At 65.9% G+C, this 57,377-nt stretch carries 50 protein-coding genes and 3 tRNA genes (2 of these 53 cut by a window edge); 25 read left to right on the top strand and 28 right to left on the bottom strand.

The window, feature by feature from the left end:
• The 9 genes from QME71_06020 to QME71_05980 form a co-directional block, all read right to left on the bottom strand.
• A protein-coding gene (locus QME71_06020) for a DegT/DnrJ/EryC1/StrS aminotransferase family protein (GenBank protein MDI6857852.1) crosses the window boundary here: on the bottom strand, window positions 1-620 show its 5' portion. It extends 574 nt beyond the left edge of the window; 620 of the gene's 1,194 nt are visible here — the first part of the coding sequence; it begins with the start codon at window positions 618-620; its stop codon lies beyond the left edge, outside the window.
• On the bottom strand, window positions 617-1,657 hold the full coding sequence (locus QME71_06015; protein MDI6857851.1) for a glycosyltransferase family 2 protein: 1,041 nt from the start codon (window positions 1,655-1,657) through the stop codon (window positions 617-619). Before QME71_06015 ends, QME71_06020 begins: the two co-directional genes overlap by 4 nt.
• Before the next feature lie 195 nt (window positions 1,658-1,852).
• On the bottom strand, window positions 1,853-2,902 hold the full coding sequence (locus QME71_06010; protein MDI6857850.1) for a glycosyltransferase: 1,050 nt from the start codon (window positions 2,900-2,902) through the stop codon (window positions 1,853-1,855).
• Window positions 2,880-4,352, bottom strand: coding sequence for an O-antigen ligase family protein (locus QME71_06005; protein ID MDI6857849.1), 1,473 nt, complete (start codon window positions 4,350-4,352; stop codon window positions 2,880-2,882). The genes QME71_06010 and QME71_06005 overlap by 23 nt, the downstream gene beginning before the upstream one ends.
• 159 nt (window positions 4,353-4,511) lie before the next feature.
• Window positions 4,512-6,029 (bottom strand): hypothetical protein, encoded by a 1,518-nt coding sequence (locus QME71_06000; GenBank protein ID MDI6857848.1) that lies wholly within the window; start codon window positions 6,027-6,029, stop codon window positions 4,512-4,514.
• A 225-nt stretch (window positions 6,030-6,254) separates the two neighbouring features.
• Window positions 6,255-7,427, bottom strand: a complete 1,173-nt coding sequence (locus tag QME71_05995; GenBank protein ID MDI6857847.1) for a glycosyltransferase — start codon at window positions 7,425-7,427, stop codon at window positions 6,255-6,257.
• Window positions 7,424-8,770 carry a polysaccharide biosynthesis C-terminal domain-containing protein gene (locus QME71_05990; GenBank protein ID MDI6857846.1) on the bottom strand — a complete coding sequence of 449 codons (1,347 nt, stop codon included), beginning with the start codon at window positions 8,768-8,770 and terminating at the stop codon, window positions 7,424-7,426. The genes QME71_05995 and QME71_05990 overlap by 4 nt, the downstream gene beginning before the upstream one ends.
• A 9-nt stretch (window positions 8,771-8,779) precedes the next feature.
• A complete protein-coding gene (locus QME71_05985; protein ID MDI6857845.1) occupies window positions 8,780-10,030 on the bottom strand; it encodes a glycosyltransferase family 4 protein in 1,251 nt (416 codons plus the stop codon).
• 57 nt (window positions 10,031-10,087) lie between these two features.
• Complete coding sequence (locus QME71_05980) at window positions 10,088-11,437, bottom strand: hypothetical protein (GenBank protein ID MDI6857844.1); 1,350 nt, start codon at window positions 11,435-11,437, stop codon at window positions 10,088-10,090.
• A 183-nt stretch (window positions 11,438-11,620) separates the two neighbouring features.
• Between QME71_05980 and QME71_05975 the strand changes: the two genes are divergently transcribed.
• The 5 genes from QME71_05975 to lon all read left to right on the top strand — a co-directional run bounded on the left by QME71_05975 (window position 11,621) and on the right by lon (window position 18,705).
• Window positions 11,621-11,698, top strand: a tRNA-Pro gene (locus QME71_05975).
• A 214-nt stretch (window positions 11,699-11,912) separates the two neighbouring features.
• Entirely contained in the window at window positions 11,913-12,719 is an 807-nt protein-coding gene (locus QME71_05970) for a tetratricopeptide repeat protein (protein MDI6857843.1), read from the top strand.
• Between the two features lie 336 nt (window positions 12,720-13,055).
• Window positions 13,056-15,695, top strand: a complete 2,640-nt coding sequence (gene gyrA, locus QME71_05965; protein MDI6857842.1) for a DNA gyrase subunit A — start codon at window positions 13,056-13,058, stop codon at window positions 15,693-15,695.
• 127 nt (window positions 15,696-15,822) lie between these two features.
• A complete protein-coding gene (locus tag QME71_05960) occupies window positions 15,823-16,269 on the top strand; it encodes an Hsp20/alpha crystallin family protein (GenBank protein ID MDI6857841.1) in 447 nt (148 codons plus the stop codon).
• A gap of 27 nt (window positions 16,270-16,296) precedes the next feature.
• Window positions 16,297-18,705 carry an endopeptidase La gene (gene lon, locus QME71_05955; protein ID MDI6857840.1) on the top strand — a complete coding sequence of 803 codons (2,409 nt, stop codon included), beginning with the start codon at window positions 16,297-16,299 and terminating at the stop codon, window positions 18,703-18,705.
• Between the two features lie 9 nt (window positions 18,706-18,714).
• Here lon and QME71_05950 read toward each other — a convergent pair whose 3' ends face one another.
• Entirely contained in the window at window positions 18,715-19,449 is a 735-nt protein-coding gene (locus QME71_05950; GenBank protein ID MDI6857839.1) for a metallophosphoesterase family protein, read from the bottom strand.
• A 101-nt stretch (window positions 19,450-19,550) separates the two neighbouring features.
• On the opposite strand from QME71_05950, the gene thiL reads away from it, so the two are divergent.
• The 4 genes from thiL to ndk are packed head-to-tail and all read left to right on the top strand — an operon-like array spanning window position 19,551 to window position 22,235.
• Window positions 19,551-20,588, top strand: coding sequence for a thiamine-phosphate kinase (gene thiL, locus QME71_05945; protein ID MDI6857838.1), 1,038 nt, complete (start codon window positions 19,551-19,553; stop codon window positions 20,586-20,588).
• The gene (tsaE, locus tag QME71_05940; protein ID MDI6857837.1) at window positions 20,588-21,064 is read left to right on the top strand and encodes a tRNA (adenosine(37)-N6)-threonylcarbamoyltransferase complex ATPase subunit type 1 TsaE; all 477 of its coding nucleotides are present in this window, start codon (window positions 20,588-20,590) and stop codon (window positions 21,062-21,064) included. The genes thiL and tsaE overlap by 1 nt, the downstream gene beginning before the upstream one ends.
• On the top strand, window positions 21,061-21,741 hold the full coding sequence (tsaB, locus tag QME71_05935; protein ID MDI6857836.1) for a tRNA (adenosine(37)-N6)-threonylcarbamoyltransferase complex dimerization subunit type 1 TsaB: 681 nt from the start codon (window positions 21,061-21,063) through the stop codon (window positions 21,739-21,741). The genes tsaE and tsaB overlap by 4 nt, the downstream gene beginning before the upstream one ends.
• A gap of 41 nt (window positions 21,742-21,782) precedes the next feature.
• Window positions 21,783-22,235 carry a nucleoside-diphosphate kinase gene (gene ndk / locus QME71_05930; GenBank protein ID MDI6857835.1) on the top strand — a complete coding sequence of 151 codons (453 nt, stop codon included), beginning with the start codon at window positions 21,783-21,785 and terminating at the stop codon, window positions 22,233-22,235.
• A gap of 3 nt (window positions 22,236-22,238) precedes the next feature.
• Here ndk and rsfS read toward each other — a convergent pair whose 3' ends face one another.
• On the bottom strand, window positions 22,239-22,553 hold the full coding sequence (gene rsfS, locus QME71_05925) for a ribosome silencing factor (protein ID MDI6857834.1): 315 nt from the start codon (window positions 22,551-22,553) through the stop codon (window positions 22,239-22,241).
• Between the two features lie 99 nt (window positions 22,554-22,652).
• Between rsfS and mnmA the strand changes: the two genes are divergently transcribed.
• Genes mnmA through QME71_05910 form a run of 3 tightly spaced genes read left to right on the top strand, consistent with a single transcriptional unit; the run spans window position 22,653 to window position 24,539 of the window.
• On the top strand, window positions 22,653-23,765 hold the full coding sequence (gene mnmA, locus QME71_05920) for a tRNA 2-thiouridine(34) synthase MnmA (protein MDI6857833.1): 1,113 nt from the start codon (window positions 22,653-22,655) through the stop codon (window positions 23,763-23,765).
• A 4-nt stretch (window positions 23,766-23,769) separates the two neighbouring features.
• Window positions 23,770-24,090 (top strand): hypothetical protein, encoded by a 321-nt coding sequence (locus tag QME71_05915; GenBank protein MDI6857832.1) that lies wholly within the window; start codon window positions 23,770-23,772, stop codon window positions 24,088-24,090.
• Between the two features lie 32 nt (window positions 24,091-24,122).
• Window positions 24,123-24,539, top strand: a complete 417-nt coding sequence (locus QME71_05910) for a YtxH domain-containing protein (GenBank protein ID MDI6857831.1) — start codon at window positions 24,123-24,125, stop codon at window positions 24,537-24,539.
• Window positions 24,540-24,731: 192 nt separating this feature from the next.
• On the opposite strand, the gene QME71_05905 is transcribed toward QME71_05910, so the two are convergent.
• The 9 genes from QME71_05905 to QME71_05865 form a co-directional block, all read right to left on the bottom strand.
• Window positions 24,732-24,820 (bottom strand) — tRNA-Ser (locus QME71_05905).
• A 25-nt stretch (window positions 24,821-24,845) separates the two neighbouring features.
• Window positions 24,846-24,935: transfer RNA gene (locus QME71_05900), tRNA-Ser, on the bottom strand.
• 72 nt (window positions 24,936-25,007) lie between these two features.
• Window positions 25,008-25,640, bottom strand: coding sequence for a class F sortase (locus QME71_05895; protein MDI6857830.1), 633 nt, complete (start codon window positions 25,638-25,640; stop codon window positions 25,008-25,010).
• 159 nt (window positions 25,641-25,799) lie between these two features.
• Window positions 25,800-26,627, bottom strand: a complete 828-nt coding sequence (locus QME71_05890) for a class F sortase (GenBank protein ID MDI6857829.1) — start codon at window positions 26,625-26,627, stop codon at window positions 25,800-25,802.
• Window positions 26,587-27,411: a class F sortase gene (locus QME71_05885; GenBank protein ID MDI6857828.1), complete on the bottom strand. Its 825-nt coding sequence runs from the start codon at window positions 27,409-27,411 to the stop codon at window positions 26,587-26,589. The genes QME71_05890 and QME71_05885 overlap by 41 nt, the downstream gene beginning before the upstream one ends.
• A 233-nt stretch (window positions 27,412-27,644) precedes the next feature.
• Complete coding sequence (locus QME71_05880) at window positions 27,645-28,979, bottom strand: invasin domain 3-containing protein (protein MDI6857827.1); 1,335 nt, start codon at window positions 28,977-28,979, stop codon at window positions 27,645-27,647.
• A gap of 416 nt (window positions 28,980-29,395) precedes the next feature.
• Window positions 29,396-30,856 carry an Ig-like domain-containing protein gene (locus QME71_05875; protein ID MDI6857826.1) on the bottom strand — a complete coding sequence of 487 codons (1,461 nt, stop codon included), beginning with the start codon at window positions 30,854-30,856 and terminating at the stop codon, window positions 29,396-29,398.
• 168 nt (window positions 30,857-31,024) lie between these two features.
• Complete coding sequence (locus QME71_05870; GenBank protein ID MDI6857825.1) at window positions 31,025-32,095, bottom strand: hypothetical protein; 1,071 nt, start codon at window positions 32,093-32,095, stop codon at window positions 31,025-31,027.
• Between the two features lie 298 nt (window positions 32,096-32,393).
• The gene (locus tag QME71_05865; protein MDI6857824.1) at window positions 32,394-34,268 is read right to left on the bottom strand and encodes a hypothetical protein; all 1,875 of its coding nucleotides are present in this window, start codon (window positions 34,266-34,268) and stop codon (window positions 32,394-32,396) included.
• Between the two features lie 446 nt (window positions 34,269-34,714).
• Between QME71_05865 and aroH the strand changes: the two genes are divergently transcribed.
• The 3 genes from aroH to QME71_05850 all read left to right on the top strand — a co-directional run bounded on the left by aroH (window position 34,715) and on the right by QME71_05850 (window position 37,069).
• A complete protein-coding gene (gene aroH, locus QME71_05860; GenBank protein ID MDI6857823.1) occupies window positions 34,715-35,086 on the top strand; it encodes a chorismate mutase in 372 nt (123 codons plus the stop codon).
• A 23-nt stretch (window positions 35,087-35,109) separates the two neighbouring features.
• A complete protein-coding gene (aroF, locus tag QME71_05855) occupies window positions 35,110-36,159 on the top strand; it encodes a 3-deoxy-7-phosphoheptulonate synthase (GenBank protein ID MDI6857822.1) in 1,050 nt (349 codons plus the stop codon).
• Between the two features lie 184 nt (window positions 36,160-36,343).
• Entirely contained in the window at window positions 36,344-37,069 is a 726-nt protein-coding gene (locus QME71_05850) for a segregation/condensation protein A (GenBank protein ID MDI6857821.1), read from the top strand.
• Here QME71_05850 and QME71_05845 read toward each other — a convergent pair.
• Window positions 36,978-37,436, bottom strand: coding sequence for a VanZ family protein (locus QME71_05845; protein MDI6857820.1), 459 nt, complete (start codon window positions 37,434-37,436; stop codon window positions 36,978-36,980). The two genes, QME71_05850 and QME71_05845, sit on opposite strands and share 92 nt — an antisense overlap.
• 270 nt (window positions 37,437-37,706) lie before the next feature.
• Between QME71_05845 and QME71_05840 the strand changes: the two genes are divergently transcribed.
• The 4 genes from QME71_05840 to QME71_05825 all read left to right on the top strand — a co-directional run bounded on the left by QME71_05840 (window position 37,707) and on the right by QME71_05825 (window position 41,738).
• Complete coding sequence (locus QME71_05840) at window positions 37,707-38,714, top strand: uroporphyrinogen decarboxylase family protein (protein ID MDI6857819.1); 1,008 nt, start codon at window positions 37,707-37,709, stop codon at window positions 38,712-38,714.
• Window positions 38,711-39,649, top strand: coding sequence for a bifunctional riboflavin kinase/FAD synthetase (locus QME71_05835; GenBank protein MDI6857818.1), 939 nt, complete (start codon window positions 38,711-38,713; stop codon window positions 39,647-39,649). Before QME71_05840 ends, QME71_05835 begins: the two co-directional genes overlap by 4 nt.
• 7 nt (window positions 39,650-39,656) lie before the next feature.
• Window positions 39,657-41,051: a tyrosine--tRNA ligase gene (gene tyrS, locus QME71_05830; GenBank protein MDI6857817.1), complete on the top strand. Its 1,395-nt coding sequence runs from the start codon at window positions 39,657-39,659 to the stop codon at window positions 41,049-41,051.
• Window positions 41,052-41,252: 201 nt separating this feature from the next.
• Entirely contained in the window at window positions 41,253-41,738 is a 486-nt protein-coding gene (locus QME71_05825) for a hypothetical protein (protein MDI6857816.1), read from the top strand.
• Between the two features lie 58 nt (window positions 41,739-41,796).
• On the opposite strand, the gene fusA is transcribed toward QME71_05825, so the two are convergent.
• Entirely contained in the window at window positions 41,797-43,869 is a 2,073-nt protein-coding gene (fusA, locus tag QME71_05820) for an elongation factor G (GenBank protein ID MDI6857815.1), read from the bottom strand.
• Window positions 43,870-43,998: 129 nt separating this feature from the next.
• Window positions 43,999-45,642: a murein biosynthesis integral membrane protein MurJ gene (gene murJ / locus QME71_05815; protein MDI6857814.1), complete on the bottom strand. Its 1,644-nt coding sequence runs from the start codon at window positions 45,640-45,642 to the stop codon at window positions 43,999-44,001.
• Between the two features lie 101 nt (window positions 45,643-45,743).
• On the opposite strand from murJ, the gene rpsT reads away from it, so the two are divergent.
• Complete coding sequence (rpsT, locus tag QME71_05810) at window positions 45,744-46,091, top strand: 30S ribosomal protein S20 (protein ID MDI6857813.1); 348 nt, start codon at window positions 45,744-45,746, stop codon at window positions 46,089-46,091.
• An 85-nt stretch (window positions 46,092-46,176) separates the two neighbouring features.
• Here rpsT and QME71_05805 read toward each other — a convergent pair whose 3' ends face one another.
• From QME71_05805 to QME71_05795, 3 genes are all read right to left on the bottom strand, one after another.
• Complete coding sequence (locus QME71_05805; protein ID MDI6857812.1) at window positions 46,177-47,484, bottom strand: LCP family protein; 1,308 nt, start codon at window positions 47,482-47,484, stop codon at window positions 46,177-46,179.
• A gap of 175 nt (window positions 47,485-47,659) precedes the next feature.
• On the bottom strand, window positions 47,660-48,787 hold the full coding sequence (locus QME71_05800; protein MDI6857811.1) for a hypothetical protein: 1,128 nt from the start codon (window positions 48,785-48,787) through the stop codon (window positions 47,660-47,662).
• 42 nt (window positions 48,788-48,829) lie between these two features.
• Window positions 48,830-49,534 carry a ComF family protein gene (locus QME71_05795; GenBank protein ID MDI6857810.1) on the bottom strand — a complete coding sequence of 235 codons (705 nt, stop codon included), beginning with the start codon at window positions 49,532-49,534 and terminating at the stop codon, window positions 48,830-48,832.
• 162 nt (window positions 49,535-49,696) lie between these two features.
• On the opposite strand from QME71_05795, the gene QME71_05790 reads away from it, so the two are divergent.
• Entirely contained in the window at window positions 49,697-50,377 is a 681-nt protein-coding gene (locus QME71_05790; protein ID MDI6857809.1) for a molybdenum cofactor biosynthesis protein MoaE, read from the top strand.
• Between the two features lie 57 nt (window positions 50,378-50,434).
• On the opposite strand, the gene QME71_05785 is transcribed toward QME71_05790, so the two are convergent.
• Entirely contained in the window at window positions 50,435-50,725 is a 291-nt protein-coding gene (locus QME71_05785) for a zinc-ribbon domain containing protein (GenBank protein ID MDI6857808.1), read from the bottom strand.
• 411 nt (window positions 50,726-51,136) lie between these two features.
• Here QME71_05785 and groES point away from each other — a divergent pair, with 411 nt between their 5' ends.
• Both groES and groL read left to right on the top strand, forming a co-directional pair.
• Window positions 51,137-51,436, top strand: a complete 300-nt coding sequence (gene groES, locus QME71_05780) for a co-chaperone GroES (GenBank protein ID MDI6857807.1) — start codon at window positions 51,137-51,139, stop codon at window positions 51,434-51,436.
• Between the two features lie 65 nt (window positions 51,437-51,501).
• The gene (gene groL / locus QME71_05775; protein ID MDI6857806.1) at window positions 51,502-53,121 is read left to right on the top strand and encodes a chaperonin GroEL; all 1,620 of its coding nucleotides are present in this window, start codon (window positions 51,502-51,504) and stop codon (window positions 53,119-53,121) included.
• An 88-nt stretch (window positions 53,122-53,209) separates the two neighbouring features.
• Here the strand turns inward: groL and QME71_05770 are convergent, their stop codons facing one another.
• Complete coding sequence (locus tag QME71_05770) at window positions 53,210-54,484, bottom strand: pitrilysin family protein (GenBank protein MDI6857805.1); 1,275 nt, start codon at window positions 54,482-54,484, stop codon at window positions 53,210-53,212.
• 160 nt (window positions 54,485-54,644) lie between these two features.
• Between QME71_05770 and QME71_05765 the strand changes: the two genes are divergently transcribed.
• Both QME71_05765 and QME71_05760 read left to right on the top strand, forming a co-directional pair.
• Window positions 54,645-56,249 carry a sensor domain-containing diguanylate cyclase gene (locus QME71_05765; protein ID MDI6857804.1) on the top strand — a complete coding sequence of 535 codons (1,605 nt, stop codon included), beginning with the start codon at window positions 54,645-54,647 and terminating at the stop codon, window positions 56,247-56,249.
• Between the two features lie 119 nt (window positions 56,250-56,368).
• Window positions 56,369-57,377 carry the 5' portion of a sensor domain-containing diguanylate cyclase gene (locus QME71_05760; protein MDI6857803.1) on the top strand. 587 nt of this gene lie beyond the right edge of the window, so 1,009 of the gene's 1,596 nt are visible here — the first part of the coding sequence; its start codon is at window positions 56,369-56,371; its stop codon lies beyond the right edge, outside the window.

The following is a 57,377-nucleotide window of genomic DNA, read 5'->3' as shown; positions in this document are numbered from 1 at the left end:
GTGGTGATCATCCCGCCTTCGCCTGTCGTCAGGTTTTTGATGACGTAGAAGCTGAACGACGTCGTGTCGCCGATGGTGCCGATGGGGCGCCCGCGGTAGTTGGCGCCGACGGCGTGGGCGGCGTCCTCGATGAGCAGCAGCTTATGGCGCCGCGCGATGTCGAGCAGGGCATCCATCTTGCAGGGCTGGCCGCCGTAGTGAACAGGCATGATCGCCTTTGTGCGCGGGGTGATGCGCCGCTCGACCTGCTCGGGGTCGATGTCGTAGTCGTCGAGGGAGATGTCGGCGAGGACGGGAGTGGCGCGTTGATGGATGATGACGTTGACGGTGGCGCAGAACGTGAGGGGAGTCGTGATCACCTCATCGCCCTCGCCGATGCCGGCCGCTGCCAGCGAGAGGTGCATGGCGGCCGTGCAGGAGCTGACTGCGATGGCGTGCTTGCTGCCGACGTAGCGTTTGAACTGCTCCTCGAACTGCTGCGTCTTCGGGCCGGTGGTCAGCCAGCCGGAGCGTATGGTGTCGACGACCTCATTGATCTCGGCGTCGGTGATATCGGGCCGGCAGAAGGGCAAGGGTGCGGCCTGTTCGGTCGTCGCGCCCGTGTTTTCAGATTGTGTCATCCCACTTCCTCCCCAAAGTCTGGTCGCGTGCTGGTCTTATTCGAGGCCGTGCGCGCAAGGCTCCACAGAAAGCCGATGCCGTAGGCGACGTGCAAACAGGCGAACGCCGCCGGCAGTAGCGGCAGGTAGCGCCACCCGCGGCGGGAGGCGATCCGCACGGAGAACGCGAGCGAGGCGGCGAGATACGACAGGGCCACGACGGCCAGCGCTCTCCTCGACGCCCCGCACACGAGTGAGAGGGCGCTGAGCGCGGCGAGCGTGCCGACGAAGATGGCAGGCACAAACTGCCGCAGCCGCGCGCGACGGGGGTGCCGCCGCAGCACCTCCACCTTCGCCCTGCCGTAGCCCAGGTACTGACGGAAGAGGGCGGCGAATGACGAGCGTGTGAAGTAAGTCGACCTTATGCGCGGGGTCAGCAGCAGTTTCTTGCCGGCGTCGCCGAGGCGGTAGTTGAACTCGTCGTCCTCGCCGTACTCGATGTCCTCCGCGAAGGGGCCCACTTCATCGAACAGCTTTCGATGGTAGGCGGGGAAAGCGACGGTATCGGTGTAGAGGGTCTCCCGGCTATAGCGGAAGTGGGCGTTGCCGACGCCAAAGGGCGACGACATGGCGAGCGCTATCGCCTCGCCGACAAGCCCCTCGCCCACGCTCTCGATGGGGCCGCCCACGCCGTCGGCGTCCGTCTCACGCAGGGCGGCGACGCTCTCCGTCAGGAAGTCGGGCGCCACGGCCGTATGGGCGTCGACGCGGACGATGACGTCGCCGCGGGCCTCGCGCAGCCCGAGATTGAGGCCGCGGGCGGTCGAGCGACCGGGGTTATCGATGAGGCGGAGCGGCAGGCTCTCGCTCTGCGCCACGTTCTGCGCGAGTTCGCGCGAGCGGTCGGTGGAGGCGCCGTCCATCACCAGCACCTCGAAGCGGTCGCGGGGATAGTCCTGGCGCGCGAGGCTGCGCAGGCACGGTCCGATGTAGCGCTCCTCGTTGCGCATCGGAATGAGAACGGATACGAAGGGCAGGCCATCCGTGGCTTTGGCCATTTCTGTCGCGATCTTGTGACGATTGTGAAACAGCGGGTGAATGAGCCGGCTTGTTTGGCGAATGCCTTAAGAAAATAGCACGGCTTGGCGAGCGCCGCAACCTATGGCGGTGTGCTTGCGGACGCAGGAGTAGCGGTCGAGCATCTGCGCTGCGCGTCAAGGCCCCCGAAGCGTCCGTCGAATCAAGAGACGTGACTATTGCAGCAGCTCGCGGTAGAGCGCCTCCATCTGAGCGGCGTTCTCCCGCCACGAGTAGCGGTGTGCGACGAACCGCCTCCCCGCGCTCCCCATCGCGCGCCGCTTCTCCGCGTCGTCGAGGAGCGACAGCAGGGCGTCGGCCAGCGCCCGAACGTCCCTGGGGGGCACGAGGATGCCCGTCACGCCGTCTTCCACCACGTCGGGGATGCCGTACACGTTCGAGGCCACTACCGGCACCTCCATCGCCTGCGCCTCCAGGGCGGCGACGCCGAACCCCTCGTAGGTGGAGGGCATGACGAAGACGTTGAGGCGGGCGAGGATGTCGGGGACGCGCTCGTGCGGCGCTTCGCCCGCGAACTCGACGTCCAGCCGCAGCCGCGCCGCCAGCCGCTGGAGACGCCGCCGCTCCGGGCCGTCGCCGGCGAGCAGCACCCGCACATCGGGGCGCACGCGCGCGACCTCCGCCGCTGCCCGCAGGAGGTAGGGCAGCCCCTTCTCGGGCGAGAGGCGTCCCACGCTGCCGATGGTGAGGGCGGCGCCGTCCGGCTTCGGCTGCGGGCGGAACGCATCGAGGTCGACCCCGTACGGCACGACGGTGACCGGCTTGCCTTCGGGAACGTAGCGCACGGTGGCCTCGGCGAGGCGGACGCCGGTCGCGGTGATGCGGTCGGCGTGCCGGAGGGCGTAGCGCGTGATAAACCCGTGAAACGGGCTCAGACGCGGCGCCTGGAGGATGTCGGTGCCCCAGACGGAGGCGATGAACGGGTGGACGCCGGCGTACGCGCCCAGGAAACCGTAGCTCGTCAGGTGAAGGGCGTGCAGCAGGTCGGGCTCGATGCTGCGGACGAGGCGCCGGACCCGCCGCGCGTGGATGAGATAGCGCAGCTTGCGCGCGCGCTCCCAGCCGTCGACGTAGTGGACGCGGCTGCCCTCGATCTCGGCCGGGCGGAAGGAGACGACGTGCGCCTCCCAGCCGAGGGCGGCGAAGTGGCGCACCCAGCGCACGGTATGGACGTAGGGGGCGTCAGCGAGATAGCAGACCCGCACGCGAGGTCGACTCCTCCTCTCTGGCGATCCGTTGCAGCGCCACGCCGAGTCCGAACGCGAGCCAGAGGTAGGGGTCGTCGAAGAGGCGTCCCTCCGTCTGGCTGGACAACAGTATTACGAGCGACATCCCCCACAGGCCGAGCACGAGCGCTTTCGTCTCGCTGGCGCCGTTCGCCCAGAGACGACCTCCTATCCGCGCCCAGCGGAAGAGGAGAAACAGCGCGGCGACGGCGCCCAGGACGCCGAGCTCAGAGATGACGGTCACGGCGGAGGTGTGGGAAAGGGTCACGTTCGCCTTTATCTTCGGGTCTTTGTAGTAGTAGTAGTCGTTCACGAACGAGTCCTGGTAGCCGCCTGCGCCGACGCCCCAGACGGGGTGATCGCGGAACATGTGCAGCCCCGCTTCGATGAGGTACGGGCGCGCCCCCGACGCCTCGGCGCCGAAGCGGAAGGTCTCGATGCGGTCGCGGAAGTAGGGGCTGACGGCAAGCCCGAGGGCGACGGCGGCGACAAGCGCCAGGCCGCCCGCCGCCAGCAGGCGGAGTCGCAGCCGGCCGGAGAGCGGCAGTAAGAGAACGAGCAGAGGCAGCAGCGGCGCGGCGATGAGCCAGGCGCTGCGCGAGCCGGTGAACACGAGGGTGAGGGCGCAGAACGCGAGGGCGGCGGCCAGCAGCGGACGCCACCAGCGCTCGACGAAGAAGAACAGGGCGATGCCCAGCACGAGAGCAAGGAGCAGGAGGCGCGCAAAGTGGTTGGGGTCGGCGAAGGTGGCGTTGATCCGGCGCTCGCCGTAGAGGCCGAGCCCCTCGTTCCAGAAGAAGACGCCCGTCGCCTGCTGGTAGACGCCGGCGACGGCGAGCAGGGCCGCTGATGCGATGAGCGCGAAGAGGCACCAGCGCAGCGTCTGCCGGTCGCGGACGAAGACGGGGATGAGGGCAGCGAAGGCGATGAGGAAGGCGAGGCGCAGCGTCTCGGAACGGGCGGCCTCGACGTCGCGCGCCCAGAGGACGGAGAGCGCATAGAGAGCCAGAAGCGTGAGGGAGGGCAACGTCAGGGCGGAGCCGGCGAAAGCGAGAGAGCGCGGCAGGCGCGGGTTGAGGGCCCAGACAGCGCCCGCGGTGACAATGGCGAGACGACCGACGTCGACGATGGACGTAGGGGGAAGGCCGCCGCCGAGCTCCTGTCGCGTCGACAGGAAGGGGAAGAAAAGCTTCGATATCTCGAGCGGCAGTAGGAGGACGATGACAGGGACGGCGAGCTGCGGCCGTCGGAATACGGCGGCGGCAAGGACGAGCCATCCCGCGGAAAGGGCAAGCAGGGCAGGGTAGCGAGCGCCGACGACGACGGCGGCGGCAACGCCGCCCACAAGCACCACGATGGCGAGAGCGGGCGTCGCGGCGTGCCGGGGCCGCGCGCGGGCTGCGGGCTGTCGGGCTTCGGCTACTGCCATCGATACGTTCCTTCGCTCGTGCTATCGAGGGCGGGCGTCGCTAGACGAGAGCGCTCTTAGTCTACTTATCGAGCCAATGCGGCGCTAGAGGGCGTCGCATCAGGCGGACGAAGCGGATGGCGTGGGCTTGGGTCCGGTCGGCGTCGTTGGGCGAGCAGATCAGGATGCGGGGACGGCGTTGTACATGATGTCGGGGTCGCCCGGGAAGCTTCCGGCAACGACATCGACGATGACGACTATGGGTCTGTCCGACTCGATTACCGCCGAGCCGATGAAGCTCGCCGGCAGGGCGTTGTCCCAGGGCTGGATGATGGTCGCGCTGCGGTGCATGGGCAGGCCGTAGGATGTCTGGCCGTTGGGCAGGCCGCCGCCGAAGTAACGAACCGTTATGTTGGCCGCGCCCCCATCGGCGGTGATTATCCGAACCCATGAGTGCCAGCCGGTGCGGTTAAAGACGCCGAGCGCGTTCTTGTCGACGAGGGGCAGGTAGTACTTCCGGACCGCCTGGTCGGTGCGGATCGCGCGGAAGTTGACGTAGGACTCGCTGCGGTTGGAGCTGCGCGAGATGATTACGCCGATGGGCTTGTTGGACTTGATGCGGCCGGTGCCATCGTAGAAGTTGCGGGGCAGGGTGTCGCCGGGCATGAGGCAGTTGAACCAGTCGCTGTTCTGGAAGCACATGCGCGATGCCCGCACCGTGAACGTGCTGTGCTTGGTGATGAACTGGGGCGGGTTCTGGCTGCCGTCCCAGCCGGAGATATCGAGGGTTATCGTCGCCGGCTGCGAGGGGTCGCTGTTCATGATCTCGAAGTCTGTGCTCCACTCGCCGTTTGCCTCCCGTTCGAGCAGGGGGAGCACGAGGTCGGTGCCCATCTCGTCAAAGGTGAGGCCGCGGTAGGACGCGAAGTGCCGCGTGTTCGTGTTCCAGATGTCGGCGGTGGCGGCGACGAGCTGTCGCGCAGGGGCGACGCCCCTATCGTTCTTGTGAAGTTCGATCCTGACCGATCCCGTGAAGCCGGGGCCGACCCCCATCGTGAACCACGACCGGAATATCGAGCCGCCGGGCGGTATCGGCATGCCGCCGTTGGGGCAGCCGGGAAGCCGGGCGGCGCCGCTGTCCGATGGCCTGTAAGGGTCCCAGTGGACCTCAGAGTCGGTGACGTTGCTCGTGTAGATGAGGGTGGCGCAGGCGGTTGTCTCGCCGCTGTTGAGGACGGTAAACCTGGCGTTCCAGTCCTGCAGCATGCCGTCGCGATTGGTGACCAGCGGGAGGTAGAGCTTGCCGCTGCCCGCATTCAGTGCGATCGTCTCGCCCGCTGCCTGGTACCAGCCGCCGCCGCGGTCCGAGTCCTTCGCCATGAGCACGGCCATCGGCTGGTCGCTGATGAGGACAGCGGAGCCGAGGAAGCCTTTGGGCACGTTCGGACTTGCCGCCTGACTGAAGGTCCAGCCTTCTCCCGGCGCGAGGGGCCAGCTCGTCTCGGACGTGATGACGCTCCCGTTTTCGTTGACGTACTGCACTTCGACCGTGGCCGCCTGCGAGCCCATGTTCTGGACTCTTATCCAGGAGTTCTCGGTGCCCACGTTGTAGCAGGCGGCGGCAAGGGCGGCAAGGGCAACCAGCGGGAGCAGCGCCAAGCCGGCGCGGCTGATGCGATAACGGTTGAGGGGCTTCATGGCTCGATCTCTTCCGGCTCTTGAGCAGACGGCTGAAAATGAAGCACTGCGGCCGCCGGGAGACGCTTCTGCAGCGGTCGCAGTGCCGGTCTTCGGTCTGAATGAAAGGCGCATCCCACACCCCCTACCCCGCTAGGCGGCATGATAACCAGTGCCCCGTCGTTGGTCAAGGCTTTCCGAGACGAAGATCGGCGAAGACGCGTTTCGGCGGGAACGTCGCTACCCTCAGCGAACATCCGCCAGATCGTAGTACAGTTCTTCCATGCGCAGCGATTCGTTTTCCCACAGGCCGCGTTCCTCGATGCGGCGGCGGTTGAGCGCGACCGCCTGTCGCCGCAACTCTTCGTCCTCCAGCGCCCGCACAATACCCTCCGCCAGCGCGTCGACGTTGCCCACCGGCACGAGGAGCCCGTTCGCGCCGTCTTCTATCCACTCGTGTTGCGTCGGCAGATCGGAGAGGACGGGGAAACACCCGACCGCCATCGCCGAGAGCGTGCTGACGGACGTGGCGTCGGATGCGGGCACGGAGACGTAGACGTGGGCCGAGGCGAGGGCGTCGCGGAAGGCGGCGCGGTCGAGGAAGCCGAGGAAAGTGACGGCATCGCTGATCTCGAGCTGCCCCGCCAGGCGTTCGAGCGTCGGTTGCAGCCGGCCTGACCCCGCGACGAGGAGCCGCGCGTCCGGGAGACGGCGGCGGACGACGGCCATTGCTTTGAGAACGAGATCGACCCTGTAAAGCGGCGAATCGAGGGAGCGAGTGCTGATGACCGTCGGCGGGTAGCCGGAGGCAACGGAGCGGGCGTTGACGCCGTCGTCCGCTTCCAGGAAGAAGCGCTCCGTCCCGAAGACCACCGTCTGCGCCTTCCCCGCGGGCACGCCCAGGTCGCGTATGCGGCCCGTCATGTACTCGTTGTTCGAGGTAACGAGATCGGCGCGGCGCAGGGCATAGCGGGCGACCCGCCGGGCGTACCGCGATCTCTCGGCGGCGACAAGGATGTCCGAGCCCCACGCGGTGACCACCAGGGGGTGATAGCCGGTCGTGGCGGCGAAGAAGCCGTACTCGACAGCGTAGTGGGCGTGGAGGACGTGCGGCTGTATGCGGCGGATGGCGTCGGCGAGGCCGCGTCGCCGGTAGCGGAGGGCGTTTAGCAGGCGCAGCGGCGTTGGCGGGAGCCGGCCGGCCAGGCTGCTGCCGGTACGCTTCGCGTCGCCGGTCGGGGTCGCGGCGCCCAGACCGGTCAGCGCGTGGACGGTAACGCCTTCGATGGGCGATGAAAGCGGGTAGTAAGAGACGGCGTGCACCTCGTGGCCCCGCTCGACGAACGGCAGCATCCAGCGGCGCGTGTGGACGCTTTCGAGGTCGCCGAGGACGCAGATACGAAGGGGCGGGCGCGTCAAGGCGGGCCCTCCGCATCGCCAGCGGGCTGGGGAAGCGGGAGATATCGCGAGCCCAGCGTGCGCGCCGCGTCGACGTACATCCTGACGTCGCTGGGCCGCACGAACAGCGCCTCGGCGATGGGCCGTCCCGAGAGGCGCCGGTAGACGGCGAGGCTGAGCGCGAGCGAGCTGCCGTAGGCGACGGACGATGCGGCGGCGGCTCCCGGCACGCCGAAGAACGGTATGAGCGCGAAGTCGAAGGCGAGGGTAACGGCAAGGCTGGCGATAGTGATGTATGTGTTTATGAGCGGCCGCCCCTGACTGAATATGTAGCTGGAGAGTATCTTGGTGCCGCTGAGCGCCACCGTCCCCGGCAGCAGCCACCAAACAGCCGTCACCGAAGGTGAGAAGTCTTCCCCGAAGAAGAGCGGCAGCAGCAGCGGCGAAAGGACGCCCAGCCCGGCGGCGGCGACGAGGCTCAGGAGCAGCGTGTTGCGGCAGACGACGGGCGTGAACTGCGCCGCCTCGTCGCTGTGGGCGCTCGTGAGCCGCGGCAGCAGCACGACGGCGACGGCGTTGGCGATGAACCAGATGCTCTCGGTAACGCCCACGCCGACGCCGTAGATCCCCACTCCCGACCAGCCGGCAAACGGCAGGACGACGTACTTGTCGAACCGGTAGTTGAGCAACTGGAGCACGTTCCCCATCTGCCCCTGCACGCCGAAGCGGATCTGCGCCCGCAGAACGCGCCAGTCCGGCCGGAACACGGTGCCGAGATGCAGGTTGCGCGCGCCGACCAGCAGCAGGCCGAGGACGACAGCGGCGAGAACAGACAGCGACCAGAAGACAAGGACGTTCGTCGTGTCGAGGCTGCCCACAGCAAGCCCCGTCGCCAGCAAGGCGAGCATGATGACGGGACGCAGCAGGAGCAGCGAGTTCATCGCCAAGAAGCGGCTTTGGGCCTGGAGGAAGGTGGTCAGCAAATTGAGGTTGAGGAACAGGGGCACGCCGAATACGAACACCCAGTAGGGGAGATCCTCTTCGATGAGACGGGGCCCGAACGTGCCGGCCGCGAGGAGAACGAGGAGCCCGCTGAGAGCGGCGGACGCCAGCACCACAAACTGGCTGTTCGACAGCAGGTCGGAGAGCGGATAGGTTCCCTTATTGATGTAGTAGAGGCTGGCGACGCCGACGCCGAGCGACATGACCGCCTGGGCGATGGAGATGGTGAGGAGGGCGATCTCGTAGACGCCGCGGCCGTCGGTGCCGAGCCCGCGCGCGACGAGGACGCTGACGGCGAACGCCAGCAGGTAGTTGGCGATGTATGTCAGGAAGACGAGGTTGATGTCACGAAAGAAGCGCATGTTGCCAGCCTACGTCTTCCGCACCAGCCGCTCCACCTCGTCGAGTTCGGCGGCGAGGCGCGCTTCCCACGTCCAGAAGTTCTTCTCGGCGAAGGCGCGGGCTCCCGCGGCGACCGCCTGCCGCAGGGCAGCGTCGTTCGCCAGCAAGAGCAGCGCCGCCGCCACGCGCTCCGCCTCGCCCGAGTCGAGCAGCAGCCCCGTCTCGCCGGTACGGATCAAGCGCTCGGTCGTCCCCCTGTCGAGAGTGACGATCGGCTTGCCGCAGGCCATCGCTTCCAGCAAAGGGTTTCCCACGTTCGAGAGGTCATTCAGCGAGAGGAAGACGTCGGCGGCCCAGAGATAGCGGACGACCTGCTCTTGCGGTACCGCGCCTTCGAAGCGGACGGCGCCCGCGACGCCCAGGTCGCGCGCCAGCTTTTCGAGGCGCGGCCTCTCCTCGCCGTCGCCGAGGACGAAGAGCACCGTCTCCGGCCGTTCGCGAAGGACGAGGGGCAGCGCCCGTATCGCGCGGTCGACCCGCTTCCAGGGTAGGAGGACGCAGGCCGTCATGAGGACAAAGCGGTCGCTTTCGATGCCCAGCGATTCGCGGGCGGCGGCGGCCTGGTGCGGCGTGGCAGGGACGAGACGCCCCATATCGAGGCCGTTCCGCCAGAAGCGCACGCGGTCCTCCGAGCGCGGATTGAGGCGCGCGAGCACCTCGTCGCCGCGGGTGCCGTCGTCGGTCATGATGTAGAGGTCGGCGGGGGTGCGCAGCGCCAGCACCTCCTCGTAGCGGCGCAGGCGCAGGAGGGGATTGGCGAGCGCGGGGCCCATCACCGTGCCCTGGAAGCGGCAGACCGTCGGCAGGGGCCATCGCCGCCGCAACCGGCGGACGGTGAGCGCGCCGTGCACCTCGTAGGCGTACAGGAGGTCGATGCTCTCACGCTCGAGAATCGTCTTCGCGCGGCGGGCGGCGATCAGCGGGAAGGCGACGGCGAATCGCAGCTTCTGGTCGGCCTTGAGGACGGCGCCGGGCCAGGGCAGCGGCAGGCAGCGCAGGCTGGGGACGGAAAAACGGGTGAAGGCGACGTTCGGCAGCGGCGGGGGTTCCGGAGGCGGGCCGCCCCCGGGGCCGAAGTGGTTGGCGCCGATGAGGGGCGCGAGGTAATGGACGCTGTGGCCGCGTTCGCCGTAGGCCTTGAGCGTGCGATAGAGGCTGGGAGCGCCTTTGCCGTCGGCGAGCGACCACACGTCGAGGGCGGAGATCATGAGTACGTTCATAACGGCGATGGGGCGGCTGGGCAAACGGAGCGGTCTCGCCCCAGTGCAGATTCTACTTCATTCGCGGGGGCGATGGCGAAGGGTCTTTCGCGGCAGGAGGGTGCCCAGTATGCCGACGAGGAGGAGCACGGCGAGCGCGGACGCGCCGAACTGGAGGTAGGCGTTCCCGCCCGGGCGACGGCGCCGTCGCGGGCGGAAGCGGGCGCGCAGAAGGGGCGCCTTGTCCTCTACCGGCCTCTGGGGCATGTGGGTGGGGATGGCGCTCTCGCGCCGCGCCGACGGCCCCTTCCTGCCACGGCTTTGAAGTTGCCCCAAGCCGACGGCACCCAGCATCCCGGCGACGAGGGCGAAGGCGCCGGCAGCGGCGAAGCGCGATGCGTAAGAGAGAACGCCCGTCTCTTCAAGGTGCGGCGCCTTAACCGTGAAGACGCCTACCTGCATTAGATCGCCGACGACCTCGTAGGACTGGGCGAGACGGGAAGCGACCTCGTAGTTCTCCTCCGCTGCCGCCAGTTCGGTGAGCGCCTGCTGCGCCCGCGTCCCCGACTCGTCGATTGCTGTCGCGAGTTGCTGCACCTCCTGCCTCAGCGCAAGAACCGTGGCGTCGAGGGAGCGGGCGCGCAGCTCCAGGGCGGCGATCGCCTGGGGGACAGTGAGATCGGGGCTCGCGGCCGCTTCCGGCGGCAGCACCCCCGCTAGCAGCAGTCGCAACTGGTCGGCGGATAGCGAGGACGGGTCGACGGCGCCCAGGGTCGCGATGAGGTTGGCGATCTCGGTCCGCTCCGCCTCTTTTTCGGCAAGAACCGTTGCCTTCGCCTCATAGGCCACCTGCGAAGGGTCCGCGGCGTCGGCGCCGCCGCCGGTCACGAGTCCCAGTTCGGCGACTCGCTCGCGCTTCCGTTCCACCTCCGCCTGCGCGCGCTCGAGCTGGCGCTGGTAGGAGGCGGACGCCTCTCGCTGCAAGTCGGGCGCGCGTTCGGGCGCGAGCGCGACGAAGACCTCGCTCCAGGCGCGGGCGACGGCGAGAGAGACGTCGTCGCTGTCGAACGAAGCGGTGAAGTCGATCGCGTTCTCGTTGTGACGGGCGCGTGCGGAGAGGCCGTTCCAAAGCGCGTTGGCAGACAGGCCGACGCCCTGCTCGCGCAGCGCCTCGCTCGTCCTGCTAAGCGCCTCGTCGGAAAGCGCCAGTCGCGCGAAATCGTCCATCGTCGGCAGGGTGTCGGGGCCGAAGAGGGGTGGCAGGCTGGAGAGGACGAGAGAGTGCCGGAAGGAGGCGTCCTTGCTTCTGGGCGCGAAGAAGAACGATGCGGCTGCGGCGGCCAGCGCGAGGGCGAGAACGAGCAAAAGAAGCCAGAGGTAGCGTCGCAGAGAGGAGAGGTCTCGCCGGAGCTCGTCGGAGAAGTTCACGTGGCCTTCTCTACAGTTCCCTTATAAAGAACGCCTCAGTGGTCGACGCAAGTGTAAGGCGGCGGCGGAGCGGCGTCAATATTGCAGGCGGGCGTTTGTTGCCGGGATGACGCGCCTCGACAGCGAAGGGTGGGTTTGCTATGATCGGATGCGGCGGTCGGGATGTGGCTTTTTCTTTCAAAGCGGGGTGTAGCTCAGTCAGGCTAGAGCGCACGGTTCGGGACCGTGAGGTCGGCAGTTCAAATCTGCCCACCCCGACCAGCCCTCTTCGCGCAACTTTCCAATAATTCAGCATTTTCCCGCTTGACTTCAGGAGCGTTTTTCGGTATTTCTCCACTGCTGCAACAGGACGAGAAAGAAGCGGTCGGTGAAATTGCGTTTTTCCCATGCCCGAGCTCTCAAGGAAAAGGAAAAACCGCCGAGCTAATAAGGGGATGGACGCGGCATGAACTTCCAGGCTGGAGAGAGAACCCGGTTGAAGAGACAGCGCATGGAGCAGGCGATCCAGCTTGCTCTCCAGAACCGTTGGGATGAGGCGGCGGCCTTGAATCGGTCGATCATAAGCCTTTTCCCCTCCGACGTCGACGCGTACAACCGGTTGGGCAAGGCGCTCATGGAGATGGGGGAACATGAGGAGGCGCGAGGCGCCTATATGAAGGCGCTGACGCTGGACCCCGGGAACGTCATCGCCCGCAAGAACCTGGCGCGGCTGGACGCCATTAAGGCGCGCCGGGGACGCTGCGAAGCGGCGCGGAACCTTAACCCGTCGCTGTTTATCGCCGAAAGCGGCAAGACGGGCATCGTCATGCTGAACGACGTCGCGGCTGAGCGACGGGCGCACCTGACGGCAGGCGACTCGGTGAACCTGAAGCCGCACGGCAGCACTATCCTGGTGGAGACGCTCGACGGCGAGCCGCTGGGCGAGATCGAGCCCCGCCTGGGGCTGCGCCTGTCGCGGCTGATGGAGGCCGGCAACCGCTACGTGGCGGCGGTGGCCGGGCTCTCGGACGGCGAGGTGCGCGTAATCATCCGCGAGATCTACCAGCACCCCAGCCAACAGGGGAAACCGTCGTTTCCCGCGCTCACGGGGGATACGTTCCGACCCTATGTAAAGGAGAGGCTGCTCCGGCATGACGTAGAGGAGGAAGAGATCCTGGAGGAGCTGGAAGAGGCGGAGGAGTGGGACCAGGAGACGGTGGCCACGGAAGGGGATATGACCCTCCAGGACTACCAGGAGACGGCCGCGGGCGAAGGAGACGAGGAGGAGGAGTTCGAGGAGTAGGCGTCCTTTCCTTGCAGATTGCAGATGGCAGGCATCGCGCCTGCCTTTTCTTGTCTCAAGGCCGCGGCGTTATCACAGCGCCGGCGAAGTCCTGAGGGGGATGCCCCTTCAGGCAGGGGTTTCAGGGGATGTGCCCTGAAATGGAATACGGTTGTGGGCGGGCGGGTGGGAAGATGAGCGTTTATGTTTCCGGCCGCGGAAGCGGCGGCCCTGGGCGAACACGGTGCGGAGCCGGCGAAGCGGCACGAAGGGCCGAGCCCGTAAGGGCCGCGTATGATAGGATAGAATGGCGCGCGGCAGCGTCGCTGCGCTGCGAGTCTACCTCGGGAGAAGAAGATGACGACTGATGCAACGGCAGGCAGGATACGCCCCATCAAGATCGAGGACGAAATGCGGGCCTCCTACCTTGACTACGCCATGAGCGTCATCGTCTCCCGCGCCCTCCCCGACGTGCGCGACGGACTCAAGCCCGTGCAGCGCCGCATCCTTTACGCCATGTCGGAGCTGGGGCTGCGCCCCAACGCCGCCTATAAGAAGAGCGCCCGTATCGTGGGGGAGGTGCTCGGGAAGTACCACCCCCACGGCGACGACCCCGTGTACGAGGCAATGGTGCGCATGGCGCAGGACTTCTCCATGCGCTACCGGCTCGTCGACGGGCAGGGCAACTTCGGCAGCATCGACGGCGACCCCGCGGCGGCAATGCGCTACACCGAGGCGCGCCTTACACCCCACGCCGAAGAGATGCTAGCCGATATCGACCGCGACACCGTCGATTTCGGCCCCAACTTCGACGATAGCCTCCGAGAGCCGATCGTCCTCCCCGCCCGCCTGCCCAACCTGCTGGTGAACGGGGCCTACGGGATCGCCGTCGGCATGGCCACAAACGTCCCGCCGCACAACCTGTCAGAGATCTGCGACGCGCTTGCCCTCCTCATCGATAAGCCGGACGCCGCTATCGACGAGATCACGAAGGTGGTCAAGGGCCCCGACTTCCCGACCGGCGGGCTGATATTTCGGTACGAGCGGACGCGTAAGGACGGCACGGAGGCCAGGCATGACGCCATCCAGGAGGCGTATCGTGACGGTCGGGGCCGTGTCGTCATGCGCGCCCGCACACACATCGAGGAGTCCCGCAGCGGACGGCAGCAGATCATTGTCAGCGAGCTGCCGTATATGACGAACAAGGCGGCGCTCGTTGAGCGCATCGCCGACCTGGCGCGGAGCAAGCGCATCGACGGCATCAGCGACCTTCGCGACGAGTCGGACAGGCATGGCATGCGCATCGTCATTGAGGTGAGCCGCGCTGGCCAGGCGCAGCAGGTGCTCAACCAGCTCTACCGCCACACGGCGATGCAATCGTCCTTCCCCATCAACATGCTCGCGCTCGTCGATAATCAGCCCCGCACGCTGAGCTTGAGGCGGACGCTGGAGCACTACATTGCCTTCCGCCGCGAGGTCATTCGGCGGCGCTCGCAGTTCGAGCTCGAAAAGGCGCGGGAGCGAGAACACATTCTGCAAGGGCTCCTGAAAGCGCTGGAGAACCTCGACGCCGTCATTCAGGCCATTCGCCGCGCGCAGTCGGCGGAGCAGGCGAAAGAGCGCCTGATGAAGCCGCCGTTCAAGATGAGCGACCGGCAGGCGCAGGCGGTTCTGGACATGCAACTGCGGCGCCTGGCGCGCCTCGAGCGACAAAAGATCGAGGAGGAATACGCGCAGATAATCCAGCAGATCGCCTACCTGGAAGACCTGCTCGCCAATCCCCGCAAAATCGATTTCTTGATAAAAGAGGACGCGCAGGATATCAAGAAGCGGTACGGCGATTCGCGCCGGACGCAGATCATCGATCAGGAGGTCGAAGAATTCTCTGAAGAAGACCTCGTGCCGCACCAGGAGGTGGTGATCACCCTCAGCAGCCGCGGCTACATCAAGCGCCTGCCGCTGGAAACGTACCGCCTGCAGCGCCGGGGAGGACGCGGCATAACGGGCATGGTGACGCGCGAGGCCGACGCCGTGTCGCGTCTGCTCGTCGCCGACACGCACGATAGTCTGCTCTTTTTCACGCAACGCGGCCGCGTATTCCAGCTCAAGGCCTATGAGGTGCCGGACGCCAAGCGGCAAGCGCGCGGCATACCGCTGGTAAACCTGATCGAGCTCGCTCAGGGCGACCTGGTCACGGCGATGATCGGAGTGCGGAGCTTTGAGAAGGACTTCTTGGTGCTGGCGACGGCGCGCGGCGAAGTGAAGAAGACGGCGCTCTCCGAATTCGAGTCGGTGCGACGGGCGGGCTTGATAGCAATGGACCTGGAAGAAGGCGATGAGCTTATCACTGCCAAGCAGGCGGCGGAAGACGATCACGTGGTCCTCGTCAGCGGCAAGGGGAAGTCGGTGCGTTTCTCGGTGAAAGAGCTGCGGTCCGCTTCGCGCATGAGCGGGGGCGTTCGCGGGATCTCGCTCGCCAAGGACGATTCCCTCGTCAGCATGGAGGTCGTGGCGGTCGGCCGGCAGCTACTGACCGTAACGGCGAACGGCTTCGGAAAGCGCACCGCCTTCGAGGAGTACACCGTGCACCACCGGGGCGGCGAAGGCCTCGTAACTCATAGGACAACGGACAAAACGGGCACCGTAGTGGTCGCGAGGACCGTGCATGGCGACCAGGAACTGATACTCGTATCGCGAAACGGCATTATCCTGAGGACGCGAGTCGATAGCATCCCCATCGTCGGACGCGCGGCCCAGGGCGTAACGCTGATGGGCGTGGGGCCTGGCGACGCCGTCGCGTCAATCGCCTCCATCGACGTTGGAAAGGCCCCGGCCAGGGCGCCCGCCAGGAAGAAGGGCCAGACGGTCCGCGCTAAAGCCGCGCGCGGCGAAGGTGGAGCGGGCAAGGCGAAGCCCAGGTCGCAGGCGCCGGGCGGTGAAGAACGGTCGAGTCGCCAACCGGGCGGGAGGCCAAAGAGCCCACCCGGCGCTTCGTAGTCGCCGCCGAGAAGCACCCTTGGCCATCGCGCAGTCGTGAAGCCGGCCTCCGGCTTGTAATTCGGTATCGAAGGAATTATTCTAGCCGTAGGGCGTTCTTCTCAATATGTCACGGGGGGCCGGTATCTTGGAAACGAAGCATGCCTTTGACGAGTTCGAGCGGCTCCACGAGCAAATGGAGCAGATGTGGCGTCGAATGGTGTCTGGTCTTCCCGGCCGTCCCGGCTTCTGCGCCCCCGTCATCCAGCCGCTGACCGATATCTTCGAGACGCCGAACCACGTAGTGATCGTTGCGGAGGTGGCGGGCATAGCGGACGAAGAAGTAGAGATCGAGATACAGGGCGATCGTTTGACCTTTCGCGGCGAAAAGAGGGACCGACGCGCCGAACCCCACCATCGCCATGCGCAAGTGGAGATCTGCTACGGGCGCTTTGAGCGGACGGTGAGACTTCCCGCCTCAGTCAAGACCGAGGGGGCGGAAGTGTCTTATTCGGACGGCTTTCTCCGCATCCTCCTGCCTAAGGTGGAACAGCAAGTCCCTCGATCTGTGAGAGTGAATCTCCGCGAGTCTTAGAATTCGCGTTTTCAAAGGAAGGAAGCAGTGCAGGAGAACCAGGACGAGAAACAGCAGGAAGAGTCTGCTCCGGGGACTTCGCAGCAAACACCCAGGTTCCCCGAGGTGCTGCCTGCCATCGCCAGCGACGGCATGGTGCTCTTCCCGGGCCTGATGCTGCCGCTGGCCACCCCTGATCCGGCCATTGTCCAGGCCATCAGCGAAGCGGCTGCCAGCCCCGTGAAAATGGTCGTCCTGTTCGCCCAAAAGCCCGGCGAAGGCGGCCAGTACAGCGCCGAGATGTATTCCATCGGGACGGTGGCGAACATAATCCGCATGATGCGCGACCCATCGGGCGGCGTCCAGGCGATTATCCAGGGAGTCGTGCGCGCAGAGATGCTGTCTGTGGAGCAGGAGACGCCCTCGCTACGCGTCCGCGTGCAGGCACTAGATGAGGAGCGCGGAGAGGGCATAGAGCTGGAGGCGCTGACGAGGACGGTCCTCGGCCTGTTTCAGCGCGTGGTGGCGTTGAGCGATGCTCTCCCCAACGAACTGGGAATGGCTGCGGAGACAATCACGTCGCCGGGTACGCTCGCCGATCTGGTGGCGGCGCACATCAATATCAAGCCGGAGGAGAAGCAGGCCGTGCTCGAGACGCTGAACGTAATCGAGCGGCTCCGGCTGGTGAACGGCTATCTCCAAAAAGAGGCGGAAGTCCTCCAGGTCGAAAGGGAGATACAGTCGCAGGTCCGCGGCGAGCTCGACAAGACCCAGAGGCAGTACATCCTCCGCGAGCAATTGAAGGCGATACAGCGCGAGCTCGGCGAGTCCGACCTGGCGCCGGAGGTGGAGGAGCTGGCGCAGCGCATAGAGGAAGCGCACATGCCGGAAGAGGCGCGACGCGAGGCGGAACGCGAGCTGGAGCGCCTGCGCACCATGCCTCAGGCCGCTGCCGAGTACCAGGTGTCGCGCAACTACCTCGAGTGGCTCGTAAGCCTGCCCTGGGACAAGAGCACCGAGGACAACATGGACATCGCGCGCGCGGAAGCGATATTGAACGAAGATCACTACGGTCTCGACAAGGTGAAGCGGCGGATACTCGACTTCCTGATCGTGCGCAAGCTCAAGGCGGACAGCCGCGGGCCGATCCTGTGCTTCGTGGGGCCGCCGGGCACGGGGAAGACCTCGCTCGGGCAGTCGATCGCGCGGGCGCTGGGGCGAAAGTTCATCCGTATGTCGCTCGGCGGCATGCGCGACGAGGCGGAGATAAGGGGACACCGCCGCACGTACGTCGGCGCCCTGCCCGGACGCATCATCCAGCAGATAAGGCGCGCCGACTCGAACAACCCCCTGTTCATGCTCGACGAGGTCGACAAATTGGGGATGGACTTCCGGGGCGACCCGTCGGCGGCGCTGCTCGAGGTGCTCGACCCCGAGCAGAACAATGCTTTCGTCGATCACTATCTCGATGTGCCGTTCGACCTCTCGCGCGTCATGTTTATCACCACCGCCAACCTCATCGACCCGATCCCCGCGCCGTTGCAGGACCGCATGGAGATAATCGAGCTGCCGGGCTACACCGAGCACGAGAAGCTGGAGATCGCCAAGCGCTACCTGGCGCCGCGCCAAATGGAGGCGAATGGGCTTCAGCCCGGCGCGCTCACGATCACCGACGAGGCGATCCTGGAGGTGATCAGGAGCTACACGCGGGAGGCGGGCGTGCGCAACCTGGAGCGCGAGATCGGCGGGATCTGCCGCGGCGTCGCCCGTGACGTCGTGCGCGGCGTCCAGGAGAGCGTCACCGTCAACCCCGAAGACCTGAGTAAGTTCCTGGGGCCGCGGCGATTCCGCTGGGAGGTGGAGCGCGAGGAAGACGAGGTGGGCGTGGCGACCGCTATGGCCGCGACGGCGGCCGGCGGCGACCTGCTGTATGTGGAGGCGAGCTGCGTGCCGGGGAAAGGCCGCCTCACGCTCACCGGCAAGCTGGGCGATGTGATGCAGGAGTCGGCGCAGGCGGCGCTGACGTATGCCCGCAGCCGCGCCGAGCAATTGCGCATCCCTGAAGGCGCGTTCGACAACTTCGACCTGCACATCCACGTGCCCGCGGGCGCCATCCCCAAGGACGGCCCGTCCGCCGGCGTGACGATGGCGACGGCTCTGGTCTCAGCCCTGACGAGGCGCCCCGTTCGCAAAGACGTGGCAATGACGGGCGAAATAACGCTGCGGGGCAAGGTGCTGCCCGTGGGCGCCATCAGGGACAAGGTGCTGGCGGCCCACCGGGCGGGAATCAAAACGGTCATAATCCCCAAGGACAACGAGCCGGACCTGGAGGAGCTGGCGCCGGATGTGCGCAACGAGATCACCTTCGTCCTCGCCGAGCACGCCGACGACGTGCTGAACAACGCGCTGCACCCGGAACAGGTGGAGGAACAGAGCCGGCTCACAGTCGTCCGCTAGGCTTCGGTCTCATTGGCCGAAGGCGAGGCGCTCCGCCAACCACCGGGGCAAACCTTCCGCCCGTATCTTCTCCTGCGTCGCCGCGATATCGTACTCCACGCGGCGGAGCGTGAGGACGCGCCCCTCGAGGTCGAGCGCGGCGTAAGAGGCGCGCCGGTCGCCGTCGCGGGGCTGCCCCACAGAGCCCGGGTTTATGATGAGGCGTCGCTCCCCCAGGTCGATGCGGTCTCCGTTCAGCAGCGGCGTCAGTCGCGCCGTTCCCCCTGCCGTCTCGCAGGCGACAAACGGTATGTGCGAGTGGCCGATGATGCTGTAGGCCGTCTCCATGCGCCGGAACTGCTCCTCAGCCGCTTCCGACGATAGCAGGTACTCCCAAACAGGCGCCCGCAGGCTGCCGTGCACAAGCGTGAAGTCGCCTTCCTTCGCGACCTGCGGCAGGCCGTCGAGGTACTGCCTCTCCTTGTTGCCCAGCCGCTTCCCCGTCCACTCTGCCGCCATCCTTCCCGCCGGGTTGAAGTCCGACGTGCTGATGCGGTCGATTGCGGCCAGGTCGTGGTTGCCGCAGACAGCGAGGTGGGAGTACGGGCGCAGCAGCGCGATGCAGGCGATCGGGTCGGGGCCGTAGCCGACGATGTCGCCGGGGCACCACACGCGGTCGATGGGGCCGGCAGCACCGGCGTCGCGGAGGACGGCCTCGAAGGCGGCGAGGTTGGAGTGGATGTCGCTGACGATGAGTATTCGCAAGTGCCGCCCGCTCCTTCGGTCGCTGTTTTCACTATACCAGAGATCGTAGGGTCGACCAGCGCCGGTTGAGGGTCAAGAGAGGCTGAAGGTATAATCCAGGCATGAAGGTCTCTGAGCTCGGGGAGTTCGAGCTTATAGCGCGCATCAAGGATGAGCTGGGAGCGCAGGAGGCGGCGAAGACGGCAATGGGCCGCCATTCGCGTCTCCTTCTGGGTATCGGCGACGACGCTGCCCTCTGGCAGAGCCCCAGCAGCGCCCAGATCGCCACGACCGATACCCTCGTCGCCGGCGTCCACTTCCCCGAGGGGCGCGTTCCCTGGGCCGACTTAGGGTGGAAGGCGCTCGCCGTAAACGTCAGCGACGTCGCCGCCATGGGCGGCACGCCCGAATACGCGCTCGTCACTCTCGGCCTCCCATCTGATTTCGCCGTCGAGGACGTGCTCGCGCTCTATCGCGGGATGGCGGACCTGGGCAAGGAGTACGGCGTCGTCATCGCCGGCGGCGACCTGGTGCGCGCGTCCAGGCCGTTCGTGACCGTGGCCCTCTGGGGCCGGGCGACCGAGAGCCAGCGCGGCGAGCCCCTCTTCCTCTCGCGCGACGCCGCTCACGCCGGCGATCTGATCGCCGTGACCGGTGTGCTGGGGAACGCGGCCGGAGGGCTCCGCCTGCTGACGGAACGGCGGCCGGCGCCGCGCCAGACGGTCGAGTACCTGCGGCGGGCCTATCTCCGGCCGAGGCCGCAGGTCGACCTTGGACGCGCCCTTGTCATCGCCGGCGTCCGTTGCGCCATCGACGTGAGCGATGGGCTTGGCCTCGACCTCGGTCACATCTGCGAGGAGTCCCAACTGGGAGCAAGGGTCCGCGTCGACCAGTTGCCGGTGAGCGATCAGCTAAAGAGCGCGTTCCCCGAAGAAGCGCTGACGATGGCGGTCGGCGGCGGCGAGGACTATGAGTTGCTGTTCACCGGCCCCGCCCGCATCGTCGACCGCGTGCGCGGCCGCTTCGCGACGCCCATCACTGTTGTCGGCGAGATGGTGGAGGACGGAGAGCGGCGCCCGCGTTTCCTCGACGACGCGGGAAACGAGATGGCGTTCGAAAGGGCCGGCTGGGAGCACTTCTTTCCGGAAAGCGCGCGCTGATGGACTGCCTGCTCCTGAGGAGCGAGAGCCCGGCTGAGACCAGGCGCATCGGCGCGAGGCTGGCGCGCCTTCTCCGCCCCGGCGACGTCGTTCTCCTTCAAGGCGAGCTCGGTGCGGGAAAGACGTGCCTCGCCCAGGGCATCGGAGCCGGACTGGGAGTAGCGTCCGGCATCAAGAGTTCCGCGTTCGTGCTCCTGAGCGAGTACCGGGGCCGGCTGACGCTCTACCTGGCCGACCTCTACCGGCTCGAAGACCCGCAGGAAGTGGCCGACCTGGCGCTTGAGGAGTCGGCGGCGGACGGCGTGCTGGCGGTCGAGTGGCCGGAGCGGGCCTGGCAGGAGATGCCGCCCGAGCGTCTGCTCGTGCGCATCGAGTGGACGGGCGAGCGCTCGCGGGAGTTGACGTTCGAGGCGCGGGGCGCGCGCTACGAGGAGTTGCTCGCCGCCCTCGCGTCACGTCTGGAGAAGAGGCGGTGACGGCGGTGGAGCTGTCCGTCGATTCGGCGAGCGACTGGGCGAGCGTGGGGCTGTCGACCGAAGGGCAGGCGTTCGCGGAGACGACGTGGCGCAGCCGCCGCCAGCACTCGACGCAGCTCATGCCGGCGATAGAGGCGCTGCTCGCCCGCTTCGCCATCGACAGGGCGGAGTTGACGGCGGTCTTCGTGTGCGTGGGGCCGGGAAGCTATGCGGCGCTTCGCGCGGGTGTCAGCATTGCCAAAGGGCTGGCGTTCGCGTTCGGAGTTCCCATCGTCGGCGTCGGGCGGCTCGAGCTGGACGCATACCCCTACGCGGGCTGCGGGCGGCCGCTGTGCGCGGTGCACCGAGCCGGTCGCGGCGAGGCCGCTTGGGCGGTGTACGTGGGGCCGAAGGAGCGCTGGTCGGAGGTGGTGTCGCCGCGCATGTCGTCGGTGGAGGCGATGCTTTCGATGGCCCCGCGGGATGCCCTGTTCTGCGGCGAGGAAGACGACGACCTGGGGTCGCTGCTCGGGCAGTCGGGAGAGAAGGGGAGCGGGCGGATGCTGGTCACGGGCCGGCGGCGCGCCGATCATCTGGCGGAGCTTGCGTGGCGCCGTCTCGCGGCCGGGCAGGCCGACGACGCGCGGTCACTCGTGCCGCTGTACCTGCGCGAGCCCGCCATCGGCCCGCAGAGCTAGCGACGTTGCGTGACTTCGTCTAGAGGAGAATCGACAACATGGTGGAACGGAGCCTGGTGCTGGTCAAGCCGGATGCGATGCAACGGGGACTCGCCAGCGAGGTGCTGGGCCGCATAGAGCGGCGCGGCCTGAAGATCGTGGCGATGCGCCTCCTTCAGATGGACGAGGAGATGGCGAAACGTCACTATGCCGAGCACGTCGGCAAGCCGTTCTTCGCGGGGCTAGTCGCGTTCATCACCTCCTGCCCCATAATCGCCGCCGTGTTCGAGGGGGAGAACGCCGTGGCGCTCGTCCGCCAGACGATGGGCGCGACCGACCCCGCGAAGGCAGCGCCCGGCACGATACGCGGAGACCTCGGCATCGACCTGGGGCGCAACCTCGTGCACGGCTCCGATTCGCCGCAATCGGCGGAGCGAGAGGTCGCTTTGTTCTTCGACAAGAGCGAGATCGTCGGCTACGAGCGCAGCCTGGAGCCGTGGATCAAGGAGGCGTAGCGCTCACTGGAAGCGGACAACGGCCGCTCCCCTGCTCCATAGCTCCTCGATCCGGTAGTAAGCGCGGGTCGCCGGGTCGAAGAGGTGGACGATCACGTCGCCGAGGTCGAGCAGGACCCACCCCGAGTCGGACGCCCCCTCGCGGCGCACGGCGACGGACTTCTTCGCCAGTTCGTCCTCGATGGAATCAAGAAGGGCCTGCATTTGCCGCGTGGTGGCGGCTGAGGCGATTACGAAGTAGTCCGCGAAGCTGGCGACCCGGCCGATGTCAAGTAGTATAATGTCCTCAGCCTGCTTTTCTGAGAGCAGCTCAACCACTCTTTGGGCTAGCTCGCCTGCTTCCAGACCGTGACCTCCTCTCGACGCGGTGTCGATATTATAACACGGCCGGAAGCGGGCGCACCCGGGGAACGGACGATGAACGAGAAGAAGCGCGTGGTCGTGGCGATGAGCGGGGGCGTCGATTCCTCCGTCGCCGCCGCCCTCCTGCTGGAGCGCGGCTACGAAGTCGTCGGCGTGACGATGCGCCTGTGGAGCGACGGGTCCTCGCTGCGGGCGGGTTGCTGCGTGCTCGGCGCCGACGACGCGCGCGAGGTCTGTCGTGTCCTCCGCATACCTCACTACGTGGTGAACCTGGAGCGCGAGTTCGAGGAGGAGGTGGTGCGCTACTTCTGCCGCGAGTATGAGCAGGGACGCACCCCCAACCCCTGCCTCGCCTGCAACGACAGCATCAAGTTCAAGCATCTCCTCCGCCGCATCGGCCGGTGGGGCGCCGGCTACCTGGCGACGGGCCACTACGCCCGCATCCGTCAGGTTGACGGCGAGTACCGGCTGCTGCGGGCCGTCGACGATTCGAAGGACCAGTCTTACGTCCTCTACACGCTGGGCCAGGACGAGATGTCGCGGCTGCTGCTGCCCGTCGGCGAGCGCACGAAGGCGGAGGTGCGGCGGATGGCGGCCTCGCTGGGGCTGCCGGTGGCGGAGAAGCGCGACAGTGTTGAGATCTGCTTCATCCCCGAGAACGATCACCTGGCCTTCTTGAAGGCGCGGAGTGTGGCGCGGGCGCCGGGCCGCGTCGTCGATGTGCACGGCAGGACGGTGGGGACTCACAATGGGATCGCCGGGTACACCATCGGGCAGCGGCGCGGGCTGGGCGTTGCGCTGGGCGAACGGCGATACGTGGCGTCGATAGACGCGCGGGAAAACGTCATTACGATCGGCGACGAGGAGGATTTGCTGTCCGAGGCGCTGATCGCCGACGCCGTGAACTGGGTGAGCGGCAGGCCGCCGGAAGGCGAAGCGGCCGTCGAAGCGAAGATCCGCTATCGCACTCCTGCCGCGCCGGCGACCGTCCGGATGCGCGGTGCCAGGGCGGAGGTGCGTTTCCGCGAGCGGCAGCGGGCCGTAACGCCGGGCCAGGCAGTCGTGTTCTATCAGGGGGAGGAGGTAATCGGGGGTGGTATTATATCGGTAGTTGGGGCGGCCGCCCGCCGGGGACGCCCGGAAGCCATCGTTATCTCAGGGAGGTGATGAGATGGACTTGCAGGAGGTGCGCGACCTCATAATCATCATTTGCGGGGCCATGTCGATACTGGTCCTGTTTGTGACTCTTGTGGTCGTGCTGGTCGTCGGGCTTTCGGCGCGGGGGCTCATATCGGTGGCGCAGTCGATGTTGCAGCAGCAGCTTTCCCCAACCCTGGACTCCGCGCGGCAGGCGGTGGACAACGTCCGCGGCGCAACCGCCTTCGTCACTGATACCGCCGTCAGCCCCATAATCCGCCTCTACGGTCTCTTCACGGGACTGAGAAGAGGCCTGATGTCGCTGCTCGGCTTTACGAGAAGGGTGCGCCGCTGAGGGGCCGCAGAAGAGAGCGAGGAGGCCATTCGATGGGTGCGAAAGGCGACAAGGAGCGCGAGGAAGAAGAGGAGCGGGCGGGGAAGGGCGGCCCCGGCTTTGTCTCCGGCTTTCTGTCCGGTTCCGCCCTGGGCGGACTTCTCGCCGTCCTGTTTACTCCCATGCCCGGGGAGGAGTTTCGGGCGATGACGCGGGAGAAGGCGCCGGAGCTGTGGGAGCGGCGGCAGGAGCTGGCGGAAGAAGCGCTGGGGCGTACGCAGGCGCTGTTCGAAAGGGTGGAGAGCATGCCCGGCGGCGGCATAATCCCCCGTATCCGTAATTTCTTGCGGGCAGTGAAGGAGAGGCTATCGGATGCGGCGGCGGAGGTGAGAGAGGGCATGGTGGAGGGGCAGGAAGAGGCGCGCCACCGTTACGAGACTATGACGAGACGCCGCCGCAGGGGCATGTGAGCCCACGCCCAGGCGCCTGCCGCCTTGCGTTCGGCGGCCGGCCGTCTACCGCGTCGTTCCGCGCGGGCGCCGGACCCGATATTCCCTGAAGAAGCGGTCCTGCAGGGCATCCGCATGTTCTTCTCCTATCCGTTGACTATCTCTCTCGGTGGGTCGGAAGCGGATGAACGGATCTGCGATGAGTATGGAGAGTGGCGGAGAGGGTGGGATTCGAACCCACGGACCCCAAAGGGGTCACGCGCTCTCCAGGCGCGCCTGATCGTCCACTCCAGCACCTCTCCGCGCGGCGGAGGACGTTGTATTAACTGGCGGAGAGGGTGGGATTCGAACCCACGGTCCCGTTGCCGGGACACCGCTTTTCGAGAGCGGCACCATCAACCACTCGGACACCTCTCCAAGCAGAAGGCGGCCTCCACGGAGAATCCGCCCGGACAACATTATAGCATAAGCCGGGGCGGCCTCGGGGGGTCAGGAGGGCGGTACGAGCACGCGTTCGGCCCGCACGACGAGCCGGTGGCTGTACTGTCTTGTGCTGTAGTTGAACTCGCCGCAGCAGGTTATGAGGGTTACGACTTCATTGGGCGTCGGCCCCACGATCTCGCCGATGGGCGCGGTGTCGACGGGCAGGCACTCGAGCGCGGTGACGCTGTACTGGTAGATGGTGCCGTCCGCCAGGCGGACCTCGACGATGTCGCCCGCTTGCAGATGGCGCAGCTCCCAGAAGACGGCGGGCCCGACGTCATGATAGTCGACGTGGCCGGAGAAGACGGCGTTGCTGCCGAAGCCCGGCCGGGTGCTGAAATCGTACCAGGCGACGTCGTAGGCGTTCGACGGTGACTGCATCACGCCGTCGCCGTCGATGCCCAGGGTGACGACCGGCGCGTCGATCCCGACCCGCGGGATGACGAGCCGCGCGATGGGAGCGTCGCTGGGGGGCGTGGACTGCGGTGGCGGGGTAATCGAAGGAGGCGTAGCGACGACTGAGCCGAAACCGGTAGTCGTCCCGGGCCCACTGTACCGGCCGTTGTTACCGATGATGCCGGTCGCCGAAAGACCGAAGAGGATGCCGGCGGCCATGAGAGCGGCAACGCCGAGCCCCATGATCACGACGGAGAGCCTGCTCAGGCTCTCTTGCCGTCTAGGGTTCCGAAAGCGCAAGCCCCGTCCCTCCCCAATAGAATCTGCAACACTATTCTAAGAAACCGGCGCCGCACGAGGAAGAGGCGGCGCTCTTCGGCGGGCCATGGGCGTGTCAGAACGCTAGGGAACGAGGGCGCCGCGCACGACGAGCCGCTGGTTGTATTGGCGCGTCGCCGGGTTGAAGGTGCCCTGGCAGGTGACGATGGTGATTGTGCCTTCGCCCGTGTCTGCGCAGTAGGAGCTGAAGTCGGACTCGGGGCTGATCGTCTGCGCCCACTGGACGGAGTAGCGGGCCACTGCGCCGTCGGGCAGATAGACTTCGATGATATCGCCAGGCGCGAGGAGGCGGAGGTCCCAGAAGACCGCCTCGTAGTGGGGGTGATAGTCGACGTGGCCGGAGAACACGGCGTTGCCGGACGAGCCGGGGTAGCCTCCGAGGCCGGGGAAGGCGGAGAAATCGTACCAGACGACGTCGAAGCGGCCGTTGGGAGGGCCCATCACGCCGTCGGGGCCCATGACGCGGATGGTGACGGGGGCGTTCACGCCGATCTTGGGTATCACCATCCGCATGCCGCTTTCCGCTGCCGGGCCCTGCGATTCGTGGGTCACTTCGGACGAACCTGTCGCATCGGAGTCGCTGGAAGCGGCCTCCAGCGGGGCTTCGCTGGTGGCGGTGGGGAGCGGGGTCGGCGAAGCGGTAAGGCGCGGCGTCGGTGTCGAGCGAGGCGTGGGGGAAACGGCGGCGTCGAGGACGCGGGCTAATGTCGACGGCCCGTCTCCGGTACCGCTGAAAAGGAAGAGCCATGTGAGTGCCGCAACGGTCGACAGGACGACGACGGGCACGCCCGCCAGCAGAGCGATGTGAAGCCGGTTTCGCGGCCGGAACGAAAGGCGCGAGGACCTCTCCCTAAGCCACCCGTACAGCCCAGACAACGCGCCTCTGATCATAGGTCCTCGTGGAGGGATCGAATGTGCCGGCGCAGGTAATCAGCGTCACCGATTCCTGAGGCGTGGAGGCGACGATGTCGTTCCAGACGGCGGCGCTGGAATCGACGACGCGGTTCCACTGCACGACGTACTTGTACTCCGAGCCGTCGCTGAGGCGGATGACGATTTCGTCGCCCGCCTCCAACTTCCGCAGGTCCCAGAAGACAGCGGGGCCGTAGTCACGGTAGTCGACGTGGCCGGAGAGGACGGTGTTGCCGCCCACGCCGGGCCGGCCGCCGAGCCCCTCGAAGGCGGAGAAGTCATACCAGGCGACGTCTGTCGGTCCCTCGGGCCGTGGCATGTGGCCGTCCGTGCCCACGACTCGCATGGTGATAGGGGCGTCGACGCCGATCTTGGCGATTAGAAGTCGGTCGCCTTCCTGGCCGGGCACCGGCGCCTCGGGGTGAGTGCCGGCGAGGCCGTTTGTTTGCAGACGCTGCTCAAGGTGTTCTTTGGCCAGCAGAAGCGACTGCGTCAGGTCTTCGTTGAGCAGCCCTTCCGATTCGCCCTCCGAAGGGGTCGCAGTCCGCGCGGCGGCGCTCTTTGCGTCGCCGTCGCCGCCCAGCGAAAGGGCGAGCGTTGTGGATACGGCGGCGATGATGAGGAGAAGGGCTATGGGCACGCCTGCGATTACGGCCCACCGCTGGCGCGGCTGAAGGCAGTCGAGCCACCGCCGCAACTGCTCCAGCCGACCTCCGCCTCCTGGCCCTCTGTCCCGTCCGCCCGGTAGTCTAAGTCGATCCATGGTAGGCCTCTTCGCTCTCCTGATTGCCGATCAAGGTGGTTCTGCCGGGAAATCCCTTTCGAATTGTACTTTTGCCGCGTCTGGCCTTCAAGCTTCTCCGGCGGTATCGGCCGTCCCTGCCGATTGTGTCAGCGGGAGTTAGCCTGTCTTTCGTCCTTATCGTGTTGATAGTCCTGGGGGCCCCGGTTGCAGTCCGGGACCCCCAGTCAGAATAGCTTCCCGGCTAGACTGTCCTAGTCGAGCAGTCCCGCGTCGCCGGTGGGCGGCGGCACCACTGTGGGTGGCGGCGCTACCGTGGGCGGCGGGGCCACTGTGGGTGGCGGCGCGGCGCAGTCGATCCTGATCGAGCTTTCAAGGTCGAAGTCCGGCACGCTGACTATCACGACCACGCCAGCCGATACGCCGGACAGCGGTGTGATTGTGCTGCTGGCAACGCCCTCGGCGTCAGTGACAGCCGTGATCGGGTCGGCGGTGCCGAGCGCCACAACGTCGAAGCGGACTCTGATGCCGGCCACGACGGGGTTGCCCTCAGCGTCCACCAGGGCGGCGCTCACGGTTGAGCTGGCTGTGCCGTCGCAGGTGATGGATGCGGGGCTGGCGGTTACGGTCATGTCCGCCGGCTCGCCGACGACCGTGATGTCCACTTCGTCGTCGTCCACCTCGGGCCCCATCGGGCTGAGGAGAGCGCTGGCGGTGATGGTGGCCGTTCCGGGTTCAACTCCGCAGACCAGGTTGACGGCGAAGGTGCCTGAATCGGTCTCGATGCTGACGGTCAGAGGGAGCGTGAGTACGGCGACATCGGTGTCATCGGACTCCCAGCCGACAAAGGCTCCGGCGAGTGGAGTCCCGTCGTCGTCTTCTACCGTCGCGATGAGGCCGGTAACCGTGGGTTCCTCGATCTCATCCGTGAAGTCCGCGAGGTCGAGACCGGTGCAGTCGCCGAGGTCCAGCCCTTCCATGACGGTGTCAGAGGGGAAGGCGATCACAGAGATCGCGTCCGGGTCGCCGACGACGGCGTACTCGATTGTGACGTCGATGCCCGACTGGCTGACAAGCAGCTCGTAGTCGTCATCGCGGGCAAAGCCGCCCGCGCCGGCAGTGAGGGTGGCAACGACGGCTCCATCGCCAACGGTGGCGGCGTTGGCGTCGCAGTCGGCCTCTTCCAGCGCTGTGTCACAAACCCAGTTAGCGGCGCCCGATTCGGCGAAAGCGCCCACGTCGGCGCTGAAAGTGACCGGGTCGTCGTTGGTCACGAAAGCCAGAATCCACAAGACGCCGGTATCTTCATTTAGCTGGTTGGCGTCCAGGTCGATGTCGGCAAAGTCGCTTGCCTCTACCCTGCCATCCCCGTCGCCTTCTTCGTCGGCAACGGCAAGAAGGTGTGCCGGGTTAGCAAGGTTGCACGCGGGAGCGCACGCCGCATCGGTGAGCGAATTAACGATGGTGGGGCTGAGCGCAATGACCGCGGTCGGGCGGGCTTGGGCGTCGTCGCTGCGGATGGTGGTTCCCGCCATGCCGAGCAGGAGCGCCACGAATGCCAGCCCTGCCAGTATTCCAAACTTCTTCAATTCAAACCCTCCTTAGTCTTGAGACTCACGTTTTGATTTACTTACCGAGTGGTTGTCCCTTCCCCTGCGCTGAGCCCTCCGTCGCCCTCGGCCGAGACACTTGTCGACGACGCGGGGCGTGAGGCGCCGGTTCAGGGCTTGTGGATTGCTGCACCTCCTTTCGCTCTTCCCGCTTCCCTGCCGACCGTAGCCGGCCTGCCGGTTATTCGGCTTGCGGGCTCCCTCCCGATTAGCGTCATCCCTTACAGGCGCGCGTGTTCCCTGCCACGCCCGGTCGGGCCTGCGCTGTTCCTTATAACGCGCAAGTCGGAAAAAGGTTAACGCCTTTTTTCGCCTGCGGCCGCATGGCGTGAAAGGAAGGCCTCCAAAGAGGCCTCCCTTTGCTTGCCGGACAACTCTTCCCTTCGACGCAGGCCTCAGGGAAGGTAGCCCCCGCTGCCTGTGGGCGGCGGCTGTATGGCAGGCGGCGGAGCGGGCGGCGGCGCGGGCGGCGGCGCCGGCGCTGCCTCCGCACACGCCACGATTATGCTCTTCTCGATAACGGGCACGAGAATCTCCTCGTCGTCATCGGGGTCTTCTATGTCGTTCACATCCAGTTCAGGGAGCATAAAAGTTGCCTTGACGGTGACGCCCCTGGCGATGTCGGAGAGCGGCGTCAAAACGGTGGTAGCTACGCCCCCCGCCGATTTCGCCTCTTTCGGCGATACGGTGCCCAGCGTCTTCGACTCGAAAACGACAACGTTGCCGTCGACGGCAGGGTTGCCTTCGGCGTCGGTAAGGGTGGCGCTTACGGTCGCGGTAGCGGTGCCGTCGCAGACGAGGCTGGCCGGCTCGGCGCTCAGGACCATCTCTTCCGGCGGCGCCATCACGGTGACTTCGATTTCGACGTGCCGTTCTGTGGCATTCAAGTCAAGCGGAGGGCTTGTTGGGCTGGGAGCTTTGACGGTGGAGGCCCTCACCCTTACTGTTCCCGGCTCGAGGCCGCAGAGAACGTTGGGGGCTCCGACGCCGAGCGGACTGCTGACGGTGGGGACGAGGGGCAAGGCGGTAATAGCGCCGTCGCTATCCCTGACCTCCCACGTGACCAGGGCCGCTGTCACCTCCGTCCCGTCCTCGTCGACAACCTTTGCCATAAGGGGGGTCTTCTCCGCGGCGCGAAGCGTGGCAAGGAAGGATGCGGTGTCGCCGAAGAGCTCGCACTGGGCGGCGCCGGCCTGAATCACCGTCTTGTTCGCGCTGACCGTGATGTTACGTGGCTCGCCGACGATGGTGTAAGGCTCTTCGACCTCGATCATTCCCTGGCGTACGCGAAATACGCCGGGGCCGCGGTCGTCGCGGTTGGCAAGCCATTTGACCAGGACAACGCCGTCGCCCCTGACCCCGTCGTTATCGCAGTCTTCGTCTTCGAAATCATAGTCAGGGCCGATGGGTCCGCAGCGCGCGAAGCTCGCCCCCGTGCGCTGGAAGATGCCGGTATCGGCGGCGAAGCCTACCGGCTGATCGCTGTTGACGAAGGCGATGACGTAGCCCGCGCCGTCCATCTGGTGGAACTGCCCACCGTCGACATCTATCTTCGCCAGGTCCTCGGGAGTGGGCTTGTCCGGGTCGGCCCCCAGCACCGTCACCAGTTGCCGGAACTCGGTCGCACCTGCGAGGGACAAGCAAGCGGTAAAGGCGGCCGTGCCGTCCTCGGCTTCACCCGGTATCGTGTCGCCGTCCCAGTCCAGGGAAGCGGTCATCGTGGTGCAGAGGACCTGGTTGACGGTTACGATGGAGACGATCCTGGCCTCCGCCGTCTTCGATTCAAACGTTTGCGCGAAAACGAGAAGAGCCAGCACGGGAACGAAAATGGTGATTGCCAGCTTTGTCCATTTCATTGTTTGCGTCCCCCTTTTTTCTTGCACTCCAGCAGTCCGGCCATCTTCCGGCGCCGCTTCCCTGCGAGAGAGCGGCCGCGGAGGCAGCAGCCGGCTAGGTTCCTATGGGGCAGCGCAGGCTGCCTTGTTAAAGGGGGCACGCTTTCACGCGCCCCCTTTCACGCATCGTTAGCGGCTCCTCACGCGCCGCAACACGAGTCCTGTCCCGACCAGCAGCGCCCCTGCGCAGGCGATGCCGATAAGCCCCGCTGCCGCCGGTGACACGCCGCTGTCGCTGCCCTGGCCCGTGGGCGGAGGCACGACGACCGGCTGCTGTCCGCCGCCCGGTGGCGGTGGCGGAGGCGGTAGGGTCGGCTCTTCCGCCGGCGGAGGCGGCGCCTCAGGGGTATCGGTTGGCGGCGGCGTGGGCGTCATCGTCCAGGCCCTGGGCGTCGGCGTCGAGGTCGGGCACGTGGGCTGGCCGGGGCCGCCGCACCAGGGCGTTGGAGTCGACGTCCTCGTGGCGGTAGGCGTGGCCGTGGGCGGAGGCGGTTCGCCGCTTTTGCTCTCCGTGCCGCCGTTGCAGGTCATTTCCCAGTTATATGCGGGATTGCACGTTCCCATCTCGGAGGCGTCCGGGAAGCCCAGCAGACCATTGGCGATAGTGAGCGTGTCCTCACCGGCCGCGATTGCCTGGAAATGGATCACCGCGATTACTCCGCTTGTCTCGTCATCTCCCAGCGTCCAGGGGCCGGCAAGGCTTGTGCATTGGAGAAACGCCCAACCATTGCCGGGGCCACTCGCCGGGTTCTTGTCACCCATCGGGTAGGCGATACCGCCGGTGGAGCAGTCCCATCCGCTGCCGAGACCGTCGCCCCAGATTGTGGAACCGGCGTTGGCGTCGGGGTTGTCGTCGAGCCCGTTCCCGCTGTTCGCCACCTCGGGCGCCACGTTCAATAGGTCGTCGTAGAGGACATCGAAGGCGAGCGTGCCTATCCCTGTCCCGGTAAACCCGCCGGCCGCAGCGTAAAGGCCCGACACGCAGAGGCCGATGTCGTAGATTGTGCCCGGATCATGGAACGCCGTCGCATCGATGTCGGTGCAGGGGCCGTCGGATGTCTCCATGTCGAGGGAGACTACGATGGGTACCGGCTCTTGAGCAGCGGCCTGCTCGCTTCCCCAGGGCCGGGCGAGGAGCAACAGCCCGGCCAGCAAAGCGATTGCGACGATGGCTAGAGAGATTATTCGCCAGCGTTTCATGGTTCCCTTCCTCTCTGGCTCATTTGCATATGAGTACCCCGCCGAAATGTGCGCGCCCTGCGCGCGATGCTTGCGATTGCGAGGGTTGGGCCGCTCGCGCAGCCCGGATGCCGACCAACGACGTACTTGTAACGCATCAGCTTCCGCTATGTCAACCGATGCGCGAAGAAAAGTCCGGCGTCCTGTTCCGATTAGCCGGCGTGCGGTCGATCCGCTTTCCGGCGGGCCCCGCCGCCGGCGGGGCCGTTTGTGGGGAGGGCGGCGAAGGAATCGCCGCCCTCGTCTTTTCTGTTATCGCTTAGCGGACCCGGCGCCAGCGCCCGGCGTGGCGCAGGTACACGCCTCCGGCCGCAGCCAGGGCGCCCGCCGCGCCCGCCGTCAGCAGGGCGGCGAGCGTCCAGTCAAAGCCTCCGGACGGGCCGCTGCCCGTAGGCGGAGCGACGATCGGGCCGGCGCCGCCTGTGGGCGTCGCGGTCGATGTCGGCGGAGGCGGCGGCGGCAGCGTGGGCGCGGGCGTGCTCGTCGGCGGGACGGGCGTGTCCGTGGGCTCAGGCGTCGGCGTCGCCGTCTTGCGCCTGAACGGCGTGGGCGTCGTCGGCGGGACCTTCTCGTCCGTCGCGCCCTGGCAGTCCATCACGACGCCGCCCGGGCCGGTCCGGGCGGCCGGCGCGCCGCTCGGGAGGCCATCCAGGCCGGGGCAGTACCCGATGACCCCCTCTTCGCCCCATATCTCCAGCAGTGTGATGTCGACCTGGTCGGCGCCGGGGGCAAGGACCTCGAAGTCGATAGTGGCGAGAGCGCCGTAGTTGGTGATGTCGCCGATATTGGCGGTGCCTTCGAGGACCCAGCACCAGATTTCGGCTTCACCGGCGGAGCCTTCCGCCCCGCAGTACGGCTCCATCTCGATGTTGCAGTCCCAACCATCGCCGAGGCTGGTGCCGAAGGTTGTCGATCCGGCGTTGGCGTCGGGCATGTCATCGAGGCATTCGTCCTCAACGCCGCATTCCTCGTCGAGGCACTCGTCCAACTCGCCGTCGTACGAGACCAGCACGCGGAACCGGGTGACAGGCTCGTAGACGTCGGCTACGCAGACGGCGAGGGTGTGGGTGTCGCCCACGAACTCCGTCGTCTCGTCGTCGATTGCGTCGGGGTCGCAGGGGCCTTCGCCGTTAGTGATGTCCTTGTCTATGTAGGCGCGCGGCGGAGGAGTGGGCGTCTCGGTGGGCGTGTTGGTGGGAGTGGGCGTTTCGGTGGGTGTACTGGTGACTGTAGGCGTGCTGGTCTCCGTGGGTGTGGCCGTTTCGGTGGGTGTGTTGGTGACGGTGGGCGTGTCAGTGGGAAGTGGCGTTTCGGTCGGTGTGGCCGTTTCCGTAGGCGTGTTCGTCGGGCCCGGCTGCGTGGGCGTTTCGGTGGGCGGCTCGCCCTTGATGTCGGTGCCGTCGAGGCAGACCATCGGGAACAGGACGTCCGGGTTGCAGGTCCCCATCTCCGAGGCGTCGGTGTAGCCAAGCGTCCCCCAGCTAATCTGGAGGGTGTCCGTCCCGTTTTCAAGGGGAATGAAGGTGATTACGGCCAGAGTGCCCCAGTCCTCGTCATCGCCGAGACGGAAAGGCCCCGTGAGGCTCGAGCAGGACAGGAAGGCGCGGCCGTTGCCCGGTCCGGTGGCCGGGTTCTTGTCACCCATGGGGAAAGCGAGACCGCCGGACGAGCAGTCCCAGCCGTCGCCCAGGTCGTGCCCTTCGCCGTTGAACGTGGTTGCGCCTGCGTTGGCGTCGGGGTTGTCGTCGAGGCCGGTTCCGACATTCGCCACCTCCGGCGCCAGGTTGAGCGTGTCGTCGTACAGCACGTCGAAGGCGACTGTCCCCGGCGGAAAGCCGAGGTACAGACCGTGCACGCAGACGGCCACCTCGTACTCCACACCCAGCTGTCGCTGCGGGCCGACGTTGTCGGTGGCCGCAGGGTCGCAGGGGCCGCTGCCGTTGGTGACGTCCATATCGATCTCCATGTGGAGGTCGGTGAGGGTATCCCCATCGAAGTCGTAATAGTGGGCGGACGCTTCCTCGCCGCCGCCCTGCATCAGCGCGAAGCTGATCATGGCGACGGCCACAGCCAGTACGACGGCGGCTGCCGCGAGCAACGTGAACCTGGGGGAACGAGTAATGGGTCGTCTCATCGGTCACCTCCCTGCGGGCGCGCGCACCAGCCCCGCGCGATCCAACTAAGGCGAAACGGAACGTAGTTAGGCGCATGATACATTGCAAATTAAGAACGCGCAACCACGAAAAAGGTCAACGCGCAATCTCATTTTGAATCGACCCTATTCGGCTGCCGCGTCGATCACTGCCGCGCCCGCCGGAAATCGTAGGGTCGCCGCGCGAAAACGCTATCGACAGCGGGCCCGTTTTCGGTTACTATTAGCAATCATTCTGTGTTGAAGAAGACTGGGAGGTGTTCACCGGCCATGAGAGAGCCACGCTCAGGCGTCGTGACGGGACGGGCCAGCCGCCCTCTTCGTCATGGCCGTCCGTATGGCTCCCGGGCCGGCGTCTTTCGCTGACGTCCGGCCGGCCCCCGCGCGGCGAGAGGCTCGGCTCGGATGGGTTGAGGGCTGATTGCGGAGTGCGCTGCAGAGGCATCCGGGGCGCTATCACCGTAGATAGCAATACGAGTCGGGACATTCTGGCAGCCAGCCGCGAGCTCCTGACGGCGGTGATCAATGCGAACGCCGTCCAGCCCGAAGATGTAGCGTGCATCTTCTTCAGCACAACCCCCGATCTGAACGCAGACTTCCCCGCCAGGGCTGCCCGCGAGATGGGTTTCACCAGCGTGGCCCTTCTCTGCGGCCACGAGATGGCGGTACCCGGCAGCCTTCCCTCCTGTCTGCGTATCCTCCTTCTCGTGAACACGGAGAAGCGGTCCGATGAGATCGTTCACGTGTACCTGAAGGGGGCGGCCGCGCTCCGGCCCGACATCGAATACAATTCCCGCTGATTTCGTCTGGGAGGCATTTCGTGATGATGGTCGTAATGAAGAAAGACCATACCCAAAAGGATCTTGATGAGGTGCTCGTCTACCTCAAGGAAAAAGGACTCGGCTCTCACCTGAGCGTGGGCGTCGAGCGCACGGTTATCGGCGTCCTCGGCCACATCTACCCCGAGCTGGGCGAAGAGCTCGAGGCGCTGCCTGGCGTGGAAGAGACGGTCCCCATAACGCGGCCCTACAAGCTGGCCAGCCGCGAGCTCAAGCCCGAAGACACCGTCGTCCATGTGGGCGACGTGGCGATTGGCGGCGGCGCAACGGTGATTATGGCCGGCCAGTGCTCGGTGGAGAACGAGGAGCAGACCATGGCGACGGCGCGCCTGGTCAAGGAATGCGGCGGCCACATCCTGCGGGGGGGCGCGTTCAAGCCGCGCACCAGCCCGCACGCATTCCGCGGCCTGGGGGAAGCGGGCCTGAGGATGCTCGCCGCCGCGCGAGCGGAGACGGGCCTTCCCATCGTGACGGAGGTCATGGACCCCCGCGACGTCGATCTCATCGCCGGCTACGCCGACATACTGCAGATCGGCACGCGCAACGCCCAGAACTACTTTCTGCTCGACGAGGTGGGAAAGTGCGGCAAGCCGGTGCTCCTCAAGCGGGGGATGGCGTCGTCGGTGGAAGATTGGCTTCTTTGCGCCGAGTACATTCTTGCGCGCGGCAACAGCCAGGTGATCCTGTGCGAGCGCGGCATCCGCACCTTCGAGACGGGGACGCGCTTCACGCTCGATGTGAGCGCTATTCCGCTCGCGAAGCGGCTGAGCCACCTGCCGGTCGTCGCCGACCCGAGTCATGGGACGGGGCGCTGGTACCTGGTGGAGCCGATGTCCATGGCGTCGGTGGCCGCCGGCGCCGACGGCCTGATGGTGGAGATACACCCCAATCCGGACCGGGCGCTGTCGGACGGGGCGCAGAGCCTGAACTTCGACAACTTCCGGAAACTGATGCACAAGGTGTCGTCGGTGGCCGAGGCGGTGGGACGCCCCTTCGTCAGGAGCGGCGGCCCGACGGCGGAGGTCGCGAGATAGGGGAAGACGCAACGAGGAATCGGGACACGGGACGCCGGGCGTTGAAGGTCTTGACGCTCTGCGGGATGAGTCCTGCAGCCTGCATCCGACATCGCCTTCGCTCACCCGAGGTTCTAGCCCTCGGAAGCGTTGCAACGTCTCACGCCACCGGCATTCAGTGCGTTAAGAAGCGGGGTTAGGGGCCGTGTTTGAGTTGAAGCTGCCCGTCTTCGAGGGCCCGCTCGACCTTCTCCTGCACCTGATCGAGAAGGAAGAGCTCGACATCACCGCCGTCTCTCTCGTGCAGGTGGCCGACCAGTACCTCGCGCACCTGCAATCGATGGAGGCGATAAGCCTCGACGCCCTGGCCGACTTCGTGGCGATCGGCGCGAAGCTGATCTATCTCAAATCGAGAGCGCTGCTCCCGCGACAGGAGGCGGCGGAGGAAGAAGAGCCCTCGCTGGAAGAAGCGGGCCGCGAGCTGACGGAGATGCTGCAGGAATACCGTCGCTTTAAGGAGGTGGCGGGAGCGCTGCGGGCAATCGAAGACGAAGGGCTGCGCGCCTACCCGCGCGTCGCTCCGCCGCCGGACGTCCCGCTGCCCACGGGCCTGAAGAAAGTGACCCTCGACCGGCTGGTCGAGCTTTTTCAGGAGGCGCTGCGTCGCCAGCCGGCGGCGCCGCCGGCAGTCGAGCGCGAGCGCGTGACGGTGCGGCAGAAGATCGAGGAAATCGAGTCGCGGTTGCGGTCGGTGGGGAAGCTGAGCTTTCGCAGCTTCATTTCCGTTTGCCGCTCGCGGATCGAGGTGATCGTTTCCTTCCTCGCCGTGCTTGAGCTGATTAAGGCGCTCCGCCTTGCCGCCGAACAGGAGGAATTGTTCGGCGATATCGTGCTCGTCGCGGTAGAAGACCCCGCGCCCAGAGCCAGATGAGGAGCGCGGCGGCCGCCGCTCCCAGCGCGTCGATTGCGAAGTCGCTGAGGGAAGCGTCGCGGCCGGCCACGAACCCCTGGTGGTACTCGTCGGAGGCGGCGTACAGGACGGCGCCCAGGAGGGCGAGCGTCAGCGCGATGGGGACCCGCTTCTTCCGCAAGCCGCTGAAGAGCTGCCCCCAGGTCATGAGGGCGGTGAGAAAGGCGAATTCCGCGAAGTGGCCGAAGACGTTGACGGCGGCTGGCTGAGAGGCGCCGGGCGGCCGCTCCTGCGCGGAGAGCGAGAAGATGAGTCCCATCCAGAGGGCGGCCGGAAGCCACGCCGCAATTAGCCTGCCCGCCGCGATGGAAAAGGTTCGAGCCGTCAAGTTGCGTCTCTTTCCCGGACGATGATGTCAGAGTCATTATCGGCGACAGAGGCGTGCTCCGAAACTGTGCCCGCGTTCGCGTCCGCCGGACAGCCGAGCGCCGCGCGCGCGGGCAGCGGCCAGCGAGGGGCCGTTCTTGACCCCTCATAGCCCCTATGCTAGTATCCGTTAGCCAGAAGGGCGCAACGGAGGGGAAAGAAACCCCTCTTTCTTTTCCCGCGCCGAATCTCGACCCGCCGTTTGGACAACTTGCGCTAGAGGCCGCTTACGATGGCAATGACCCGCTGGGAGAGGGTGAGGGCCGCCCTCGCCGGCCGCGAGGTCGACCGTCCGCCTGTCAGCTTCTGGGGGCACGACTACGCCCGCGAGTGGACGGCGCAGGGGCTGGCGGAGGCGACTCTGGAGCGTTACCGCGCGTTCGGGTGGGACTTCGTCAAGGTGAACCCGCGCGCCACCTACTACGCCGAGGCCTGGGGCAACCGCTACCGGCCCTCCGGCGAGGCAACCCGCGGCCCCGTGAACGTTGACTACGTGCTGAAAAACGGCTCCGATCTCGACGCCGTCAAATCCCTCGATGGGAGCGCGGGCCCGTTCGGCGAGCAAATCGAGGCGCTGCGGCTGATAAAACGGGGCCTGGGCGACGAGGCGCCGTTCATCCAGACCGTGTTTTCGCCCCTGACCGTCATCGGACGGCTCGCCAACGGCGACCTCGCCTTCGTGCGGCGTCAGATGCGGGAAAACGCGGAGTCGCTACACCGGGCGCTTTCCGCGGTCGCGCAGACGCTCGCCGCCTACGCCGCTGCCTGCGTGGAGGCGGGAGCCGCCGGCATCTTCTTCGCCACGGTGGACTGGGCTACGTACGACAGCGCCAGCGAGGAGCAATATGCGGCGTTCGGGCGCCCGTACGACCTTCAGGTGCTCGGCGCCCTTGCGAACGCGCAGTTCAACGTCCTGCACGTTTGCCGGCGCAACAGCATGATCGAGTCGCTACTTGACTACCCTGCGCACGCCGTCAATTGGGCTGTCGGGCTCACGGGGAACCCCCGGCTCGGCGACGTGCTTGCAACAACCGAGAAGGCGGTGATGGGCGGCGTCGCGGTGGATACGGCCGTCGCTGGAACGCCGGAGGCCGTCGAAGCGGAGGCGCGGCAGGCGCTGGCGGAGACGGGCGGCCGGCGTTTCTTCCTTACAGCGGGGTGCTCGGTTCCCCCTGATACGCCGGAGGCCAATCTGCGGGCGGCGCTCGCCGCCGTCGAGGAGAGACGTCGAGAAGGATGAGCGAGAGCGTTTCGCCCGTCGAAGAGCTGAGCGCCGTCAGGGTGGAGCGCGAGACCGCCCTCACCGTCGGCGTCTTCGACGGCGTGCACCGCGGCCACCTGCACGTGTTGAATACGCTCAAGCGGCGCGCCGCCGAGCGCGGCTTCGCCAGCGGCGTCATCACCCTTCACCCTCACCCCGCTCTTGTCCTCAATCCGAGCACGCCCATCGTCTACCTGACGACGATCGAGGAACGCGTGGAACTGCTGCGCGCGAGCGGCGTCGATTTCGTCGTCCCGCTTACGTTCACGCTCGATCTGGCGCGGTTTTCCGCCCGCGAATTCGTAACGTTGCTTGTGGAGAAGCTGCGGATGCGCTTTCTGCTCATCGGCCCCGATTTCGCGCTCGGACGCGGCCGCGAGGGCGGCCCTGCACTCCTGTCGCAACTCGCCTCAGAGATGAACTTCGAGCTGGAGAAGGTGGGGCCGTTCGTCGAGAAGGGGCAGGTGATAAGCTCTTCGACGGTGCGGGTCGCGTTGCAGGAGGGCGACCTGGAGACCGTGGCCCATCTCCTCGGGCGGCCGTTCTCGCTGCACGGGCCCGTGGTGCACGGCGTAGAACGCGGGAAAGTGATGGGCTTCCCTACCGCCAACATCGGCGTCGGTTCGGGGATGGCGCTGCCGCCGTTCGGCGTCTACGTCACCCGCGCCCATATCGGCGCCGCGACCTACGACTCCGTTACGAACATCGGACGCCGCCCGACATTTGACAACGGTGAGCGAACGGTGGAAGTCTATATAATGGACTTCGATGGCGATCTCTACGGCGCGGAAGTCCGCATCGACGTGCTGAAGCGGTTGCGCGGCGAGGTGCGGTTCGCAAGCGTTGACGAGCTCGCCGAGCAGATCCGGCGGGACGTGGCGGACGCCAGGGGCTATCTGGCGTCGCATCGATAGGTAAGGCATGAAGATGCTGCCCGCGGAAGAGCAACTGCGGCTCCTCATGAGGGGCGTCGAGTACGGCGACGAAGGCGTGCGCCGAGCGATGGAGGACGAGCTGCGCGAGCGGCTGGCTGAGGGCCGCCCGCTGCGCGTCTATCTCGGCATCGATCCCACGGCGCCCGACCTTACCCTCGGCCATACCGTCCCCATGCGCAAGCTGCGCCAGTTCCAGCAACTCGGACACGAGGCGGTGCTCGTCATCGGCGGCTATACCGCGCTTGTGGGCGACCCCAGCGATAAGGACAGCGCCCGCCCGATGCTGACGCTGGACGAGATCGAAGCCAACGGCCGCACCTACGCCGAGCAGGCGTTCAAGGTGCTCGACCCCGAGCGGACGGTCGTCCGCAACAACGCCGAGTGGCTGAGCAAGCTGACCCTCAAGGAGCTTATCGAAATCGCGGCCAACTTCACGGTGGGGCAGTTCCTCCAGCGCGACAACTTCGCTCGCCGGCGCGAGCGGGGCGACCCCATCTACGTGCACGAGTTCTTCTACGCCTTCATGCAGGCGTATGACGCCGTCGCCCTGGAGACGGACGCGCAGATCGGCGCGACGGAACAGCTCTTCAACCTGATGGCGGGTCGCACGCTGCAACGGGCCTACGGGCAGCGGCCGCAGATCGCCGTCTGCATGCCGATACTGGTGGGGACGGACGGCTACATGCGGATGTCCAAGAGCCAGGGGAACTACATCGCGGTGAACGACCCGCCGGCGGAAATGTACGGCAAGGTGATGTCGCTGCCCGATCACGCAATGCTCGATTACTTTACGCTGGTGACGGAGGTGCCGGCGGAGGAGATCGAGGAGATGCGGCGGCAGCTTGCGGAGCGGTCGGTGAACCCGATGGAGATAAAGAAGCGCCTCGCCCGCGAGATCGTCACAGAGCTCCACGGCCCGCAGCCGGCGCAGGAGGCAGAGGCGCGGTTCCAGGCTATCTACCAAGAAAAAGCGCTCCCAGAAGAGGCGGACGAGTGGACTTTCACGCGTGAGGAGTGGGAGCAACTGAGGGCTGCGGCGCTTCGTCTTCAGGACGAGATCGCGGACAATCCGGCTTTGGCTCGAGGCTTGCCGTTGCAGTCAGATGAGGAACGCGCCGAGACATTCCCCATGAGCGTGGGCTGGGGACGTGACCTGACGCAGTATGAGCACAGAGTGGCTCTGCCTCACCTGCTGGTGTTGAAGGGTGCGGCTTCCAGCAAGGGCGAAGCGCGCCGGCTCATTCGGCAGGGAGCGGTCGAGATTGATGGCAGGCCGTGCACCGACTTCGTTGCCATGATCAGGGAAGGCGCCGTAATCCGGGTGGGCAAGCGCCGGTTTTTCCGCATCGTGGACGCGGATAAGCACGGGGAGGGGCGCTAGGTTTCGGGAGTGTGCAAAGGGGGTGCGCCCCCTCTGCCGGGGGTCTGGGGGTGTCCCCCAGATTCCAATACAACGCCACTGGGTGGGCGGGTGGGAAGAATCGCGTGGCGAGAGGGCACCGCATCGAGCGACGAAAAGACGGTAGCTACGATTAAGGCGCTCCCGAAGGGGAATGCGCCGGGGTTACAGGGGTGTCCCCTGATGGACTTCGATTTTCGGCTCGACCTGAACGAGGTAATGAACGTCGTTGAGAGCGCCGACGTAGTCGCCCTCTACTTTCCACTCCTGCGGAAGACCCTCCTCATCGATGGCCGCAGCAGCGCCGTCGACGGGCCGATGGTGAAGGTGGTGCCCATGGTATCGACCCCGGACGAGCGGCTGCGCAGCCTGAGGCAGCTCCGCCCCCGGCTCCCGCGTCCCGAGAGCATAACGATCATCCCCTGGCCGAAGTACGTCGCCAGCCTGGAGCGGCTGGGCGTCTGGGAGCGCATCGTCGGCCGCTTCGTGAACGCGGCGGCGCCCGACGCCGTGCGGCAGTGCGAGGCCGCCTGGCAGGAGCTGCTGAGCCTGGAGAGGGAAGAGGTGTTGCGCGCCGTGACGGGCGAGGACTACAAGTCGCTCTGGGAGAAGTCGATGCCGAACCGGCCCGACGAGCAAGCGGGAGCGGGCGAGGGGGGCAGCGGGTAGCGCTCGAGAGCAGAAGGCCGGAGCGCGCGCTCCGGCCTTTTTCGTTGCCCTTTTCAGTTCAGGAGGACTTGGCTTCTTCCTTCGCCTTCTCGATGATCTTCTGCGCCAGGTGCGCCGGCACTTCCTCGTAGTGGCTGAACTCCAGGCTGTAGCGCCCGCGCCCCTGCGTGATCGAGCGGAGATCGGTGGCATAGCGCTGCACCTCGGCGAGCGGCACCTGCGCGTCAATGACGCTGCTGCCGTCCTCAGGTGTTATGCCCAGCACCTTCGCCCGCTTGCTGTTGAGGTCGCCCATCACGTCACCGGTGTTCGCTTCCGGCACCACCACCCGCAGATTCATTATCGGCTCGATAAGGATGGGCCGGGCCTGCAACGCCCCCTGCTTGAGGGCCATGGCGCCCGCGATCTTGAACGCCATCTCCGACGAATCGACCGGGTGGTCCTTGCCGTCGTAAAGCGTGACTTTCGTATCTACGAGGGGGTAATGGGCGAGGACGCCTTCGTTCATCGCCTCGGTCACGCCCTTCTCCACCGCCGGAATGTAGGTCTTGGGCACGACGCCGCCCACGATGGCGTCGGCGAACTCGAAGCCGCTGCCCCGCGGCAGCGGCTCCAGCCTTATGGCGACGCGCGCGTACTGTCCGTGCCCGCCGGTCTGCTTCTTGTGCGTGTACTCCGAGCTGCTGGTGGTCGTGATCGTCTCCCTGTACGGCACTTTGGGCGTTGTCAGCTCCAGGCCCACGCCGAACTTGCGCTGCACCTTCTCGACGGCGACATCCAGGTGGGGCTCCCCCAGGCCGGAAAGCACCGTCTCGCCCGTGCTCTGGTCGCGGTGTACGTGCAACGTCGGGTCCTCCTCGACGATGCGCGCGAGCGCGCTCCCCATCTTGTCGAGGTCGGCCTTCGTCCGTGGGTAGACGGCGGCGCTAAATGCGGGCGGCGGGAACCCGATCGGCGGCAGTATGAGGGGCAGCTCGCGGTTGCAGAGGGTGTCATTGGTCGAGGTCTCGCCGAGCTTGGAGAGCGCGCCGATATCACCGGCCGTCAACTGGGGCGTCGGCTCCTGGTTCTTGCCGCGCACTGTGAACAACTGCGCGATGCGTTCGGCGGTGCTCTTGTTCGCGTTCCAGGCCTGCGAATCGGCCTTGAGGGTGCCGGAGTAAACGCGCAGGTACGTCAACTTGCCCACGTAGGGGTCGGCTGTGGTCTTGAAGACGAGCGCGGCCAGCGGGCCGGCGGCGTCCGCCTCAAGCTCCTGTTGCTCGCCCGAACCGGCGTTCTTTGCGACGATGGTCCCGGCATCGACAGGCGACGGCAGGTATTCGACGGCGGCTTCGAGAACGCGCTGAGTGCCGATGTTCTTCAAGGAAGCGCCGACGAGCACCGGAACGATGGTCTTCTTGATCACGCCCGCCCGCAGCCCTCGCGATAGCTCCTCTTCGCTCAGCTCCTCGCCCTCGAGGTACTTGTTGAGAAGCTCATCGTCCGCCTCTGCGATCGCTTCCACGAGCTGCTCGCGATATTTCTCGACCTCGCCGGCAAGGGAGTCGGGCGCGGCTGCCTCTGCCGCCTTCTCGCCGCTGTAGCTCTTCCTTGTCAGGAGATCGACGACGCCCTCGAATGAGCTTTGCCTGCCGATAGGGAGCTGGAGAGGGACGCATTGCTTGCCGAAGAAAGATTGTATCTGGTTTAGCGCCTGGAAGAAGTCGGCGTTCTCCCGGTCCATGCGGTTCACGAGGATGAGGCGGGGCAGGTCGCGTTCGTCGATGTAGGACCACGACATCTCGGTGCCCACCTCCACTCCCGAAGAGGCGTCGACGACAAGCAGGGCGGCGTCGGCGGCGCGGAGACCGGCCTTCACCTCGCCCACGAAGTCGGCGTACCCCGGCGTGTCGATGAGGTTCAGCTTCTTGCCTTTCCACTCGCAGGGAAGAAGGGACAGGTTGATGCTTATCTTGCGCTTCGCTTCGTCGGGGTCGTAATCGGAGGTGGTGGTGCCGTCTTCAACGCGGCCGATCCGGCTGATGGCGCCGCTGACGAACAGAGCCGCCTCGGCGAAAGAAGTCTTGCCGGTTCCTCCATGGCCGACGAGGGCGATGTTGCGGATATCCTCTGTCCTGTATTCCTTCATGCGTGAATGCTCCTGATTGAATGGGGGCTTAAATCATGTTACCCGAACGACCGGGCCGGGGCAAGGACGCCGCCGTCCGGCTTGGTCGGGCCGCGCGTGTGTCCAGGAAACGGCGCTTGCGGCTCTAGCTCAGGGGAAGCGGACTTCGCCCGACACGTCGGCGCCGCCGGCCGCGGTGGATGCGAACGGGAGCCGCAGCGTGGGAAAGCGGCGCAGCAGGACGCCGGTCTCGTCGCTTCCGAACACCGAGGCGCCGAACAGGAAGACGGCCGCGCCGAGGGCTCCGCCGCCGACCAGCGCCACGAAGGCATCGCCCAGGCTGCCCGTGTTCAGATGCCCCGACAGATGCAGCAGCATGACGAACAGCCCAACGACCTCCGCCATCAGGACGGTGGCGCCTGCCGTTCGGACGGCGGAGGCGGTCACCTGCCGGTCGTCGAGGCCGGACAGCCTCTGCCTCAGCACGGAGAACAGCAGCGCGAACTCAAGGACAGCGCTCAGAGAATAGGCAAGGCCAAGCCCACGCACTTCGAGCGGGTTGACCAGTATCAGACAGAGGATGAGGTTCGCCACCATCGAGACGACGGCGAATTTGACCGGCGTGCGCGTGTCGGAGAGGGCGTAGAAGCCGCGGCTCAGGATCTCGGTGCCGGCCAGCGCGAAGAGCCCCATCGCGTAGAAGACCAGGGCGTCGAGCGTGATGTCGGTGGAGGCGGCGGTGAAGGCGCCGTGCTCGAAGAAGAACGTCAGCAGCGGCCGCCCCAGGATCATCAGACCGACGCTTGAGGGCAGCGTGAGGAAGAGTATCAGACGGAGACTGAGCGAGAGCATTCGCTTGAGTTCGCTGATGTTCTCCGTCGCCGCTTGCTCGGCGAGCGTGGGGAAGACGGCAGTAGAGATGGCCATGCCGAACAGCCCCAGCGGCGTCATGACGATCAGCCAGGCGTAGTTCACAGCCGATATCGCCTGATCGCTCACCTGCGAGGCGAAGAAGATGGTGACGAGAAAATTGAGCTGCACCGCCGCCAGCCCGAAGGCGCGCGGCAGCATGAGCCGCCCAACCTCGCGCACGCCCGCATCGCGCCAGTCCGCCGCCGGCCGGTACGCCATGCCGACCAGGCGGAGCGCCGGTATCTGAACAAGAAGGTGGAGCAGCGAGCCGACCACGACGCCGATGGCAAGCGCGTGCACGTCGTCGGAGACGAGGGCGGCGACGATGATCGACAGGTTGTACGTCCAGGGAGCGAGCGCCGGGAAAAGGAAGTGGTGCCGCGCATTCAGTATTCCCATGAACATGCCGCTCACGGAGAAGAAGACGGGGGAGATGAGCATTATCCGCGTCAGATCGACGGCGAGCGCGTGAAGCTCCGCCTGGCGCCCCGATTCTTCTCCCAGGCCGGGGGCCATGATCGGGACGAGCCAAGGCGCGAGGATGAAGCCGACCAGGGCAAAGGCGATGGTGGCAAGGAAGATGAGGTTGAGCACCGAGCTCGCGAGGCGCCAGGCCTCGTCGCTCGTGCGTCGCAGATAGTACTGGGAGAAGACGGGGATGAAGGCGCTGGCGAGGGTCGCGCCCGCCAGGAGCTGGAACACCATGTCTGGCAGGCGAAAGGCAACCCAGTAGGCGCTGAGCTCGGGGCTGGTGCCGAAGCCCTGGGCGATGGCGACCGTGCGGAGCAGACCGAGCAGCCGGCTGCCGAAGAAACCGACCGCTACGATGATGGCCGCGGCGGCAAGCCCACCGCTGGGGCCCTGCGCCCTCGACTCTTCCATGCTCTCGTTCGTTTGTGAGATTCGCAGAGATTATAGCATCCCTAGACACCACGGGAGAGGTGCTCTAATATAGTCAACAGACCGGACGAGGAGAGACTATCTTGGCAGAGAGCAGGTCCCCGGCGAAGCGGGCGCGACAGGCCGAGCGACGCCGTCAGCGAAACAGGTCTGTGCGGAGCGCCACCAGGACGGAGGTCCGCAAGGCCCTTCCCCTGATCGAAGGGGGAGCGCTCGAAGAAGCGGAGAAGGCCGTCCGCCACGCCGTGAGCGCGCTCGACAAGGCGGCGGAGAAGGGGATTATACATCCCAACAACGCGGCCCGTCGCAAGTCGCGGCTGATGAGGAAGTACGCGGCTGCCGCCGCTGCCGCCTCCGCGACGGCGGAGCCGGCGCCCGCCGCCCCCAAGGCGCGGGCCCGCCGCACGAAGAAAAAGGAGACCGGCTCCTAGACCCGCTCCGGCAACGGGAAAGCCGCGCCCGAACAGGGACGCGGCTTTTTCTTTCCGCGCGATGGGCGAACGCGCCCGGCCGCGGTCAATCGACCATTGCGGCTTCGACGTCCGACGCCAGCTGCACGACGATGTCGGCGTTGGTGTTGCGGAGCGCCTCTTCCTCCGGCAGCGCCTGCCGGACCTGCTCGGGCGGCACTTTCAGCCACTCGGCCAGCCTGCTGAGCGTGTAGTCTTTCGTTCCTCCACTGAAGTCCAGAATCACAGTCTGGGGGAAGACGCCGCCGTCGGGTGGGAGGACGCTGATGAGCGATTCCTCGGGAAACCCGAGATCAACAAGCAGGTCATACGTTTCCTCCGCGAGGCTGTCCTCACCTGTCCCGTCCTGAATCTCCACCAGCGCGTTCTCTTCAAGGATGCTCTGGTCGGAGAAGAGGGCGTTGACGAGTCGCTGGATGCAGTCTTCGGCAGGCAGCAGCACCTGGGCGCCCTCATCGGTGACCCAGTCCGTGGTGCAGGCGCCGAGCGAGAGAGCGGCCACCTTCTCGGGTGGTATATCGCTGGCCAGCGCGGCGAGACCCGGGATCTGGAAGTCGTTCACGTCGGTGTCGATGGCGTCCTTGTACTTTTTCCAGAGTTCAAGGGCATTGCGGAGGACGCCCTGATCGAGGGCTGCGTCCATGGCGGCGAAGATTATGCGTTGCTGCCTTTGTATGCGGTCGAAATCGTTCGATGGGCGGCGGATGCGGGCGTAAGCGAGGGCGGTCTTGCCGTCCATGTGCTGCACCCCCGGAAAGAATTCCTGCGGGTCGTAGTCGCCCGGCAGTTCACTCTCTGAGTACTCGGGGTCGTACAGGTACTCCGGCACGTCGACGTCCACGCCGCCGAGCGCGTCGATAAGTTCCTTGAACCCCTCGAAGTCGATGATGATGTAATGGTGTATCTTTACGCCGATGTTGCGCTCGACCGTGTCGATGGCGAGCGCGCGGCCCCCGCCCGAATACCCGTTGACCTCGCCCATGATGAAGGCGGTGTTTATGCGGTCCTCATAGTAGCCGCCGTCTTCGTAGGGGATTTCGACGTAAAGGTCACGGGGGATCCCCAGTATGCCGGCGGTCTTCGTCTTCGGGTCGAGCGTGAGGATGAACATCGTGTCGCTGCGGGAGGGGGCGTCGCCTTCCGAGGGGCGAAGGTCGAGGCCCATCACGAGGAAGTTGATGCGCTCGCTGCCGATGCCGTTGCCGGTCCCGCTGTCGACCCCGGGCAGCTTACCGAGGCCGCCGCTGAGTCGCAGGCCGTTTCCGGGAAAGAGGATCTCATCGATGCGGCTGACGAGGACGAGGGCGCCGTAGGCGGCGCCGAGGGCAAACAGAACGACCAGGAACGCCAGCAATAACCTGTGGCCTATGCCGACGCTGGAAGTCCTGGAAGGCAGCCGTGGCGTCGAAGAGTTCCCTAACACCGTCGTGAGCGTATCCTATTGATTGTGAGGCTGTCAAGCTGAGTTAAACCCGCCGGTCGGTAGCTTAGGGCGACCGCTATTTCGGAGCACGGCCGGACGACGGCGATCAGGACGCGGCGTTGGCCGCCGCGGCCGCATCGTGCTCGCTCCACGCCTTTTCGATGAGCGCCATCAGGCCGCCGGCCACCAGCGAATGGCCCCCCAGTATGACGGGGATGGGAGCATTTGCCGCTGCCTCGGTGAATTCCCGCAGGAAGGGATCCGTTATCTGGTCGTGCCGGGCCAGGTCGGAGAGGAAGCGGTCGGCGCGTGAGGGCGCAAGGCCGAGGTGAGCGAGGAGGACGCGGCTGTCGATGAGGGCTACGTCCGCCAGGGTGGCAAGTTGTTCGAAGAAGCGGCTACAGCCCACTTCCTGCAGGTGGTATCCGAGCAGCGAGCGGGCCTGCCGCGTTTTTTCGCGACCGGAGGCCTGCATCCCGCGCTCTTCCGAGAAGACTCGCACGCGGCATGCGGTCTCTTTCTCCAGATGCTGCCAGACCTGGCTTCCCACGCGGCCCGCCACCAGCACTTCGGCGCCGCTATCGGCGAACGCGGTGAGGACGCGCTGGTAAGGCTCGACATCGAGAGCGGCCTTTTCAAGCCACGCCTCCAGACGCGGGCCGGCGCCGCCGATGAGCTTGAGTATGGCGAGATCGGCGGGAGAGTCGATGTTGAACTGTGTGGCGGCCCTCCGGGGAAGCTCCTGGGCCACGAGGCCCGCCTGGTCGCGGAGCAGCATCGCCAGGTTGTTATCGGTCGCCGGAAGCTCGATCTGCGAAAGCGCCTCTCCGGGGACGAAGGCCACGAGGTCGGCGGAGTACAGGTTGTTTGTGAGCACGGTGCTCCACGCCATCCTGAGATAGTGGCCAAGCGAGAAGAAGTCGTCGTGCTGCATGAGGGGAGCGCAGCCGGCGCCGAGGTATATGACGCGTTCGAGCTTGTGACGGCGGACCACCTCGGCGAGGCGCTTCCCGAAGTGAAAAGGCCCCTGGTCGACGTCGACCTCGATGTCCGGTGGGCAGCGCTGCGTCATCTCTTTGCGGTCGGTGACGAGGACGGCGCCTTCCACCACGCCGGAACCGACGATCTTCTCCAGCGAGTCGAGGACGTCTTCCGCCAGCGCTTCGGCGAGCATTTCTTCCACGGGGCTGCCGGAGATGCCGCCGTAGAAGACTAGCAGTTTGGCCAGAGACATGTGTCGCTCCCAGACAAGAAACGCAAGGGTAATATGCGCGTTTCAGTCCTCTCGTGCAAAGGTGAGCGCCCAGACAGACGCGGCGCCGTTTTCCCGAAGCACGCGGGCGCAAGAATCGAGCGTGGCGCCGGTGGTGGAGACGTCGTCCACCAAGAGCGCCCTGCCCGCGAGCGGCGACCCTCCGTAGGCGAACGCGCCCGCGACGTTGGCCCTTCTCTCCTCGGCGCTCGGCCTCTCTGCCTGCGACCGCGTGTTCCGCTGTCGCACGAGCGCCTTCTCTGCCACCGGGACGTCAAGTTTTCGCGCCAGGCCGCGCGCGATCAGGGCCGACTGGTTGTACCCTCGCGTCCGCTCGCGATGCGGGTGCAACGGGACAGGGACGACGATGTCGAAGGGAACGGGGTGTTTTTCCAGGTGTCGCGCGAGGAGCGCGGCGGCAGGCGCGGCAAGGGCCCTCTGCTGCCTGTACTTCAGCGCATGGACGAGTTCCCGCGCTACCCCCTCGAAGACGTAGGCCGCGCGCAGTCCCTCGAAAGCGGGGCGCTGTGTGCGACAGCGCGCGCATGTCGGCGGATGAACGACGGGTTGCCAGCAGATCTCGCAGCGTGGCGGGCCGGCGGGAATGAGGCCCGACTCGCACCGGTCACAGAGAAAGCTGCCGAAGCGCCCGCAGCCGACGCAGCGGGGAGGAAGAACGGCGTCCAGGGCCGTCTCGCCGATTCTCCTGAGGGCGGGCCCGACCTTCATCTTCCTAATTAATCGCGGCCCATTATATATCATCGTTGCCGCTCCGTCATTCGCCGGTTTGCGCCGCGGCCCTGCCGGTTCACCTTCCGCCCGCGAATCGGCATGGATGTGCGGGCGGCGGCGGTATCGTATACTGAAATGAAGCGAGAATGTGGAGGTCTTGTGAAGGTACGAGTAAGGCTCTTCGCGGGGCTGAGGGAAGCCGTCGGGCAGCGAGAGGTGACGGTCGACCTGAGCGACGGCGCCACCATCGGCGACCTCAAGAGGGTGGTGGAGGAGCGCTTTCCCCGGCTGGCGCCGTTTCTGCCCGCCCTCGCCTACGCCGTCAACGAGGAGTTCCGGCCGCTGGACTACCGGCTGAGCGAGGGGGATGAGGTCGCGCTAATCCCCCCCATCAGCGGCGGGGAGCAGATGTTCGAAGTGACGCATGACCCGCTCGAGGTCACCCCCGTCCTGGAGGCGGTGCGGACGGACAGCGACGGCGCGGTGGTGCTGTTCTGCGGCACGGTCCGGGGCGAAAACGAGGGCCGCAGGGTGCTTCAGCTCGAGTATGACGCCTACGCGTCGATGGCGGAAAAGGCGATGCGACAGATCGGGGACGAGATCGTCGCCCGCTGGCCGGACGCGAAGGTGGCGATGCGCCACCGGCTGGGAAAGCTCACCGTCGGCGAGACAAGCGTGGTGATTGCGGTCGCGAGCCCGCATCGCGCGGAGGCGTTCGAGGCCTGCCGCCACGCGATCGAACGGCTAAAGGAGACCGTGCCCATCTGGAAGAAGGAGACGTGGGAGGGCGGCGAAGCGTGGCTGGAAGGTCACCACGTGCGCGAGGAGGGGCGGGAGTGACGGAAGCAAAGAGAGGGCCGGCAGGGCCCTCTCTAGTGTGCGAAGCGAGTGGTGTGATTACGTTTGCGCGGCCGCCGACCTCACTTTTTCAAAGCAACTGTTGCAGTAGACAGGCCGGTCAAGCCGGGGGACGAAGGGGACCGAAGTCTCCGCGCCGCAGGTGGCGCACACGACGGTCGTCATCTTTCGCTGGTCGGTCCTTTCGCGGCGCCGCGCGGCCCGACACATGGGGCATCTCTGTGGGTCGTTCAAGAGCCCCTTTTCCAGATAGAACCCCTGCTCCCCTGCAGTGAACACGAACTGCTCGCCACAGTCCCTACACATTAGGGTCTTGTCTTGTAGAGCCAACGTAAGAACCTCCCTGTCGCCACGGATGAGGTACGGGCCGGGCCCGCTAGCAACACGCCCGGCGTGGCCACCGGCGAAAAGTATAGGCCACCGAAGGGCGAAAATCAACTACAAAAGCGCTAATCTCGAAAAAATCACTCAATTAAGAACGGGAAGCAGTCTTACTTTTAGGCCCCAAATCATCCCCTCGGGTGTGGGGGCGTCATCGCAGCGGCCGCGGCGGCGCGCCGGTCGAGGGTAGCGCGCCACCAGGCGCTGGGTTTTTTCGCGCACCTGTTGCATCCCGATGACATGTACGCTATGATTGCTAGTGGATTAGCACTCTCCCCTCGAGAGTGCTAACCTGCGTCCCCGGTCACAAATCGGGAAATCTTGTCTCAAAGAAAAATCCAGGCAAAGGAGGGTAAAAGGTTGGCTACGAAGCTCGTTCCTCTGGCAGACAAGATCGTGATCAAGCCGGTTGTCCAGGAAGAAGTGCTTGCCAGTGGTATCGTCATTCCCGACACTGCGAAAGAGAAGCCGCAGCAAGGCGAGATAATCGCCGTCGGCCCAGGCCGGCTGGATGAGGACGGCAAGCGCATCCCCATGGACCTCAAGGTCGGCGATCGCATCCTCTATGCCAAGTACACGGGACAGGAAGTGAAGATCGAGCAGGAGGAGTACATCGTCCTCTCGGAGAAGGACGTGCTCTGCAAGGTAGAAATCAAGTAATCTTTCAAGCTCACCTCCGGTCGCATGCCGTGAAGTGGGCGTCTTGAACCGTAAAGGAGTTTTCTATGGCCAAACAACTGGTGTTTGATGAAGAGGCCAGACGGGCCCTGAAGGAAGGCGTGGATGTCCTCGCCGAAGCGCTGAAGGTGACCCTTGGCCCCCGCGGCCGAACGGTAGTCCTCTCCAAGAAGTTCGGTCCCCCTGTGGTCGCCAATGACGGCGTCACCATCGCCAAGGAGATCGAGCTTAAGGAACCGTTCAACAACATGGGCGCCCAGCTCGCGAGGGAGGTGGCCACGAAGACCAACGACGTTGCCGGCGACGGCACGACGACCGCCACCGTCCTCGCCCAGGCGATAGTGCGCGAGGGGCTGAAGAACGTCGCCGCCGGCGCCAACCCCATGTCCCTCAAGCGGGGCCTGGAGAAAGCCGTCGACACGGCCATCGAGGCGCTGCGCGACATGGCCCAGCCGGTGGCGGGCAAAGAGCAGATCGGCCAGGTGGCGTCCATCGCCGCCATCGACACGGAGGTGGGCAACCTCATCGCCGATGTCATGGAGAAAGTGGGGAAGGACGGCGTGATAACCGTCGAGGAATCGAAGGGTCTCAAGATGGAGACCGAGTTCGTCGACGGAATGCAGCTCGACCGCGGCTACGTCTCCCCCTACTTCGTCACAAACCCCGAGCGCATGGAAGCGGTGCTCGACGACCCCTACATCCTCGTCACTGACAAGAAGATTTCCGCCGTCGCCGATATCCTTCCCATCCTCGAGAAGACGTTGCAGGTCACGAAGAACCTCGTGATCATTTGCGACGACTGCGACGGCGAGGCGCTGGCGACGCTGGTCGTGAACAAGCTGCGCGGGACCATCAACGCCCTGGTGGTGAAGGCGCCGGCGTTCGGTGAGCGCCGCAAGGCGATCCTCGAAGACATCGCCATCCTCACCGGCGGCACCTTCATAACCGAAGAGATGGGCCGCAAACTGGAAAACGCGCAGGTAGCCGACCTCGGACGCGCCCGCCGGGTCGTCGCCAACAAAGAGGACACGACAATCATCGAAGGCCACGGCAGCGACGAGGCGATCCAGGCCCGCATAAAGCAGATAAAGGCGCAGATCGACGAGACGTCGTCCGAGTTCGACCGCGAAAAGCTGCAGGAGCGGCTGGCCAAGCTCGCGGGCGGCGTCGCCGTCATCAAGGTGGGCGCCGCCACCGAAGTGGAGCTTAAAGAGAAGAAGCTGCGTGTCGAAGACGCGCTCTCCGCCACCCGCGCCGCCGTCGAAGAGGGGATCGTGATCGGCGGGGGCGCCGCTCTGCTGCGGACGCAGCAGGCGCTGGAGAAGCTCCAGGAGGAGCTCGAAGGCGACGAACGCACGGGCGCCGGCATCCTGCTCAAGGCGGTGGAGACGCCGATGAGCCTCATCGCCGAGAACGCCGGAGAGGAAGGGTCGGTGGTGGTGGAGGCGGTGCGCCGCCTGAACGACACGAACATCGGCTATGACGCCACGACCGGCGAGTACGTAAACATGTTCGAGCGGGGCATCGTCGACCCCGTGAAGGTGGTGCGTTCGGCGCTGGAGAACGCGGCGTCTATCGGCGCCATGGTGCTGACCACGGAATCGCTCGTGTCGGACATCCCGGAGCCGCCGTCGGCCGCGCCGATGCCGCCGCCGCCGGAGTACTAGTCCGAAAGAAAAAGAAAGTGGAAGGGGCCGGAAACGGCCCCCTTCCTTATTAGCAGAACAGGAAGTGATCGCAAGTCTGCGGCGTCGGTTAGAGCTTGAGTAGGGGGAGGAAGCGGCGCTCGCTGCGGAACGGCCCCACAACAGCGAGGTTTAGCCCTTTCTCGACGAAGACGCTGCTGGCCACCCGCGCGACGTCTTCGGTTGTCACCGCCTCTATCGCCGCCATCACGTCGTCGACCGAACGTACACGCCCCAGCAGCAGCTCCTGCGCGCCGATCCAGCCGGCGACGTTGCGGGTGTCCTCCATCCGCAAGAGTAATCGCCCCTTCGACATCTCTTTCGCCTTCCGCAACTCCTCCTCGTCGACCCCTTCGCGGATACGGTTCACCTCCCTCATCAGCGCGTCGAGCGCGCGGATGACATCGATCGGCTCGACGGCGATGTAGATGACGAAGGAACCGGTGTCGAGAAAATGGTTGGTGTAGCTGTGGACGTCGTAGCAGATGGCCATTTTCTCGCGCAGCTCCACGAACAGGCGGCTGCTCATCCCTTCGCCGAGGACGGCGCTGAGCAGATCGAAGACGTAGCGGTCGGGGTGCTCGAGATGCGGGCCGTGGGTCGCCAGCGACAGGTGCGCCTGCTCGGTCTTCTTGCGCATCACGGCTGCTTTCGGCTCATTCTGGCTGTCCATCGCCGGGGACCAGGGCAGGAACGCTTTGGGCTCCCAGTCCCTCGTAAGCCGCTCAACGATTTCGAGCGCCTCCTCCTCGACCATGTTCCCCGCGATCGCCACCACTGTGTTGTTGGGGACGTACTGGCGCCCCACGTAGGAGATGAGCTGGTCGCGGCTGATGGCGGAGACGGTCTCACGGGTACCCGCGACGTCCCAACCCAGCGGCTGGTCGGGCCAGAGCGTCCGGTCGATGAGTACGTCGACGAGTTGCGCCGGCGAGTCGGCGACCATCGCCAGCTCTTCGAGGATGACCTTTCGCTCCTTCTCGATTTCTGAGGGCTCGAAGAGCGAGAAGCGGAGCATGTCGGTCAGAACGTCGGTAAGCAGCTCGAGGTGCGGCGACGCTACCTTGCCGTAGTAGACGGTGAGCTCGCGGTCGGTCGCCGCGTTCAGGACTCCTCCCACGTTGTCGATGGCCTCCGAAATCAGGCGGCTGCTGGGCCTCCTTTGCGTCCCCTTGAAGCACAGGTGCTCCGTGAAATGCGACAGGCCGGCCTCAGGCGGGCTTTCGTAGCGGGAGCCGGCGCCCACATAGATGTTGACGCTCACGGAGCGCGTCTGAGGCATGGGAGCAGTAAGGACACGAAGGCCGTTGTCCAGCACAGTCCGCCGGTAGGTTTGGTCTGCCATTTGAGAAAAGACGAGGCCCGAAAACGACCCCTGGTATCAATTTATCATCAGCAGGTCAGCGATTCAATTAAACAAAACGGCTGCGGCCATCTAATCCATCTCATGAAACGGCGACGACTGCCGAACCTTAGATAGGAGATATGGGGGAAACCTTAGGCCTATGGTAGGAGGAAAGATAGAGGCGCTGGGTGCGCTGGCGCAGATCGTGGCGGCCCCGGGACCCAGCCAGCGGAAGTTGGTGCAGGCACTGGATATAATCCGGGACGTTACCGGGCTGGACCGCGTCTTCCTTGCTTACGCCCAGGACTCCGAGTTCCTCTGCGTTGGAGACTCCAGCGGGCCCGACAGTGTGGGCACCGGGCAGATGGGGATCTGGCTTCTGGACCACCAGATGCAACTCGTGTCCGGCCCCGTGACCTTCGAGATGCGCGGCAGCAGAGTAGAGGCGATTACGCCCTACCGCAAGGCAAAGGGGCGCATATACGCTGCGTTCCCGCTTTCGACTGACTCCGCCTCCGGACAGATGCTGCTCGTGAAGGCGAAGCGGGAGGGGGAGCTTACGCGGGCGCTCTCCGCGTTCGTCGATGCCGCCTTCCCCTCTCTGGCGCTTCTTCTCGAGCAGCAGTTGAGCGCCTGGAGGGTGGCGCGTCAGAAAGAGCAGATGACTGCCCTTGCCAATGCGGGGGAGCTGCTGATCCAGGCAGAGCAGATGGAATCGGTCCTGAGCGATCTGGCGACGGCCGTATCCTCATCAACCGGTTATCCCCTGGTCTCGATCGATGTCTATGACGACGCTTCGAAGCGGATCGGCATAAGCGCTCTTAACAAGGCCCTGCAAACGCGCAGCTCTCTGGGCGCGCTCTGGAAGGGGCAGGTCTTCAGCATGACATACTCCGACGAGCTCATGCAGGCGGCCATGCGCACGCGCAAACCCCTTTTCATCAGCGATATTCAAAGCGATAGCCGGTTGCGACCGGAGGAGCGCGCCTTTTTCAGGAACGCCCACATCTTTTCCGCCGGGCAATTCCCTCTTGTCTTTGGGGACGAGTTCCTGGGGACGCTGCGCGTGGGGAGCCAGCACCCGCGGAGCTTCAACCCGCAGGAGGTGCGCGTGCTCGAGGGGTTCGCCGCGCAGCTCTCCGTCGCGCTGAAAGCGGTGCGGATGTACAAGGCCCTCGGCGAATCAGAGAAGCAGCTAAAGGCCTACTCCCAGCGCCTTCAGTCGAGCATGGAGATACAGCACCGCCTGGCGCGGACCGATCCGCTCACGGGGATCCCGAACCGCCGCTACATCGACGAGGTGGTCGGCGGCGAATGCGCGCGCGCCGCCCGGCACGGCACCAGCCTGAGCCTGGCGATAGCGGATATCGATCGCTTCAAGGACGTGAACGACACCTACGGACACAAGGCCGGTGACGAAGCGCTCGTCCAGCTCGCCGACCTTGCGCGCCGCACCTGCCGTCGCGGCGACATGGTCGGGCGCTACGGCGGCGACGAGTTCCTCTTCGTGCTGCCGGAGACGGGCCTCGCGGCGGCGAAGCGGTTCGGCGAGCGCTTTCGCTCGGAGGTCGCCGGGCGTCTATTCTCGATTGCGGCCGACTGCGAGACAAAGTTGCGGGTGAGCATAGGAGTCACAGCCATCGATGGGGAAAAACCGCAGGAGGCGGCGGCGCTGGTGAGGGAGGCCGACGAAGCCCTCTACCAGGCAAAATGCCAGGGCGGCGATAGAACCGTGCTCTACGAGTCTGCCCGGCGAGCGGCATAGAGCGGGCAAGACGACACCTCCCATCAACTGTTCCCGCCAGCGACCCCTGCACGTATTCAGGAACAACGTCGAGTATCCGAACCTTCTACAGAGCAACCCTCAGCCACGGGGAGCAGATATTGCGAGACGAGTTCAACGCGTTGCGGCGCGTCGCGGAAATGGCCCGTCGGGCGGAAGCGACCAAAGAAGGACTCCGCTCCGTAGGGGACACGATTGCGGCTGCCCTCGGAGACGTGAGCGTCTACTTTACCTACGCCACGGAGCGAGACTGGACGGTCTGCGGCGATTCCCGCTCGGGCGATGACCTTGGAACGGGCAGCACCGGCGTCTGGCTGGTCCAGAGGCAGTGCGAGCTGCAAGGGTGCCCCGTCGCGTTCAACGTCCGCGACCGCCGTGTGGAGGACTTTGCCCCTGCCGCCAAGGCGCGAGGACGCTGCTATATGGCGGCCCGGCTGCCCATAAGCGCCAGCCCAAGCGAAATGATCATCGTGAAGGGCGCCTGGAAGGGCGGGATTCCCCCGCGGTTGCTGCGCCTGGTCAGCATGTTGACGCCCTCCCTTCAGTTCTTCCTCGAGAGAATGCTCGACGCCACCAAGGGCGAGCGCCAGAGAAACCAGATGGTGGCGCTGGCGAACCCCGCGCAGGTGCTCACGGCCTCGAAGGACACGGATGCCACGCTGGAGAAGGTGGCGACGGCCGTCGCCGAATCACTTGACTACGAGCTGGTGAGCCTCGACCTCTGGGACGAAACGACGCAGAAACTGACCACACGGGTGATAAACGGCACACGCTGGGAGGAGAGCTCCCTCTACGCCGAATGGAGGGAGATGCTCGAATCGGTGCCGGACTGGCCCGCCCTCGAATCGATATCCACGCGGCAGCCGGTCTTGATGCCGGACGCGCAGCACGACGAGCGGGTGCACGAAGCGGGCCGCAGGTTCTGGCAGTTCCTCATGGTGGTCTCCACTGCGCGCTTCCCTCTCATCTTCAACGATGAAGTCCTGGGGACGCTGGGACTGGCGAGTTTTCGTCCCCGCAGCTTTCCCAAAGAGGAGGTGCAGTTCCTGCAGAGCGTGGCTACGCAGGCGGCCACAGCCTTGAAGGCGATGCAGATGTATAAGAAGCTCG

This window comes from Dehalococcoidia bacterium, assembly GCA_030018455.1.
Taxonomy (GTDB): Bacteria; Chloroflexota; Dehalococcoidia; order DSTF01; family JALHUB01; genus JASEFU01.
The sequence above is the reverse complement of the archived record's forward strand: the minus strand, read 5'-3'. Positions and strand labels throughout refer to the sequence as shown.

Coding starts and splice junctions, on each gene's coding strand:
- groL (MDI6857806.1), top strand. CDS start 51,502: ATGGCCAAACAACTGGTGTTTGATGAAGAGGCCAGACGGGCCCTGAAG.
- QME71_05765 (MDI6857804.1), top strand. CDS start 54,645: ATGGTAGGAGGAAAGATAGAGGCGCTGGGTGCGCTGGCGCAGATCGTG.
- murJ (MDI6857814.1), bottom strand. CDS start 45,642: ATGGAAGAGTCGAGGGCGCAGGGCCCCAGCGGTGGGCTTGCCGCCGCG.
- QME71_05990 (MDI6857846.1), bottom strand. CDS start 8,770: ATGCGCTTCTTTCGTGACATCAACCTCGTCTTCCTGACATACATCGCC.
- QME71_05825 (MDI6857816.1), top strand. CDS start 41,253: ATGGACTTCGATTTTCGGCTCGACCTGAACGAGGTAATGAACGTCGTT.
- QME71_05865 (MDI6857824.1), bottom strand. CDS start 34,268: ATGAGACGACCCATTACTCGTTCCCCCAGGTTCACGTTGCTCGCGGCA.
- QME71_06005 (MDI6857849.1), bottom strand. CDS start 4,352: ATGGCAGTAGCCGAAGCCCGACAGCCCGCAGCCCGCGCGCGGCCCCGG.
- mnmA (MDI6857833.1), top strand. CDS start 22,653: ATGAACGAGAAGAAGCGCGTGGTCGTGGCGATGAGCGGGGGCGTCGAT.
- QME71_05800 (MDI6857811.1), bottom strand. CDS start 48,787: ATGTCTCTGGCCAAACTGCTAGTCTTCTACGGCGGCATCTCCGGCAGC.
- QME71_05840 (MDI6857819.1), top strand. CDS start 37,707: ATGGCAATGACCCGCTGGGAGAGGGTGAGGGCCGCCCTCGCCGGCCGC.
- aroF (MDI6857822.1), top strand. CDS start 35,110: ATGATGGTCGTAATGAAGAAAGACCATACCCAAAAGGATCTTGATGAG.
- QME71_05910 (MDI6857831.1), top strand. CDS start 24,123: ATGGGTGCGAAAGGCGACAAGGAGCGCGAGGAAGAAGAGGAGCGGGCG.
- QME71_05890 (MDI6857829.1), bottom strand. CDS start 26,627: ATGATCAGAGGCGCGTTGTCTGGGCTGTACGGGTGGCTTAGGGAGAGG.
- QME71_06015 (MDI6857851.1), bottom strand. CDS start 1,657: ATGGCCAAAGCCACGGATGGCCTGCCCTTCGTATCCGTTCTCATTCCG.
- QME71_05875 (MDI6857826.1), bottom strand. CDS start 30,856: ATGAAATGGACAAAGCTGGCAATCACCATTTTCGTTCCCGTGCTGGCT.
- QME71_05795 (MDI6857810.1), bottom strand. CDS start 49,534: ATGAAGGTCGGGCCCGCCCTCAGGAGAATCGGCGAGACGGCCCTGGAC.
- tsaE (MDI6857837.1), top strand. CDS start 20,588: ATGGACTGCCTGCTCCTGAGGAGCGAGAGCCCGGCTGAGACCAGGCGC.
- QME71_05885 (MDI6857828.1), bottom strand. CDS start 27,411: ATGGATCGACTTAGACTACCGGGCGGACGGGACAGAGGGCCAGGAGGC.
- QME71_05870 (MDI6857825.1), bottom strand. CDS start 32,095: ATGAAACGCTGGCGAATAATCTCTCTAGCCATCGTCGCAATCGCTTTG.
- QME71_05770 (MDI6857805.1), bottom strand. CDS start 54,484: ATGGCAGACCAAACCTACCGGCGGACTGTGCTGGACAACGGCCTTCGT.
- QME71_05985 (MDI6857845.1), bottom strand. CDS start 10,030: ATGAACGTACTCATGATCTCCGCCCTCGACGTGTGGTCGCTCGCCGAC.
- tyrS (MDI6857817.1), top strand. CDS start 39,657: ATGAAGATGCTGCCCGCGGAAGAGCAACTGCGGCTCCTCATGAGGGGC.
- thiL (MDI6857838.1), top strand. CDS start 19,551: ATGAAGGTCTCTGAGCTCGGGGAGTTCGAGCTTATAGCGCGCATCAAG.
- QME71_05895 (MDI6857830.1), bottom strand. CDS start 25,640: ATGGGGCTCGGCGTTGCCGCTCTCATGGCCGCCGGCATCCTCTTCGGT.
- fusA (MDI6857815.1), bottom strand. CDS start 43,869: ATGAAGGAATACAGGACAGAGGATATCCGCAACATCGCCCTCGTCGGC.
- QME71_05835 (MDI6857818.1), top strand. CDS start 38,711: ATGAGCGAGAGCGTTTCGCCCGTCGAAGAGCTGAGCGCCGTCAGGGTG.
- gyrA (MDI6857842.1), top strand. CDS start 13,056: ATGACGACTGATGCAACGGCAGGCAGGATACGCCCCATCAAGATCGAG.
- QME71_05915 (MDI6857832.1), top strand. CDS start 23,770: ATGGACTTGCAGGAGGTGCGCGACCTCATAATCATCATTTGCGGGGCC.
- QME71_06000 (MDI6857848.1), bottom strand. CDS start 6,029: ATGAAGCCCCTCAACCGTTATCGCATCAGCCGCGCCGGCTTGGCGCTG.